At 67.5% G+C, this 57144-nt stretch carries 53 protein-coding genes and 1 tRNA gene (2 of these 54 cut by a window edge); 32 read left to right on the top strand and 22 right to left on the bottom strand.

Annotated elements, in window-relative coordinates; all coding sequences use genetic code 11:
* Positions 1–659: the 3' portion of an HD-GYP domain-containing protein gene (locus tag ACFFGH_RS08225; protein ID WP_386666847.1), read on the top strand. 589 nt of this gene lie to the left of the window's left edge; only the last 659 of its 1248 coding nucleotides appear in the window; the start codon falls outside the window, past its left edge; its stop codon occupies positions 657–659.
* Between the two features lie 11 nt (positions 660–670).
* The gene (locus ACFFGH_RS08230; protein WP_386666850.1) at positions 671–1966 is read left to right on the top strand and encodes a putative bifunctional diguanylate cyclase/phosphodiesterase; all 1296 of its coding nucleotides are present in this window, start codon (positions 671–673) and stop codon (positions 1964–1966) included.
* 212 nt (positions 1967–2178) lie between these two features.
* Here the strand turns inward: ACFFGH_RS08230 and phaR are convergent, their stop codons facing one another.
* The 3 genes from phaR to gluQRS form a co-directional block, all read right to left on the bottom strand.
* Positions 2179–2664 carry a polyhydroxyalkanoate synthesis repressor PhaR gene (gene phaR / locus ACFFGH_RS08235; RefSeq protein ID WP_386666852.1) on the bottom strand — a complete coding sequence of 162 codons (486 nt, stop codon included), beginning with the start codon at positions 2662–2664 and terminating at the stop codon, positions 2179–2181.
* Between the two features lie 158 nt (positions 2665–2822).
* The gene (phbB, locus tag ACFFGH_RS08240; protein ID WP_386666854.1) at positions 2823–3563 is read right to left on the bottom strand and encodes an acetoacetyl-CoA reductase; all 741 of its coding nucleotides are present in this window, start codon (positions 3561–3563) and stop codon (positions 2823–2825) included.
* Positions 3564–3607: 44 nt separating this feature from the next.
* The gene (gene gluQRS, locus ACFFGH_RS08245) at positions 3608–4534 is read right to left on the bottom strand and encodes a tRNA glutamyl-Q(34) synthetase GluQRS (RefSeq protein ID WP_386666857.1); all 927 of its coding nucleotides are present in this window, start codon (positions 4532–4534) and stop codon (positions 3608–3610) included.
* An 83-nt stretch (positions 4535–4617) separates the two neighbouring features.
* Between gluQRS and htpX the strand changes: the two genes are divergently transcribed.
* Positions 4618–5523 carry a protease HtpX gene (gene htpX, locus ACFFGH_RS08250; protein ID WP_386666858.1) on the top strand — a complete coding sequence of 302 codons (906 nt, stop codon included), beginning with the start codon at positions 4618–4620 and terminating at the stop codon, positions 5521–5523.
* A gap of 78 nt (positions 5524–5601) precedes the next feature.
* On the opposite strand, the gene ACFFGH_RS08255 is transcribed toward htpX, so the two are convergent.
* Entirely contained in the window at positions 5602–7677 is a 2076-nt protein-coding gene (locus tag ACFFGH_RS08255; protein ID WP_386666860.1) for an EAL domain-containing response regulator, read from the bottom strand.
* Between the two features lie 60 nt (positions 7678–7737).
* Positions 7738–8754 (bottom strand): EF-P beta-lysylation protein EpmB, encoded by a 1017-nt coding sequence (epmB, locus tag ACFFGH_RS08260; RefSeq protein ID WP_386666861.1) that lies wholly within the window; start codon positions 8752–8754, stop codon positions 7738–7740.
* A gap of 112 nt (positions 8755–8866) precedes the next feature.
* On the opposite strand from epmB, the gene efp reads away from it, so the two are divergent.
* From efp to folE2, 6 genes are all read left to right on the top strand, one after another.
* Positions 8867–9433 (top strand): elongation factor P, encoded by a 567-nt coding sequence (efp, locus tag ACFFGH_RS08265; RefSeq protein WP_386666863.1) that lies wholly within the window; start codon positions 8867–8869, stop codon positions 9431–9433.
* Positions 9434–9537: 104 nt separating this feature from the next.
* The gene (locus ACFFGH_RS08270) at positions 9538–10878 is read left to right on the top strand and encodes a TRZ/ATZ family hydrolase (protein ID WP_386666866.1); all 1341 of its coding nucleotides are present in this window, start codon (positions 9538–9540) and stop codon (positions 10876–10878) included.
* 112 nt (positions 10879–10990) lie between these two features.
* Complete coding sequence (gene ubiG, locus ACFFGH_RS08275; protein ID WP_386666867.1) at positions 10991–11713, top strand: bifunctional 2-polyprenyl-6-hydroxyphenol methylase/3-demethylubiquinol 3-O-methyltransferase UbiG; 723 nt, start codon at positions 10991–10993, stop codon at positions 11711–11713.
* Positions 11710–12384, top strand: a complete 675-nt coding sequence (locus ACFFGH_RS08280) for a phosphoglycolate phosphatase (RefSeq protein ID WP_386666869.1) — start codon at positions 11710–11712, stop codon at positions 12382–12384. Before ubiG ends, ACFFGH_RS08280 begins: the two co-directional genes overlap by 4 nt.
* The gene (locus ACFFGH_RS08285) at positions 12381–13100 is read left to right on the top strand and encodes a phytoene/squalene synthase family protein (protein ID WP_386666871.1); all 720 of its coding nucleotides are present in this window, start codon (positions 12381–12383) and stop codon (positions 13098–13100) included. Before ACFFGH_RS08280 ends, ACFFGH_RS08285 begins: the two co-directional genes overlap by 4 nt.
* Before the next feature lie 73 nt (positions 13101–13173).
* On the top strand, positions 13174–14106 hold the full coding sequence (gene folE2 / locus ACFFGH_RS08290) for a GTP cyclohydrolase FolE2 (protein ID WP_386666874.1): 933 nt from the start codon (positions 13174–13176) through the stop codon (positions 14104–14106).
* Between the two features lie 120 nt (positions 14107–14226).
* On the opposite strand, the gene ACFFGH_RS08295 is transcribed toward folE2, so the two are convergent.
* The 3 genes from ACFFGH_RS08295 to yidD are packed head-to-tail and all read right to left on the bottom strand — an operon-like array spanning position 14227 to position 16711.
* A complete protein-coding gene (locus ACFFGH_RS08295; RefSeq protein WP_386666875.1) occupies positions 14227–15120 on the bottom strand; it encodes a M23 family metallopeptidase in 894 nt (297 codons plus the stop codon).
* Entirely contained in the window at positions 15117–16463 is a 1347-nt protein-coding gene (locus ACFFGH_RS08300) for a dihydroorotase (RefSeq protein ID WP_386666878.1), read from the bottom strand. The genes ACFFGH_RS08295 and ACFFGH_RS08300 overlap by 4 nt, the downstream gene beginning before the upstream one ends.
* Positions 16463–16711 carry a membrane protein insertion efficiency factor YidD gene (gene yidD, locus ACFFGH_RS08305; RefSeq protein WP_386666880.1) on the bottom strand — a complete coding sequence of 83 codons (249 nt, stop codon included), beginning with the start codon at positions 16709–16711 and terminating at the stop codon, positions 16463–16465. Before yidD ends, ACFFGH_RS08300 begins: the two co-directional genes overlap by 1 nt.
* Positions 16712–17057: 346 nt before the next feature.
* Here yidD and dksA point away from each other — a divergent pair, with 346 nt between their 5' ends.
* Positions 17058–18197 (top strand): RNA polymerase-binding protein DksA, encoded by a 1140-nt coding sequence (gene dksA / locus ACFFGH_RS08310; RefSeq protein WP_386666883.1) that lies wholly within the window; start codon positions 17058–17060, stop codon positions 18195–18197.
* A 250-nt stretch (positions 18198–18447) separates the two neighbouring features.
* On the opposite strand, the gene ACFFGH_RS08315 is transcribed toward dksA, so the two are convergent.
* The 3 genes from ACFFGH_RS08315 to cysS all read right to left on the bottom strand — a co-directional run bounded on the left by ACFFGH_RS08315 (position 18448) and on the right by cysS (position 21631).
* Entirely contained in the window at positions 18448–19698 is a 1251-nt protein-coding gene (locus ACFFGH_RS08315) for an MFS transporter (RefSeq protein WP_386666885.1), read from the bottom strand.
* Positions 19695–20132, bottom strand: a complete 438-nt coding sequence (locus ACFFGH_RS08320; protein WP_386666887.1) for a SufE family protein — start codon at positions 20130–20132, stop codon at positions 19695–19697. Before ACFFGH_RS08320 ends, ACFFGH_RS08315 begins: the two co-directional genes overlap by 4 nt.
* 131 nt (positions 20133–20263) lie before the next feature.
* Positions 20264–21631 carry a cysteine--tRNA ligase gene (gene cysS / locus ACFFGH_RS08325; RefSeq protein WP_386666890.1) on the bottom strand — a complete coding sequence of 456 codons (1368 nt, stop codon included), beginning with the start codon at positions 21629–21631 and terminating at the stop codon, positions 20264–20266.
* Between the two features lie 133 nt (positions 21632–21764).
* Between cysS and ACFFGH_RS08330 the strand changes: the two genes are divergently transcribed.
* The 8 genes from ACFFGH_RS08330 (at position 21765) to argH (ending at position 30304) form a co-directional block, all read left to right on the top strand.
* The gene (locus ACFFGH_RS08330; RefSeq protein ID WP_386666893.1) at positions 21765–22220 is read left to right on the top strand and encodes a hypothetical protein; all 456 of its coding nucleotides are present in this window, start codon (positions 21765–21767) and stop codon (positions 22218–22220) included.
* A gap of 271 nt (positions 22221–22491) precedes the next feature.
* Positions 22492–23514 (top strand): N-acetylornithine carbamoyltransferase, encoded by a 1023-nt coding sequence (locus ACFFGH_RS08335; RefSeq protein WP_386666895.1) that lies wholly within the window; start codon positions 22492–22494, stop codon positions 23512–23514.
* Between the two features lie 49 nt (positions 23515–23563).
* Entirely contained in the window at positions 23564–24796 is a 1233-nt protein-coding gene (locus ACFFGH_RS08340) for an argininosuccinate synthase (RefSeq protein ID WP_386666897.1), read from the top strand.
* Between the two features lie 18 nt (positions 24797–24814).
* Complete coding sequence (locus ACFFGH_RS08345) at positions 24815–25912, top strand: acetylornithine deacetylase (protein ID WP_386666899.1); 1098 nt, start codon at positions 24815–24817, stop codon at positions 25910–25912.
* Positions 25913–26001: 89 nt separating this feature from the next.
* The gene (locus ACFFGH_RS08350) at positions 26002–27309 is read left to right on the top strand and encodes an acetylglutamate kinase (RefSeq protein ID WP_386666901.1); all 1308 of its coding nucleotides are present in this window, start codon (positions 26002–26004) and stop codon (positions 27307–27309) included.
* A 2-nt stretch (positions 27310–27311) separates the two neighbouring features.
* Positions 27312–27932 (top strand): GNAT family N-acetyltransferase, encoded by a 621-nt coding sequence (locus ACFFGH_RS08355; protein ID WP_386666904.1) that lies wholly within the window; start codon positions 27312–27314, stop codon positions 27930–27932.
* A complete protein-coding gene (gene argC / locus ACFFGH_RS08360) occupies positions 27922–28902 on the top strand; it encodes an N-acetyl-gamma-glutamyl-phosphate reductase (protein WP_386666906.1) in 981 nt (326 codons plus the stop codon). Before ACFFGH_RS08355 ends, argC begins: the two co-directional genes overlap by 11 nt.
* An 82-nt stretch (positions 28903–28984) precedes the next feature.
* Positions 28985–30304 (top strand): argininosuccinate lyase, encoded by a 1320-nt coding sequence (argH, locus tag ACFFGH_RS08365; protein WP_386666909.1) that lies wholly within the window; start codon positions 28985–28987, stop codon positions 30302–30304.
* Here argH and pgaD read toward each other — a convergent pair.
* From pgaD to ACFFGH_RS08390, 5 genes are all read right to left on the bottom strand, one after another.
* Positions 30301–30819, bottom strand: coding sequence for a poly-beta-1,6-N-acetyl-D-glucosamine biosynthesis protein PgaD (gene pgaD / locus ACFFGH_RS08370; protein WP_386666910.1), 519 nt, complete (start codon positions 30817–30819; stop codon positions 30301–30303). The genes argH and pgaD overlap by 4 nt on opposite strands.
* The gene (gene pgaC / locus ACFFGH_RS08375; protein ID WP_386666913.1) at positions 30816–32069 is read right to left on the bottom strand and encodes a poly-beta-1,6-N-acetyl-D-glucosamine synthase; all 1254 of its coding nucleotides are present in this window, start codon (positions 32067–32069) and stop codon (positions 30816–30818) included. Before pgaC ends, pgaD begins: the two co-directional genes overlap by 4 nt.
* 1 nt (position 32070) lies before the next feature.
* Entirely contained in the window at positions 32071–33945 is a 1875-nt protein-coding gene (pgaB, locus tag ACFFGH_RS08380; protein ID WP_386666916.1) for a poly-beta-1,6-N-acetyl-D-glucosamine N-deacetylase PgaB, read from the bottom strand.
* A gap of 5 nt (positions 33946–33950) precedes the next feature.
* A complete protein-coding gene (pgaA, locus tag ACFFGH_RS08385; RefSeq protein WP_386666918.1) occupies positions 33951–35864 on the bottom strand; it encodes a poly-beta-1,6 N-acetyl-D-glucosamine export porin PgaA in 1914 nt (637 codons plus the stop codon).
* Positions 35865–36170: 306 nt separating this feature from the next.
* Positions 36171–36247: transfer RNA gene (locus ACFFGH_RS08390), tRNA-Pro, on the bottom strand.
* Positions 36248–36404: 157 nt separating this feature from the next.
* Between ACFFGH_RS08390 and hisS the strand changes: the two genes are divergently transcribed.
* Both hisS and ACFFGH_RS08400 read left to right on the top strand, forming a co-directional pair.
* On the top strand, positions 36405–37781 hold the full coding sequence (gene hisS / locus ACFFGH_RS08395; protein WP_386666921.1) for a histidine--tRNA ligase: 1377 nt from the start codon (positions 36405–36407) through the stop codon (positions 37779–37781).
* 2 nt (positions 37782–37783) lie between these two features.
* Entirely contained in the window at positions 37784–39709 is a 1926-nt protein-coding gene (locus ACFFGH_RS08400; RefSeq protein WP_386667449.1) for an HAL/PAL/TAL family ammonia-lyase, read from the top strand.
* Positions 39710–39744: 35 nt separating this feature from the next.
* Here ACFFGH_RS08400 and ACFFGH_RS08405 read toward each other — a convergent pair whose 3' ends face one another.
* Positions 39745–41709 (bottom strand): sensor domain-containing diguanylate cyclase, encoded by a 1965-nt coding sequence (locus tag ACFFGH_RS08405; RefSeq protein ID WP_386666922.1) that lies wholly within the window; start codon positions 41707–41709, stop codon positions 39745–39747.
* A 30-nt stretch (positions 41710–41739) separates the two neighbouring features.
* Here ACFFGH_RS08405 and ACFFGH_RS08410 point away from each other — a divergent pair, with 30 nt between their 5' ends.
* From ACFFGH_RS08410 to ACFFGH_RS08455, 10 genes are read left to right on the top strand one after another with little or no spacing between them, the layout of a single operon-like run.
* Positions 41740–42054 carry a YerC/YecD family TrpR-related protein gene (locus ACFFGH_RS08410; RefSeq protein WP_386666924.1) on the top strand — a complete coding sequence of 105 codons (315 nt, stop codon included), beginning with the start codon at positions 41740–41742 and terminating at the stop codon, positions 42052–42054.
* Positions 42055–42077: 23 nt separating this feature from the next.
* A complete protein-coding gene (hisG, locus tag ACFFGH_RS08415; RefSeq protein ID WP_386666926.1) occupies positions 42078–42992 on the top strand; it encodes an ATP phosphoribosyltransferase in 915 nt (304 codons plus the stop codon).
* On the top strand, positions 42989–44290 hold the full coding sequence (gene hisD, locus ACFFGH_RS08420) for a histidinol dehydrogenase (RefSeq protein ID WP_386666928.1): 1302 nt from the start codon (positions 42989–42991) through the stop codon (positions 44288–44290). Before hisG ends, hisD begins: the two co-directional genes overlap by 4 nt.
* Positions 44287–45366, top strand: coding sequence for a histidinol-phosphate transaminase (hisC, locus tag ACFFGH_RS08425; protein WP_386666931.1), 1080 nt, complete (start codon positions 44287–44289; stop codon positions 45364–45366). Before hisD ends, hisC begins: the two co-directional genes overlap by 4 nt.
* A complete protein-coding gene (hisB, locus tag ACFFGH_RS08430; protein WP_386666933.1) occupies positions 45363–46436 on the top strand; it encodes a bifunctional histidinol-phosphatase/imidazoleglycerol-phosphate dehydratase HisB in 1074 nt (357 codons plus the stop codon). Before hisC ends, hisB begins: the two co-directional genes overlap by 4 nt.
* A gap of 25 nt (positions 46437–46461) precedes the next feature.
* Positions 46462–47061, top strand: a complete 600-nt coding sequence (gene hisH, locus ACFFGH_RS08435) for an imidazole glycerol phosphate synthase subunit HisH (protein ID WP_386666936.1) — start codon at positions 46462–46464, stop codon at positions 47059–47061.
* On the top strand, positions 47058–47804 hold the full coding sequence (hisA, locus tag ACFFGH_RS08440; RefSeq protein WP_386666938.1) for a 1-(5-phosphoribosyl)-5-[(5-phosphoribosylamino)methylideneamino]imidazole-4-carboxamide isomerase: 747 nt from the start codon (positions 47058–47060) through the stop codon (positions 47802–47804). Before hisH ends, hisA begins: the two co-directional genes overlap by 4 nt.
* The gene (gene hisF, locus ACFFGH_RS08445) at positions 47798–48568 is read left to right on the top strand and encodes an imidazole glycerol phosphate synthase subunit HisF (protein ID WP_386666940.1); all 771 of its coding nucleotides are present in this window, start codon (positions 47798–47800) and stop codon (positions 48566–48568) included. Before hisA ends, hisF begins: the two co-directional genes overlap by 7 nt.
* Positions 48569–48627: 59 nt before the next feature.
* A complete protein-coding gene (hisIE, locus tag ACFFGH_RS08450; RefSeq protein ID WP_386666942.1) occupies positions 48628–49239 on the top strand; it encodes a bifunctional phosphoribosyl-AMP cyclohydrolase/phosphoribosyl-ATP diphosphatase HisIE in 612 nt (203 codons plus the stop codon).
* A 50-nt stretch (positions 49240–49289) separates the two neighbouring features.
* The gene (locus ACFFGH_RS08455; protein ID WP_386666944.1) at positions 49290–50891 is read left to right on the top strand and encodes a calcineurin-like phosphoesterase C-terminal domain-containing protein; all 1602 of its coding nucleotides are present in this window, start codon (positions 49290–49292) and stop codon (positions 50889–50891) included.
* A gap of 181 nt (positions 50892–51072) precedes the next feature.
* On the opposite strand, the gene mtnC is transcribed toward ACFFGH_RS08455, so the two are convergent.
* The 5 genes from mtnC to ACFFGH_RS08480 form a co-directional block, all read right to left on the bottom strand.
* On the bottom strand, positions 51073–51768 hold the full coding sequence (gene mtnC / locus ACFFGH_RS08460; protein ID WP_386666946.1) for an acireductone synthase: 696 nt from the start codon (positions 51766–51768) through the stop codon (positions 51073–51075).
* A gap of 64 nt (positions 51769–51832) precedes the next feature.
* Positions 51833–52390 (bottom strand): 1,2-dihydroxy-3-keto-5-methylthiopentene dioxygenase, encoded by a 558-nt coding sequence (locus ACFFGH_RS08465; protein ID WP_386666949.1) that lies wholly within the window; start codon positions 52388–52390, stop codon positions 51833–51835.
* Complete coding sequence (locus ACFFGH_RS08470; RefSeq protein ID WP_386666951.1) at positions 52387–53022, bottom strand: methylthioribulose 1-phosphate dehydratase; 636 nt, start codon at positions 53020–53022, stop codon at positions 52387–52389. The genes ACFFGH_RS08465 and ACFFGH_RS08470 overlap by 4 nt, the downstream gene beginning before the upstream one ends.
* A gap of 75 nt (positions 53023–53097) precedes the next feature.
* Complete coding sequence (gene nhaC, locus ACFFGH_RS08475; RefSeq protein ID WP_386666954.1) at positions 53098–54579, bottom strand: Na+/H+ antiporter NhaC; 1482 nt, start codon at positions 54577–54579, stop codon at positions 53098–53100.
* A 6-nt stretch (positions 54580–54585) separates the two neighbouring features.
* Positions 54586–56067, bottom strand: a complete 1482-nt coding sequence (locus ACFFGH_RS08480) for an amino acid permease (protein WP_386667451.1) — start codon at positions 56065–56067, stop codon at positions 54586–54588.
* Between the two features lie 214 nt (positions 56068–56281).
* On the opposite strand from ACFFGH_RS08480, the gene ACFFGH_RS08485 reads away from it, so the two are divergent.
* Both ACFFGH_RS08485 and ACFFGH_RS08490 read left to right on the top strand, forming a co-directional pair.
* A complete protein-coding gene (locus ACFFGH_RS08485; RefSeq protein ID WP_386666956.1) occupies positions 56282–56839 on the top strand; it encodes an NUDIX hydrolase in 558 nt (185 codons plus the stop codon).
* Positions 56840–56978: 139 nt separating this feature from the next.
* Positions 56979–57144: the start of an alanine/glycine:cation symporter family protein gene (locus ACFFGH_RS08490; protein WP_386666957.1), read on the top strand. The gene runs 1280 nt beyond the window's last position; the window shows 166 of its 1446 coding nt (coding positions 1–166); the start codon lies at positions 56979–56981; the stop codon falls past the right edge of the window.

Consider the following 57144-nt stretch of genomic DNA (forward strand, 5'->3'; position numbering starts at 1 on the left):
TGGCAATGGGCGGGCTGCTGTGCGACGTGGGCAAGCTGCGGCTGCCCACTTCGCTGCTGATCAAGACCGGGCCACTTACCACTGCGGAGGTAGCGCTGTTGCGCGGCCACGTGGAGCAGGGCGTACGCATCGCCGAAGAGACCGATGGCATTTCGCCCACGGTCGTGCGGATGATTGCCTCCCACCACGAGCGCCACGACGGCAGCGGCTACCCGCAGGGGCTCAGCGAACTGGACATCCCGATCCACGCCCGAATCATCGGCATCATCGACAGCTATGACGCGATGACGAGCGTGCGCCCGTATGCACCGAGCCGCTCGCCGCACCAGGCGGTGATGGAGCTCTACCACGGTCGCGACCGATTGTTCCAGGGCGAACTCGTCGAGCAGTTCATCCGCGCGAGCGGCATCTACCCCACCGGCTCGCTGGTCGAGCTGACCGACGGCACCGTCGGCGTCGTCATGAGCGTTAACACGCTGCGCCGACTGCGACCGGTCGTAATGCTGCTCCTGGATCAGTCGAAGATGCCGCTGCGCGAGTTCAAACCGATCGACCTCAGCGAAGTTCTGACCGACGCGGACGGGCAGCCGCTGAACATTCGCGGCGGCCTGCCGCGCGGCGCGTTCGGCATCGACCCTGCCGCGCTGTTTCTGGATTGAGCGGGAAAGCAATGGACGCGATGCAGGACGAACTGACGGGCTTACGCAACCGGCGCAACTTCCTGTCGCTGCTTCGCCGCTGCGTTGCGATCTCCAACGAGCAGCGGGCCGCGATGGGCCTGGTCGTGGTCGACGTGGACGGGTTCGCCCAGTTCAACAACGTCCACGGGTACAACGTCGGCGACGCGCTGCTCTGCCACCTCGGGTCAAAGCTCGGCGAGGTCGCGCGCGGGCACGACTACGTCGCGCGTATCGGCGATAACCGCTTTGCGCTGATCCTCAATCGCGTCCTCAATGCCGGGCACGTCGAGCTCGCGATCCAGAAGCTGTTCCGCCTGCTCGACGTGCCGTTCCAAGGGCAGGGCGTGCGATGCACGGTCCCCGTGACCGTGGGCGCGGCGCTGTGCCCACTCCACGCCAGCCAGCCCGAGGTGCTGCTGCGTCGCGCGGAGGGCGCACTCACACGCGCCAGGGCCGCGGGCAAGCGACACGACTACGCGCCCGACTCGACCCCGGACCTCGACATCTCCGACATGTGGGACCTCGAGATGCAGCTGGGTGGCGCGATCGAACGTGGCGAGATGGCGCTGCATTACCAGCCGCAGGTGTGCGCCAGCACGCTGCGCATGGTGGGCGCCGAAGCGCTGATGCGCTGGAAAAGCCCGTCGCGGGGAATGGTATCGCCCGACGTGTTCATCCCGGTGGCCGAGCGGACCGGGCATATCCGCAAGCTCACCGCCTGGGCGCTCAATACCGCGCTCAGGCAGGCTGCGGAGTGGGGTTCGGTCGAACCCGTGACGGTTTCGGTCAACCTGCCCGGATCGCTCGCGACGCAGCCCGACCTGCCAGAACTGGTCGATGCCGCGCTCAAGCTCTGGGGCAGCCCGAGCGTGCAGCTGGTGCTGGAAGTCACCGAGAGCTCGCTGATGGACGCCGAGCGAGCGTTCGCTGCGCTGACGCAGCTGCGCGCACTCGGCGTGCGCATCTCGATCGACGACTTCGGAACCGGTTACTCGTGCCTGGCGTACTTCAGGAACATCCCGGCTGACGAGCTGAAGATCGACAAGACATTCGTGCGGTCATTGCTGACCGACCAGGCCAGCATGGACATCGTGCGCCTGATCGTCGAGCTCTCGCATCGCTTCGGCCTGAGCATCGCGGCGGAAGGGGTTGAGGACCAGGAAACGCTCGCGGTGCTGCAGGGACTGCGGTGCCAGACGCTGCAGGGCTATCTTTTTGGACGCGCGATGGCGTCTGCCGAGCTGAGGCAGTGGCTGGCGGAACGACGCGCTGCAGACGCCGCGTAGCGGAGCAGGGGCCGCCAGTCGGGACGCCGCAGCGCGCGCGGGGTCTAGGCGGCGCCTAAGCGGGCTGCCACACGGATCAGCCGTCAGGCTGGCTGGCGGCCGGCTGTGCTCCGCGCGGTCTTCAGCCGCTGCGGCTCAGACTGCCCGCGAAGGGGCACTACGAGGGTTGAAACATGAGCCCGGGAGTAGGCGCCGGGCCCCGGCCTGTCGCGTCAGGGCTTCTTGTCAGCGCGTGGTTTGGCCGGAGCGACCGGCGTGCCGACGCTGCCGGAGAGGTTCTGCTGGAATTCCTTCCACATCGTCAGGTTGCGCTCGGTCAGCTGGTTCATCAGCGTCCAGGGCGTCTGGCCCAGCACGCTCCCCATCTGGCTGCGGAACTGCTGCTGCTGGTCGAGGAACACCTGCATCGAGCGCTCGAGGTAGCTGCCCATGAATCCCTGCATCGAGTCACCGTAGAAGCGGATGATCTGGCTCAGCAGCTGGGTCGAAAGCACCGGCTCGCCGTCCTGCTCGTGCTCGGAGATGATCTGCAGCAGCACCTGGCGCGTGAGGTCGTCACCGGAGCGCGCATCGCGGACCTCGAAGTCCACGCCGTCGACGATGAGCTGTCGCACATCCTCGATCGTGATGTAGCTGGAGATCTCGGTGTCGTAGAGGCGGCGGTTCGGATACTTCTTGATGACGCGGTTCGATGCCATCGAGCGGATGCCGGAAACGTGGTGCCTTGCAGCATGGCGCAGCCCCGAAAAGCTTGCAACTTTGAAACGCTATGTCGCGCCGGCGCGGATGAGCGGTTCAGTACCTGTCTTGTCCCGCTCGCGGCAGCACCCACGGGAGTGCTGCCGCGTCAGCTGCATTACCAGCCCATGTACTGGCCGCCGTTCGCGGACAGGTTCGCACCCGTGATCCAGCCGGCCTCGTCGGGGACGAAGAAACCCACCGCGTACGCGATCTCGTCCGGGGTGCCCAGGCGCCCGGTCGGAATCTGCGCAACGATCTTATTGCGGACTTCCTCGGGCACGGCCATCACCATGTCGGTGCCGATGTAGCCCGGCGATACGGTATTCACGGTGATGCCGAAGCGGGCGTTCTCCTGCGCGAGCGAAATCGTGAAGCCGTGCATGCCGGCCTTCGACGCTGCGTAGTTCGCCTGTCCGTACTGGCCCTTCTGGCCGTTGATCGAGCTGATCTGGACGATGCGGCCCCACTTGCGGCTGCGCATGCCGTCAATGACCGGGCGGGTGACGTTGAAGACCGAATTGAGATTGGTGCGGATGACGTCGTCCCACTGCTGGAACGTCATTTTGTGGAACGTCGTGTCGCGCGTGATGCCCGCATTGTTGACGAGGATGTCGACCGGCCCGATCTGGCGCTCGACCTCACGCACCATCTGCTCGGCGTCTTCGGGCGATGCGACGTCGCCTTTGGCGAGCGCCACGTCAAACCCTTCATCCTTCATGCGCTGCTGCCAGGCACGCGCTTTGGCCTCGTCGCGATAATTTGTGGCGACGCGATGACCCATGCGTGCGAGGCGGCAGATGATCGCGGTTCCGATGCCGCCGGTTCCGCCGGTAACAAGTGCTGCGCGTGGCTCCATGTCCTGCTTGCTCCTATGCCCGAAGAAGACCGGTGATTATGTGTTCATAAATGTGAACCACATGTTGACGCGGCCGTGCGCTGGACGCCTGCCCGGATCAGGTCCGGGTCGAAGTTTGCGGCGGCGCTTCGCAGCCAGTCCGCAGGGCTCCCGTCCGCCGGAACCAGGGTCGCGACCTGGCCCAGGCGTTGCCATGCCGCATTGAGCGCCTGCACCGGTCGCCGCGGATCCACCGCCGCATCACCTTCCGACTTGGAAAGCTTCCGGCCCGCCGCGTCGGTCACCAGCGGCAGATGGAGATAGCGCGGAGTCGGAAGGCCCAGCCTGCGCTGCAAAAGAATCTGTCGAGGCGTCGAGTCCAGCAGGTCCGCCCCCCGCACCACGTCGGTGACCTGCTGAGCCGCGTCATCGACCACAACCGCAAGCTGGTACGCCCACAGGCCGTCAGCGCGACGAAGCACGAAGTCGCCGACGCTCGCGGCGACGTCCTGCTGCTGGAAGCCCTGCAGCGCGTCGTGGAACCCAATCACCGACCCGTCGGGCACGCGCAGACGCACGGCCGGATCCGCGCGGCGACGGCGAGCGACGCATTCGCGGTGAACGCCGCCGGTCGCCGCAAGATCGGACCGGCTGCAGTGGCACTCGAACGCAAGCCGGTCGCTCAGCAGCTGCGCGAGGGCCGCCTCGTACAACGCGTGCCGGCTGCTCTGGCAGACCACCGGGGCATCCGGCACCAGCGCGCACGCGGCAAGCATCTGCAACTGGCGGGACGCCGCCCCGGGCACCTCACGCGGCGGGTCGAGGTCTTCGATTCGCACCCACCATTCGCCACCCGCACGCCGCGCGAGCAGCCAGCTGCCCAGTGCGGCGAGCAGCGATCCGGCATGGAGGTCGCCGGTCGGCGACGGCGCGAAGCGGCCGCGATAACGCGGCGCTGAATGAGGTTCAGGGGCGCTTGGAAGATCGCGCAAGTCCAGGCTCTGCAGCTTGAAAACGGTGCGAGCCTGCCACATTTTTTTTGCGGCCGCGCATGGGGCGCGGGCAGGGTGCAGGTATGTTCAAACGGGTCGGATTGTTTCTTCTCACCAACCTTGCGGTGCTCGCGCTGCTGAGCATCGTGATGGGCGTGCTTCGTGCGTTCGGCTTCAGTTTCGCCGGCAACGGCGGACTGCTGGCGATGGCGGCGGTGTTCGGCTTCGGCGGCTCGCTGATCTCGCTGATGATGTCGAAGTGGGTCGCCAAGCGCATGACCGGCGCGCACGTGATCGAGCAGCCGCGTAGCGAGACCGAGCAGTGGCTGGTCTCGACCGTGCGGCGACAGGCCGACGCAGCCGGTATTGCGATGCCCGAGGTCGCCATCTACGAGGCGCCGGAGATCAATGCGTTCGCCACCGGGCCGAGTCGCAACAATGCGCTCGTCGCGGTTTCGACCGGGCTGCTGCGCGCGATGGACCGTGACGAGGCAGAGGCCGTCCTCGCCCACGAGGTCAGCCATGTCGCGAACGGCGATATGGTCACGATGGCGCTGATCCAGGGCGTGCTCAACACGTTCGTGATCTTCCTGGCGCGCGTCGTCGGGCGGGTTGTCGACGGCTACCTCAGCGGCAATCGCGACGGGGGACCGGGGCTGGGCTACTTCGCGATCGTGTTCGTGCTCGACCTCGTGTTCGGCCTGTTCGCCAGCATGATCGCGATGTGGTTCTCGCGACATCGCGAGTTCCGGGCCGATGCCGGCGGCGCCAGTCTCGCCGGTCGGGAGAAGATGCTCGGCGCGTTGCAGCGGCTGTCGCAGACGTACGGAGCAACGACGCTGCCGAAGCAGGTCGCCGCGTTCGGGATCAGCGGGGGTGTGGCACACGGCCTTCGCCGTCTGTTCATGAGCCACCCGCCGCTCGCCGAACGCATCGAAGCACTGCGTCGGGCCGAGCTGCCTGCGCGCAGCGGGTACATGGTGGGCTGACCGGCGCGCTGGTCGACTCAAGCAAAGAGGCCCGCATCCGCGGGCCTCTTGCGTATCTGCAGCCTGTCTAGCGTTGCGTCAGAACTCGTAGTCCATGTCCGGGCCGGCCGGCGCCAGGAAGTGGCCCTGCGCGTAGTCGACGCCGGCGGTGAACAGCACCGACATCGTGCTCGCGTCGCGGACGAAGTCGACGATCGTCTGCTTGCCGAGTGAGTTCGCCTTCTGCGCGATTTCCCGCAGCCGCTTCTGGTGCTCGGGATTGTTCGGCAGGCTCTCGGTGAAGCTGCGGTCGACCTTCAGCAACGCCGCGTCGACATGGCTGAGCAGCTGGAACGAGTTCAGGCCGGCACCGAACTGCTCCAGCCCGAGTCGCACGCCGCTACGCGAGAGCTGGGTCAGGAAGTCCTGGGTCTGGCGCAGGTGGGTGAATACCTTCGATTCTGGCAACTGCAGCACCAGCAGGCTGCCGTCGGCGCCGTGCCTGGCGAGCTGGTCCTCGATGTGGCGGACGAGGCTGTCATCGTGCAGCGAGCCCTGCGTGATCTTCACCAGGAGTGTCGTGCGACGGCCCGCGCGCAGCCGCTCGCCGATCATGCGGATCGCCTCGGCCACGACCCAGCGGTCGATTTCCCATAGCAGCCCGTGCTCCTCGGCGATCTGCAGGAACTGCATCGGGGCGAGGTTCTCGCCCGTTTCGCTGCGCAGACGCAGGTACGCCTCATACATTTCGCCAGGGTCGCCGTGCAGGCTGACCAGCGGCTGGTAATGCATGACGAACTGATCGGAATCGAGCGCCTCGCGGATCCGGCTGACCCAGGCCTCGATGCGCTCTTCTTCGGCGCGGTCGACGGCGCCCGGGTCGAACAGTTCGACGCGGTTGCCTCCGACGCCGATCATCTGCTGCAGGCCCTGGCTGGCCTTCGACAGCACGGCGGTGAGGCTTGCGATCTTCTCGCCGATCTGCACGCCGCCGATGCTCACGGTGAGGTTGAGCGAGCGGCTTTCTGTCTCGATCACGTGGTCGGCGAATGCCGCACGTACCGCCTCGGCGCGATTGGATGTGGACAGATGGTCACTGTTGCGGCTGAGCACGGCGAACTGGTGCTCGCCGAAGCGCGCTGCGATGTCGTCCGGGCCGAGCGCGCTGCGCAGGCGCTGCGCGAAGGCCGCCGCCAGCGCGTCGGCCGCATCCAGCCCGACCTCATTGAGCAGCTTGCCGTAGTGGTCCGGTTCGACCAGCAGCAGCCCGTGGTGGGAGGCGTTCTGGGCCGCGTCGGAGACGGTGTCCTCGAGTGCGCGCAGGAACGTCGGGCGGTTCAGCAGGCCCGTCACCTGATCGCGCTGGCGCAGCTCCTCCACTTCGCGGGCGAGTTCGGGATCGAGCTCCTGCCGGCGGAATACCAGCTGCAGGCAATGCTCGCCCTCGTAGGTGGCCGGGCTGAACTCCATCACCGCCGGGAACGGATGTCCTTCGAGCGTGCGGGCTTCCACCTCGTACCGCGGTGGCGGCGCTTCGCCCTTTGAGAGCTTCTTCAGCAGCTGCTTGAAGCCGTCGACGTGGCCCGGCGCGATCATGTCGAGCAGCGACATGCCCTCGACATCCTCGAACGACTCGTAGCCGAACGTCTCAAGGTAGGCCGAGTTCGCCCGGATGTGCATGCCTTCGTGGACGTAGGCGATCGGGTCGCGCGATGACTCGATCAGCGCGTCGCAGCGCCGCTCGGTCTCACGCACCTGCGCTTCGAGCCGGCGAAGCGCGCGGCGGGCCTCGAGGTCGGTCCACTCGTTGCGGATGACACTGACGACGTGGTCCAGGCGCTCGCGCAGTACGACGCTGCGCGCGCCGAGATCCAGTGCATCGAGCAGGGCGGTGTCGTCGACGCTGTCGAGCAGCATCAGCACCGGCAGGTCCTTGGCGCTCGCCGACACGCGTTGCATCAGCTGCTCGACCGGAACGCTGCGAGCGTTACGCGCGGCGATGATCAGGTCCAGCGGCTGGCCGGCGAGCTGGGTGGCCAGTTCGTCCTCGGTTTCAGGGCGGGACGGGCGCACGGCGATGCCCTGGTTGCGCAGGGCGCTGACGATCGATTCCGCGGCTTCGACGCTGTCGTCGATGACGAGCAGGCGGAGCACGGCGTCTTTTCCAAGTTGCATTCGCTACCTCCGTCGCCTGGGGTTATGACACGAAGCGCGCCTGCCAGTCCATGCGACTTCCTACAAAGGGCGCTTGCCCGGATCGCCCGCCACCTCACGGACCAGACGCGGGACCAGGTAACCCGACAGCCGTGCGGCCAAGCCCGCGTGCAGCGCCCGCGCCCGTCCGTCGTCGACCTCGAAGTGGGCCGCGCCCTGCACCCGGTCCAGCTGGTGCAGGTAGTACGGCAGCACTCCGGCCTCGAACGCGCGTTCGCTGAGTGCAGCAAGCGCATCCACCGAGTCGTTCACCCCGCGCAGCAGCACCGCCTGGTTCAACAGGGTGGCCCCGGTTGCGCGGAGACGTCCTAGCGCGTTATCGACGCCGGCGTCGAATTCATTAGCGTGGTTCGCGTGTAGTACCACCGTCACCGGCCAGCGCAGCCCGGCGATCCAGCCAATCAGCTCTTCGTCGACCCGCTCAGGCAATACGACCGGCAGGCGGGTGTGGATGCGCAGGCGCCGTACGTGGCGCGCCGAGGCGAGGGCGTCGGTCAGGTCGCGGAGCTTGCCGGTGACGAGTGACCACGGGTCGCCGCCGGACAGGATGACCTCATCGATCTCCGGATCGGCGGCGATCAGCGCCGCCGCGTCGCGCCAGCCGGCCGCCGCGGCGGTTTCCTCGGCATAGGGAAAGTGCCGGCGGAAGCAGTAGCGGCAATTGACGGCGCAGCTGCCGGTCGCGATCAGCAGCGCCCGGCCGCGGTACTTGCGGATCACGCCGCTGGCCGCCTTGGCGGCGCCGTCGCCGACCGCGTCGAAGCGGAACCCCGGCAGCGCGCGCATTTCGTCGTCGAGCGGCAGCACCTGCCGCAGCAGCGGGTCGTGCGGGTCGCCGACGCGCATGCGGGCGGCAAACCCGCGCGGCACGCGCATCGCGAACTGCGCAGCGGCCTCGTCGCTGATCGCGAGCGCGGCAGGATCGAGCTTGAGCAGGGTGAGCAGTTCGCGCGGGTCGCGGATCGCGTCGCGCCACAGGTGTTGCCAGCGGGTGGCGGCAGCGGCGGGCTGCAGGGTCAGGGGGGCTGCGGGTATCATGCCGATCCAGTTTTGCTCGCGTCAGCCCACCGGCGGCGACGCAGCCCGACATTCTAGCCGCGCTGCCTCCGATGACGGTGCGGCGGTACTCACCATCACCCAGGAGTTTGCAATGGCCACCCTCGGCATGAACGACGTCAAGACCGGACAGAAGATCCTGGTCAACCGTGAGCCGTGCATCATCACCGAGACGGAGTACGTCAAGCCGGGTAAAGGCCAGGCGTTCACCCGCATCAAGTTCCGCAACATCAAGAACGGACGCGTCGTCGAAATGACGATGAAGGCGACCGACAACGTCGAGGTCGCGGACGTGGTCGATACCGACATGCAGTACCTCTACAGCGACGGCGAGTACTGGCACTTCATGAACCCCGAGAGCTTCGAGCAGTTCCAGGCCGACAAGGCCGGAATGGGCGGTGCCGAGAAGTGGCTCAAGGGCGAGGAAGACTGCGTGGTCACGCTGTGGAACGGCACGCCGATCGCCGTGCAGCCGCCGAACTTCGTCGAGCTCAAGATCACCGAGACCGACCCGGGCGTCCGTGGCGACACCTCGGGCGGCGGTGGCAAGCCGGCCACGCTGGAGACCGGCGCGGTGGTGCGGGTGCCGCTGTTCGTTGCGCAGGACGAGACGATCAAGGTCGACACGCGCTCGGGCGAGTACGTCAGCCGCGTCAAGTGATTCCCAGGCCTGCCGACCGCGGCAGGCGTTACGACGGGGTGGCCCCGCCGTGCGGCGCATGAGCGCAGCCCGGCGGTTCGTCCCATCCGCAAAGCGAGAAGCCCATGTCGAGCGAGCCCCAAGCCGAGTACTGCGACCTACTGATCGAAGCCGGCTGGGTCCTGCCCGTGGTACCGCACGGTGTGGTGCTCGAGGGCTATGCCGTCGCGGTGACGGGCGGCGTCATCCAGGCCCTCCTGCCGATCAGCGAGGCGAGGGCGCGCTTTGCCGCACGCGAGGTCGTCTCGCGGCCGGACGCGGCGCTGATGCCCGGCTTCGTCAACGCGCACACGCATAACCCGATGACGCTGCTGCGCGGCATCGCCGACGACCTGCCGCTGATGGAGTGGCTCAACAACCACATCTGGCCGGTCGAGGCCGCGGTGATCGGGCCCGCGTTCGTCGCCGACGGCGTGACGCTGGCGGTCGCCGAGATGCTGCGCGGAGGCACCACCTGCGCGAACGAGAACTACTTTTTCCCGGACGTGCAGGCCGCGGTCTACAAGCGGCTCGGGTTCCGCGCCCGCGTGGGCCTGCCGGTCATCGATTTTCCGACCGCGTGGGCGAAGACCTCGGACGAGTATTTCGACCGTGCGATCGAAGTGCACGACCAGTGGCGTGATGACGCGCTTGTCGGCACCGCGTTCGCGCCGCATGCGCCTTACACGGTCTGCGACGCGAATTTCGAGCGCGTCCGAATGCTTGCGGACCAGCTCGACGTTCCGGTTCACCTGCATACGCACGAGACGGCACAGGAAATCGCCGACTCGATGACGCAGTACGGCCAGCGCCCGTTGGCGCGGCTGGACCGGCTGGGACTCGTCAACGACCGCCTGATCGCGGTGCACATGACCCAGCTCACCGACGCCGAAATCGCGATGTGCGCCGAGCGGGGCGTCAGCGTCGTGCATTGCGCCGAGTCCAACCTCAAGCTGGCATCCGGCTTCTGTCCCGTCTGCAAGCTGCAACACGCGGGCGTGAACCTCGCGATCGGCACCGACGGCTGCGCGAGCAACAACGACCTCGACATGTTCGGCGAGACCCGCACCGCGGCGCTGCTGGCGAAGGGCGTCGCCGGCAACGCCTCCGCGCTCGATGCGCCCAGCGCGCTACGTGCCGCCACGCTCGGCGGGGCGAAGGCGCTCGGGCTCGACGCGCAGATCGGTTCGATCGAGCCCGGCAAGCAGGCCGACCTGGTCTGCGTGACCCTGGCCGAGATCGAAACCCAGCCGCTGCACCACGTGATCTCGCAGCTCATCTACGCGACCGGCCGTCATCAGGTCAGCGACGTCTGGATCGCCGGCCGCGCGCGACTTCGCGAGCGCACGCTGGTCGATCTGGATCCGCAGGCCCTGATCGCGAACGCGCGTCAGTGGCGGGAACGGATCCGCTCGGTTCGGGCCTGACCTGGTCCGAACCGGCCGCGGGGCATGATCCTCGCGCCGCCGTGCGGGCCTCGTGCCCATCCTCAGCTGCACACCGGCGCGATCTGCGCCGGCAACTCCCGGAGATCCGTTCGTGACCTCGCAGCCACGTAGCCCTGAAGCCAACTTCCGGCAGGCCGAGCTTGACCGCTTCGGCGCGCTCGCCAGCCGCTGGTGGGACCCCGACGGTCCGCAGCGACCGCTGCACGCGCTCAATCCCGTCCGGCTGCGCTATGTCGCCGACCGGGTGGCGCTGCGCGGCGCCGACGTGCTCGACGTGGGCTGCGGGGCGGGGCTGCTCAGCGAAGCGCTCGCGCTCGAAGGTGCGAACGTGACCGCGCTCGACCTCGCGCCCGAGCTCGTTCGGGTGGCCCGGCTGCATGCGAAAGAGACCGGCATCGACGTCGATTACCGCGTCCAGCCGGTCGAGGAGCTCGCAGTCGAGATGCCGGGCCGTTTCGACGCGGTCACCTGCATGGAGATGCTCGAACACGTGCCGGACCCGTCCGCCGTGATCGAAGCCTGCACGCGCCTGCTCAAGCCCGGCGGCACGCTGTTCCTGTCCACGCTCAACCGCACGCCCGCCGCGTTCGCGCTGGCAATCGTCGGCGCCGAATACATCGCCCGGCTGCTGCCCAAGGGCACGCATCAGTACAGCGATTTCATCCGCCCGTCCGAGCTGGCCGCGTGGCTGCGAGATGCCGGGCTGGTGTTGCAGGACGTCAGCGGGCTCGCATACGAGCCTTGGCGCAATGCTGCTCGGCTGACGTCGCGCACCGACGTCAACTACGTCGCCTGCGCGACGAAGCCCGCATGAGCACGCGTTTTCCCGCGGGTGTGCTGTTCGACCTCGATGGCACCTTGCTAGACAGCGCGCCGGACATGCTCGCAGCAGTCAATGCGATGCGCGCGCGCCGCGGCCGGGCGCCGATGCTGCTCGCGGAACTTCGGCCGCATGTCTCGAAGGGCGCGCGGGCGATGGTCGGTGCGGCCTTCGCCGACGTCGATGCCGCGCAGCGCGAGGGCTGGATCCCCGAGTTTCTCGCCGATTACGAGCGCGAGCTCGGGCAGCACGGGAAGGCGTTCGAAGGCGTCGAGCAGATGCTTCGCATTCTCGAGGCGGCCGGTACGCCCTGGGGCATCGTGACCAACAAGCCGGAATACCTGGCGGCGCAGCTGGTGCCGGTGCTGGGCTGGCAGGACCGTTGCGTCGTGCTGATCGGTGGCGACACCCTGCCGGTTCGCAAGCCGGACCCGCTTCCGCTGACCGTGGCTGCCGAGCGCATGGGCGTGCCTGCCAGCCAATGCGCGTACGTCGGTGACGACGAGCGCGATATCGCCGCCGCACGCGCCGCCGGGATGCCTTCGGTCGTGGCGCTCTGGGGATATCGGCTGTCCGAGGATGACCCGGTGTCGTGGCGTGGCGACGTGCTGATCGAACAGCCGGCGGAGCTGTGCTTGGCCGAAGCCTGGCCGCGGTTCGAATGACGGCCGCGCCCGCTGGGGATGGGAGCGCCGACGACGCGCTTTCGAGTTTCTATCGCAAATGGCTCGAACGCTGGCCCGAGTGGCCGGTGGTCGAAGTGTTTGTGATTCCTCAGCGCCGGGAGACCGCGATCGCCTGGGCGGCGTTGCAGCAGGAGCTGCTGGATGCTGCGTGGGGCGGTAGGGAGTCCAATCCGGGCGAGCTGAAGCTCGCTTGGTGGTCGGAGGAACTGCTGGGCTGGGCCCAAGGGCGCCGCCGCCACCCGCTGGGCCGTGTATTGCAGCGGGAAACCGCGCCCTGGGACACGCTTGCGCTGGCGCTGCCAACGCTCACGCGCAGCCGCGAGCGGCCGCTCGACCCGAACGATGCGTTCGCATCGATCGAGCCGGCCGCCTCGGCCGCGGCCGGGATCGACAGCGCGCTGTTTGAAGGATCAGCGACTGCGGCAGATACGGTCGCGGCGACGTGGCTCGCTTGGCGCGTGCTCCAGCATGGTGAGTCCGCGGTCCCGCTTGCCGTGCTGGCCGAGGTGGGGCAGGGCGATGGGGCGCAGCGCTGGCGTACCGAGCTTCTCCGCCGCTGGCCGAGCCAGCGCGGTGCCACGCGCCTCAGAAGGCTCTGGGCGTCGCTGGCCTACTCGCGGCTGGAGTCTCCGGGGGGTCGTGCGCCTGCGTCTTGGCGGGTGCTGTGGCGCGCCTGGAACGCCGCGCGCAACTGACCGTTGCATGCCGCGGCCGGGGCTCAGCGGCCGTGCCCGTTAGAATGGACGGGTTGAAACCCGGAAGCTCGCCGTGACCACCCAAACTCAGCCGATCCGCCGTATGCCCGACGTCGCGGGGGACGCCGCAGCACTCGCGCGCCCGTTGGACTGGGTCGGAATGTCCAATATCGCCCTTCCGTTGCGCCTGGTGTCCGAATCGGGCGAGGCGATGCAGGTGCCGGCTTCGGTGGACGTCTCGGTCGACCTCAAGGACGCCCAGGCGCGTGGCATCCACATGTCGCGCATGTACCTGCAGCTGCAGAACGCATTCGCAAGCGAGACGCTGACGCCCGCTGGCCTCCGGCGCGTGCTGCAGACGCTGGTCGAGGGACAGGCCGGACTCGCCGGCCGCGCGCGCGTCGTGATGCGTTATGACCACCTGCTGCTGCGCAACGCGCTGGCAAGCGCGAATGCGGGCTGGAAGCGCTACCCGGTCGAGATCGATGCGGTGCTCGAGAACTCGCACCTGCGGCTGTCGCTGCGCTTCGGTGTGGACTATTCGAGCACCTGTCCCGCTTCCGCCGCACTGTCACGGCAGCTCAATGCCGAGCGCTTCGCCGAGGATTTCGCCGACACGCGACCGCTCGCGGGCGCCGTCCACGAGTGGCTGCTTTCCGAACGCGGCCTCGCAGCCACGCCGCACGCACAGCGAAGCCGTGCCGACGTCCGCGTCGAACTGCGCCCGGCCTTTGACGAGCTGCCGCTGACCGCGTTGATCGACGCGGTTGAAGCGGCACTTGGGACGCCGGTGCAGACCGCGGTGAAGCGCGAGGACGAGCAGGCCTTCGCGCAACTCAACGCGCAGAACCTGATGTTCTGCGAAGACGCTGCGCGCCGTGTGGCAGCCGCGCTGTCGAGCGACCCGCGGATCGAGCGGTTCCACGCCGAGGTCGCGCACTTCGAAAGCCTGCACGCGCACGATGCTGTGGCGCAGGTAAGTGGCAGCGGGCCATCCGCCGGCTGAGGCCGCACGGGCGCGGCCCTTCGACCGCGTCCCTTCCAGGGTTGTTTCGATCCAGGATTTCCGGCTTCCGGCTTCCGGCTTCCGGCTCAAGGCTCAAACGTTGGTGCCGGTCAGCAGCGCTTACGGTGACCCGGTCTGCCGCTCGAGCACGAGCAACGGATCAACCCGCACGTCGAACCAGTTCATACCCCAGTGCAGGTGCGGACCAGTCGTGCGTCCGGTCGCGCCCACCGCGCCTATCGTTTCGCCCTGCGCGACCGTCTGGCCGACCTTCACGTCGATGCGCGACAGGTGCAGGAAGTTCGAGCTGACGCCGTGGCCGTGGTCCAGCAGCACGGTTCCGCCGGTGAGGTAGAGGTCGGGCCCTACGAACGTCACCACGCCCGCGGCCGGCGCCTTGACCGGCGTCCCCGTCGGGGCCACGATATCCATGCCCGAGTGGGGTGAACGCGGCTGGCCGTTGTACATGCGCTGATTGCCGAATCGGCCGCTGATGCGTCCCTGGACCGGCCAGATGAAGCTTTGCGCAAAGCCGACGCGCGGTTCGTCGTGCAGCCGCGCCGCGGTCACCAGCGCCTGTTCCCGCTCGATGCGCGCTGCGATCGCGGGAGGCGGATTGACCGTCGCCGGCGGGACGCCGTTGATGCGTTCGATTGGCCAGTCGCGCGGAGTGACGGCGATGCTGATCAACTGCTGCCGGCCCTGTGGATCGAGCACGGTCAGTTCGACCGGGCCCGTCTCGTCGCGACCCACCCCGAACACCACCGTGCCATACGGCGTCACGCGCAGCCGGCGGCCGCGGTATTCGACCGTGCTGGACGGTGCGACCCGGCCGAACACGAGGCCGCCTTGGGAGACCGAGACGGGGAAAACGGCGGGCGCTGCAGGTTGCGCTGCAGCAGGCGGAGCTGGAGTGGCAGGCGTGGCAGCCGGCTGCAGAGATTGGTAGGAATCGGGCGCGTGCGTCGCGCAGCCGGCCACCCACGCCACGCCCAGGAGAACCGCAACCCTCATCGGTCGAACATCAGGCGCTGGCCGTTCGGCGACCCGACCAGTTGCTCGCCATCCCAGGCAAGCACACCGTTGACCCAGGTTGCCGCGATGCGCGAGTGGAACGTCCGGCCTTCGAACGGCGACCATCCGCACTTCGACAGCACGTCCTCGCGGCGCACGGTGAACGGGGTGTCGTCGATCAGCACAAGATCGGCCGCATAGCCTTCGCGCAGGTAGCCGCGCCCCGCGACGTCGAACAGCTGTGCCGGCGCGTGCGCGAACTTCTGCACCACCTGCGATGTCGTCAGACGCCCTTCGTACACAAGCTCGAGAGCGGCCACGAGTGCGTACTGCACCAGCGGCAGGCCACTCGGCGCACCGGTGTAGGCACGCGCCTTCTCCTCGAGCAGGTGAGGCGCATGGTCGGTCGCCAGCACATCGATCACGTCGTCAGCGACCGCACGGATCAGCGCCTCACGATCGCTCGCGTCCTTGATCGCCGGGTTGCACTTGATCAGGTGGCCGAGCGACGCGTAATCGGCGCGATCGAAACGCAGGAAGTGGATGCAGGTTTCAGCGGTGATCTGCTTGCGCGTTCCGTCGGCGCGGATCAGCGGGCCGGCTTCGAACAGTGCGAGCTCGTCGGCCGTGCTGATGTGCAGCACGTGCAGTCGCGTGCCGTGCCGCCGTGCGAGCGACAGCGCGAGCTGCGTCGACTTCATGCATGCCTCGCGCGAGCGGATGTCCGGGTGGCACGCAGCCGGGATGTCGTCGCCGTACTTCGCGCGGTAGCGCGCGAGCTCGGCATCGATCATCGGCGTGTCTTCGCAATGCGTGATGATCGGCGTCGGCACGTCGCGGAAAATGTTGTCGAGCACCTCCGGATCGTCGACCAGCATGTTGCCGGTCGACGCGCCCATGAACACTTTGACGCCCGGCGCGGACAACGGGTCCAGCCGGCGGATCGCCTCGAGATTGTCGTTGCTCGCGCCGAGGTAGAAGCCGAAGTTGCCCCAGGCACGTCCCTGGGCGCGCGCGTATTTGTCCTCGAGCGCATCGGGACCGAGCGTCGGCGGCGAGGTGTTCGGCATGTCCATGAAGCTGGTCAGTCCACCTGCGACCGCTGCAGCCGACTCCGTGGCGATGTCGGCCTTGTGCTCCATGCCCGGCTCGCGGAAGTGCACTTGGTCGTCGATCATGCCGGGCAGCAGGCGGCGGCCTGCCGCGTCGACGACGCGTTCACCGGAGCGGGCGCCGAGGCCGGTGCCGATCTTCGCGATCAGGCCGTCCTCGATTCGCAGGTCCGCATCGAACTCGCGGCCTTCATTGACCAGTCGTGCATTGACGATGAGCGTCGAGGACATCAGTCGTTTCCTTTCGAGGGACGGGATTGGGGCGGCATCGGTACCGGGTCGTGTCCGCCAGGATGCAGAGGATGGCAGCGCAGGAGGCGCTTCGTCGTCAACCAGCCGCCCCGCAGTGCACCGTAGCGCGCGATCGCCTGCATTGCATACGTCGAGCACGACGGATGGAAGCGGCAGCGCGGCCCGAACAGCGGGCTGATCCAGCGCTTGTAGAGACGGAGCAGTGCAATGGAAAGCCGGTCAATCACAGCGTCTTGATGCGAGCAATCGATGATGGTCGCAAGCGTGCACCGCGAGTGGTGAACCGTCGGTGTCGCGGAGCCGATGTTGAGCTACAAGGTGCGGGAGTCACTGCAACCATGGACGCACCACTGTGCTGGATCGCCGGAGCGGCGACTGTTCCGTCCGGCATTGTCGGGCTGCAACGGCCGAGCGGCAGGCTGCATCGGTCGAGTGGGCGCAACACGCAAGGGAGGGTAACTACCGGTCGTCGGACTGCGTTGGGCGCTTGCTTCGACGCGGTTGCTGCGGTAAGCGCGGCAGGGTATAACAGCGCGCTTTCCCGTAACAAGGGAATAGAAGGAAAAGCCGCTCGTGGCAGCGAAAAAATCCGCGAAAAAGGCCGCGAAGGCCGCGAAGAAAGCCGCTCCCGCCACGAAGGCGGCCGCGAAAAAGACCGCAGCAAAGACCTCCGCGAAAAAGGCGGCTCCGCTCCGGGCGGGCGTAAAGCCGGCTGCGGGGAAGCAGGCACCCGTCACGAAAGCCGCCACGCCCACAAAGGCGGCTGCGACCAAGGCGCCGGCTGCAGCGAAAAAGGCGGTCTCGAAGGCGGCATCCGCTTCGAAGAGTGCGGCGAAGAAGGCGGCTCCCGCGAAACCAGTTGCAAAGAAAGCGGCGCCTGCAGTCGGAAAGCAGGCGAAGCAGCCAGAAAAAAAGCCGGTCGGGAAGGCCGGTGCGAACGCACCGAAGCCGGCCGCCAAGCAGGCTTCCGCGGTCGCAAAAACCGCCACGGGCAAGGTTGCCAAGAGTCCGGCACCTCAGGCCGCGGCAACGTCACCCGTGTCATCGAAACCCGCCGCTTCGAAGTCGCCGTCCAAGGCGGCAAGCCCGAAGCCACCGACGCCGTCGTCCGCCCCCGCGGCGTCAGCGTCCAAGTCCCAGGAACACGCTATGACAAACAAGAAGCCGGCTGCACCGGCCAAGTCCGCCTCCGCCGCTCGTCCGGCAGGCAAGGTTGCCGTCGCCGTCACCTCGCGGCAGCAGGAACCCGCGCCGCGCGGCAAGCTCAAGGTCGTCCCGTACGAGACCGAGAAGGGCACCGGTCGTCCGATCGTGCCGGAGGGCTATCGCCCGGCGCACGACGAGGAATACATGAGCCCGCTGCAGCTCGAGTACTTCCGCCAGCGTCTGCTGCAGTGGCGCGCGGACCTCGTCGAGGAATCGAAGCAGACGATCGAGAACCTCAAGGACGAAGTGCGCGATGTCGGCGACGAGGCCGAGCGCGCGACGCGCGAGACCGAGAACTCGCTCGAGCTGCGCACGCGTGACCGCTACCGCAAGCTGATCAGCAAGATCGACAGCACGCTTAAGCGCGTGGATTCCGGCGATTACGGCTACTGCGTCGACACGGGCGAAGAGATCGGCCTGGAGCGCCTCGAGGCCCGCCTGACCGCCGAGCGTACGATCGATGCGCAGGAGCGTTGGGAACACCTGCAGAAGCAGATGGGCGACTGAGTCGCGCGCTGTTGCTGTGCTGCACGAGCCCCGCAAACGCGGGGCTCGTCGTTTGTGGCACGACGCGGGCTCGACCGGAAGGGCGGGGGCCGAGGGGGATGCACGGGCCCGTCGGGAAAACACATCGGGTGCCGCGCGTGCAGCCGGCCCATGGCCTGACGGTTGAAGACGGAGTCATGCGGACCCGTCTGTCACAAGCGGCAGACGCAATTCCGGTCTGACGTTAATGCAGCGAGCCGTAGCAACTTGGCTACTGCAGATCGCGCAGATCCAGACGCCGCAAAGACGGGACCGCGCGGGCCGTCGTTGCGACCACCAGCAGCGTCATGCATCCGCCGAACACGATCGACGGCACCAGCCCCATCAGGCGGGCCGCGACTCCGGACTCGAACGCGCCGAGTTCGTTCGACGAACCGATGAAGATGCCATTGATCGACGCGACCCGCCCGCGCATGTGGTCTGGCGTCGCGAGCTGCAGGATGGTCGAACGCACGACGACCGAAATGCCGTCGAACGCACCCGACAGCATCAGCATCAGCGCCGACACCCAGAACAGGCGGGACATTGCGAAGCCGATGATGCACAGCCCGAAACCCGCTACCGCGAACAGCAGCAGCCGCCCGGCGTGGCGACCGGGCGGGTGGCGCGCGAGCCACGCACCGACCAGCACGGCGCCTGCCGCAGGTGCGGCGCGGAGGATGCCGAGCGCTTCCGGCCCCTCGTGCAGCACTTCGTTGATGAAAGCCGGCAGCAGCGCAACGGCGCCGCCGAACAGTACGGAGAACATGTCCAGCGCCTGCGCGCCGAGCACCACCGGCTGGTTGAGCACGAAGCGCAGGCCTTCGCCGATGCTGCGCAACACGGGCGCCCGCTGTTCGGGCGGCGGCGGGTCAGGGATCTTCAGCGAGATCACCACCAAGGCCGCGGCGAGCGCGAAGCCTGCGGAAACGAGGTATGCCGTCGTCTTGCCACTCCAGCCGACAAGTGCGCCGCCCAGCGCGGGCCCGACGACCAGGCCAGTCTGCATCACCACGCTGCCGATGCCTGCACCGCGTGCGAACTGATCACGCGACAGCACCCGCGCGAACAGCGCGACGTAGACCGGCCCGAGGAAGGCGCGCACCACGCCGTTGAGCGAAATCGCGAGATAGATCGTCAGCGTGCCCGCGCCGCCGATTCCGGCCGGTATCACCCCGGCCGCTACGCCCGCCAGCATCAGCGTGGTGGCCAGCAGACCAAGGCATGCGGCCATGCCGAGCTTGCGACGGGGCAGGTGGTCCACCGCGTAGCCGGCAAACAGTGCAAAGCCGATGTACGGCACTACTTCGGCGAGGCCGATCAGGCCGAGCGAAAGCGGGTCGCGCGTGAGTTCGTAGATGTGCCAGCCGACCGTCACCGCGACGATCTGGTAGGACAGCATCGCGAGGATGCGATAGCTCAGCAGCCCGACGAAGTGCCGGTTGCGCAGCAACTCGGCTGCGCCGGGTTCAACGATGCTCAAAGCTGGCGCTGTGCGTGCTCGCGGATGAAGGCGAGCATTGCCGCAAGGCCGTTGCTGCGGCTCGGCGAAAGGTGCTTCGACAGCCCGATGTCGGCGATGTAATCGGCTTCGGTTGCGACGATCTCGGCGGCGCTGCGCCCCGAGTACACGCGAAGCGCCAGGTAAGCCAGGCCCGAGACGATTGCGGAGTCGCTGGTCGCGTAGAAGATCAGGCGCGAGGCGTCGCCCTGCGGAACGATCCACACCATCGACTGGCAACCGTGCAGGCGGTGCTCCTCCGTGCGCCACTCGTCCGGAAACGGCGGCAGCTTGCGGCCCAGGTCGATCAGGTACTGGTAGCGCTCGGACCAGTCGCTGAAGAACGCGAACTCGTCGCGGATCGCGGCCTGGGCCTCGGCGGGCGTGGGTTCAAGCGGAAACGGGGAAGCAGTCACGGGTGTTTCCTGTTGCCGCGACCGGTACGAACGACCGGATCGCGAAGGGCAGGGTGCGAGCGTTGCCCGCATGCGTGCAGATCGACGCGCCGATGATTCCCGGCGCGGTCGAGCGACCGTCGCGGCGGCCGTCAGGCGCGACGCCAGCGTACGCCCTGGGGCGTGTCCTCGAGCATCACGCCTTCCGAGGCGAGCTGCTCGCGTATCGCGTCGGCGCGTGCGAAGTCGCGCGCCTTCTTCGCGGCGTTGCGTTCGTCGACCAGCGCCTGGATTCGCGCATCGTCGTTGCTGTCGGCGCCGCGCGCGAACCACTGCGCCGGATCCTGCTGCAGCAGCCCGAGCGCGAGGCCCGCCCCCAGCAGTTCCGACTTCAGTCGTGCCTGCTCGTCAGGCGCGGAGGCCTTGCGGGCGTCGGCCGCGATGCCGGCAATCTCGGCGAGTACCTGCGGCGTGTTGAGGTCATCGTCGAGCATGGCCTCGATGCGGTCCGGAATCACCGCAGCGGCCTCGACCGTGGCCAGGTCACGCAGCGTTCCGTACAAGCGGTCGAGCGTGCGGATGCTCTGCTCGACGAGGCTGTCGGACCAGTCCAGCGGCTGCCGGTAGTGCGCGCTCAGCAGTGCATAGCGCAGCGCCTCGGGCGGGTGAGCGCGCACGAGGTCGTGGATCTTCTCGATGTTGCCGAGCGACTTGCTCATCTTCGCGCCGCCGAAGTTGAGCATGCCGTTGTGCAGCCACCAGCGCGCGAACGTGCGGCCGCCGTGGGCGCATTCGCTCTGCGCGATCTCGTTTTCGTGGTGCGGGAACTGCAGGTCGACGCCGCCTGCGTGGATATCGATCGTCTCGCCGAGGTGCGCTTCCGCCATCGCCGAGCACTCGATGTGCCAGCCAGGCCGGCCGCGGCCCCAGGGCGAATCCCAGCCGGGGAGCTCGTCGGAGGACGGCTTCCACAATACGAAATCGCCCGGGTCGCGCTTGTACGGGGCGACTTCGACGCGCGCGCCCGCGAGCATGTCCTCACGCTCGCGGCGCGAGAGCTTGCCGTACCCGTCGAAGCTGCCCACTGCAAACAGCACATGGCCTTCCGCCGCATAGGCGTGCCCCGATGCGATCAGGCGCTCGATCATCGCGATGATCTGCGGGATATGCGCGGTCGCTTCGGGCTCGAGGTCCGGCGGTGCGACACCGAGCGCCGCCATGTCCTCGCGATACGCGGCGGCGAAGCGATCGGTGATCGTCGAGATCGGAACCCCCGCCTCGAGAGCGGCCGTGTTGATCTTGTCGTCGACGTCGGTGATGTTCCGCGCGTAGGCAAGGGCGCCATAGCGGCGCCGCAACAGGGCGGCGAGCACCCCGAACACCACCGGGCCACGGCCGTTGCCGATGTGCACATAGTTGTAGACCGTCGGTCCGCAGACGTACATCGTCGGCCGGGTCGGGTCGAGCGGCGTGAATGGTTCAATCCGCCGCGTCAGGCTGTTGTAGAGGTGCAGGCTCATGGGAATCCCATCGGGAACCGCGGCATTCTAGCGGGCGCACGCGGCGCGACCGAGCCGACGACAGCACCGATTCAGCCCTGCAGGGCCAATGGAGCCTAAACTTCATGTTCCTGACTCCGAGCCACATGCCCTGATGAAGCGCACGGTCCCGCTGATCACGCTCCTGCTGTCCCTGGCGTCCGGGGGCGCCGTGCACGCACAGGAGACGACGGTGATCCAGGCCGAGAACGTCAATTACGCATATGCGCAGGTGCTTCGCGTTACGCCGGTATACCAGACGCTGACAGCGACGCGCATGGAACAGCACTGTGACCAGAGCCCGCGTCCGGATGGCGACACGAAGTTCGCGCGCGTGGTGGGGGCAGTGAAAGACGCCTGGCGCCGGAACCAGACCGCGACCACGACCACGGGCGAGCCGAACTGCCGCTCGGTCCCGGTGGCGCGCCAGTTCCGCAGGCCGATCGCATACGACGTCGACTACACCTACCGCGGCTCCAAATACCGCTCGCGCCTTCCCGAGGACCCGGGTAACCGACTGCGCATCCGGGTCTCGGTGGTGCCGGTGGTGCCCGGCGTGCGTGCGCCGTGAATCCGCGCTTGCGCCCGGTCTATCCGCGTGCGAGCATTCGCGCCCTCATGACGCACCTCCGCGCCGACGCCGACATCCTGACCTCCGCCTACATGGCGGCAGGCATGACCTCGCGCGCGCGTCGACCGTTCCCGCTCTCAGCTGGGTAACGGCGTCTCGCCATTCGCGCACCAGATAAGGTGCGATACGAAAAGCCCAGCCTCCGAGCTGGGCTTTTTTGTTTTTTCTCCCCGCGTTCCACAACCACCGCGCCCAACAGAGACACCGAGACATGGCTCTTCGACACTTCCTCAACACCCAGGACTGGTCCCGCGACCAGCTGGACGCGGTGCTCGCGCAGGCGGCGCAGTTCAAGCGCAGCCGCTTCGGTGACCAGCTCAAAGGCCGTTCCATCGCGCTGGTGTTCTTTAACCCGTCGTTGCGCACCCGCACGAGCTTCGAGCTGGGCGCGTTCCAGCTTGGCGGCCATGCGGTGGTGCTGCAGCCCGGCAAGGATGCCTGGCCGATCGAGTTCGACTTCGGCACGGTGATGGACGGCGAGGCGGAGGAGCACATCGCCGAGGTCGCCCGGGTGCTCGGGCGCTATGTCGATCTGATCGGGGTGCGTGCGTTTCCGAAGTTCGTCGACTGGACCGTCGACAGGCAGGACCGCGTGCTGCAGGGCTTCGCGAAGTACTCGCCCGTCCCCGTCATCAACATGGAAACGATCACGCACCCGTGCCAGGAGCTGGCGCACGCGCTGGCACTGCAGGAGCACTTCGGCACCACCGACCTGCGCGGGCGGAAGTTCGTGCTGACCTGGACCTATCACCCGAAAGCGCTGAACACCGCGGTTGCGAACTCGGCGCTCATCATCGCCACGCGCATGGGCATGGACGTGACGCTGCTGTGCCCGACTCCGGAATACGTGCTCGACGAGCGGTACATGGGCTGGGCCGAGGCGAACGTGGTCGAGAGCGGCGGTTCCTTGCACATCAGCCACGACATCGACAGCGCGTATGCGGGCGCCGATGTGGTGTACGCCAAGAGCTGGGGTGCGCTTCCGTACTTCGGTCAGTGGGAGGCCGAGAAGCCGATTCGCGACGAGTTCAAGCACTTCATCGTCGACGAACGCAAGATGGCACTTACGAACGATGCGGTGTTCAGCCACTGCCTGCCGCTGCGCCGCAACGTCAAAGCTACCGATGCGGTCATGGATTCGCCGCGCTGCATCGCGATCAACGAAGCCGAGAACCGCCTACACGTGCAGAAAGCGGTGATGGCCGACCTCATCCGCCATTCGCCGCAGCGATGATCCCGCGACTTGCGCAACGCATCTCCCTGACCGCCTTCCGGACTCTTCCATGACCGCTTCCGCTGCCACCTCCAATGCCTCCGAATCGAAGGACATCGTCCTCGCGTTCTCCGGCGGGCTCGACACCAGCTTCTGCGTGCCGTACCTGAAAGAACGCGGCTGGAACGTGCACACCGTGTTCGCCGATACCGGCGGGGTGGATGCGGAGGAGCGCAGCTTCATCGAGCAGCGAGCAGCCGAGCTCGGCGTTGCGTCGCACGTCACTGTCGATGGCGGCCCCGCGATCTGGTCGGGCTTCGTGAAGCCGTTCGTTTGGGCGGGTGAGGGCTACCAGGGCCAGTACCCGCTGCTGGTGTCGGACCGTTACCTGATCGTCGAAGCCGCGCTGCGCCGCTGCGCCGAACTGGGCACGAACGCGGTTGCGCACGGCTGCACCGGCATGGGCAACGACCAGGTGCGTTTCGACCTGGCGGTCAAGGCGCTGGGCGATTACCGCATCCTTGCCCCGATCCGCGAAATCCAGAAAGAACACACCGAGGTGCGCGCATACGAACAGCGCTACCTCGAAGAGCGCGGCTTCTGCGTGCGTGCGAAGCAGAAGGCCTACACGATCAACGAAAATCTGCTCGGCCTCACGATGTCCGGTGGCGAGATCGATCGCTGGCAGGCGCCGGGGGAGGGCGCCCGTGGCTGGTGTGCGCCGCGCAGCGAATGGCCCACGCAGCCGCTGCAGGTGCGCATCGGTTTCGAGCGTGGCGAGGCGGTAAGCCTGGACGGCGAACGTGTTGCCGGGCACGAGTTGCTTGCGCGCCTCAATGCATTGTTCGGGCAGTACGGCGTGGGCCGCGGCCTCTACACGGGCGACACGACGATCGGCCTCAAGGGCCGCATCGTCTTCGAGGCGCCCGGGCTGACCGCATTGCTCACCGCTCACCGCGCGCTCGAGGAGGCGGTGCTGACCAAGCAGCAGAACCGCTTCAAGCCGGAGATTGCGCGCAAGTGGGTCGAGCTGGTCTACGAAGGGTTTTTCCATGACCCGCTCAAGGCGGACCTCGAGGCGTTCCTGCAGTCGAGCCAGGCCACGGTCAATGGCGAAGTCGCGCTCGAGACCCAGGGCGGGCGCGTGGATGCGGTGGCCGTCGAGTCGCCGCACCTGCTCAACGCGAAGGGCGCGACCTACGCGCAGGCGGCTGACTGGGGCGTCGAGGAAGCCGAGGGCTTCATCAAGCTGTTCGGCATGAGCTCGACGCTCTGGGCCGAGATCAATCGCGGCCGCGACTGACGGGAGTCATTGCAGACCATGGAAACGTCCCTGCTTGCCGATGTGCTGCGGCACCTCGAAGCGCTCGTCGCGTTCGATACGCGTAACCCGCCGCGCACGATCGGCACCGGCGGGATGTTCGATTACCTGTGCGCGCAGTTGGCGGGCTTCGACTGCACAGTGACCGACCACGGCGCGGGCGCGGTGTCGATGCTCGCCGTGCGCGGCCGTCCGAAGCGCGTGTTCAATGTGCATCTGGACACGGTGCCGTCGTCACCGGCATGGACGGCTGATCCGCACTGTCTGCGAATCACCTCGGACCGCGCAATCGGGCTGGGCGCCTGCGACATCAAGGGTGCGGCCGCGGGTCTGCTCGCTGCCGCCGCGGTGACCACAGGTGATGCGGCGTTCCTGTTCACTACCGATGAGGAAGCGAACGACGCCCGCTGCATCCCGGCATTCCTTGCCTCGGATCATGGCTTCGCGGAAGCGATCATCGCCGAGCCCACCCAGTGCGAGGCCGTGCTCGCGCACCGTGGCATCAGCTCGGTACTGCTCAAATTCCGCGGCGCGGCGGGTCACGCCTCGGGCGCGGACGCGCTGCACGTGAGCGCGCTGCACCAGGCGATGCGGTGGGGCGCGTCAGCGCTAGACCTCGTCGAACGCGAGGCCCACCAGCGCTTCGGCGGTCTGACCGGCCTGCGCTTCAACATCGGGCGCGTGGAGGGCGGGATCAAGGCAAACATGATCGCGCCGGCCGCGGAGGTGCGGTTCGGATTCCGGCCGCTGCCATCAATGTCGATCGACACCCTGCATGAGCGTTTCCGTTCGCTTGCGGCGGCTGGGGTCGTCGAGCACTACGAAGAGACCTTCCGCGGACCGCCACTGCCTGCAGGCGACATCGCCGATGCCGAGCGACTGCGGCTCGACGCACGTGACCTGGCGGACGCGCTGGACCTGCCGATCGGCAATGCGGTCGACTTCTGGACGGAAGCCTCGCTGTTTTCCGCTGCCGGGCTCACTGCGATCGTGTACGGGCCGGGTGATATCGCGCAGGCGCATACGGCGGACGAGTGGGTGCCGCTGGATCAGCTCGCGACCGCGGCCGAAACCTACCGCCGCCTGCTGGACACCTGATGCTGTCCGCGCTCGCTGCCAAAGAGCCGGCCGCTACGTGGCCCGGCTCGATCGTCCCGTCCCGCACTACGAGCGAACTCCGCACGCCCATGACCGACCTGCGCACCACCATCCTGCGGCTGCTTGCGAACATGGCGAGCACGAAGGAGATCCAGCAGTACCTCAAGCGGTTTTCCCAGCTCGACGCGGCGCGGTTCGCCGTCGTGAAAGTGGGCGGCGCCGTGCTGCGCGACGAGTGCGAGGCGCTGGTCTCTTCGCTCGGCTTCCTGCAGCAGGTCGGCCTGACGCCCATCGTCGTGCACGGCGCAGGGCCGCAGCTCGACGCGCAGATGCAGGCCGCGGGCATCGAAAAGCGCACCGTCGACAACCTGCGGGTGACCGACGCGGCCGTGCTCGCCGTCGTCAGGCGCGTCATGCGCGACGAGAACCTGCGCCTGGTGGAAGCACTGCAGGCCCAGGGCGTTCGTGCGACGTCGATCCAGTCGGGTGTGTTCGAGGCGGAACTGCTGGATGCCGAGGTCTACGGACTGGTCGGCAAGGTCAGCCGCGTCGACGTCGAGGCGATCCACGCGGCGATCAAGTCAGGCTCGATCCCGGTGATCGCATCGCTCGCGGAAACGCGCGAAGGGCAGATCGTCAACGTCAACGCCGACTGGGCTGCGAACGAGCTGATCAAGACGCTGCAGCCCTACAAGATCGTGTTCCTGACCGGCACCGGCGGCCTGCTGGACGGCGACGGTCAGCTGATCGATTCGATCAACCTCAGCACCGAGTACTCGGAGCTGATCGCGCAGCCGTGGTTGCACTCCGGAATGCGGGTAAAGATCGAGCAGATCCACGACCTGCTGATGTCGCTGCCGCCATCGTCGTCGGTGTCGATCACGCGGCCGGCCGAGCTTGCGAAGGAGCTGTTCACGCACAAGGGCTCCGGCACGCTCGTGCGCCGCGGCGAGCGCGTGCTGCGCGCGCAGCGCTGGGACGAGCTGGACCTGCCGCGGTTGCGCGAGCTGATCGAGTCCGCATTCGGCCGCCGCCTGCTGCCGGACTACTTCGAACGCACCACGCTGCACCGCGCATACGTCAGCGAGCACTACCGCGCGGCGGTGATCCTGACCGAAGCGCACGGCGAGCACTATCTCGACAAGTTCGCGGTGCTCGACGAGGCGCAGGGCGAAGGCCTCGGGCGTGCCGTCTGGCAGGTGATGCGCGAGGAAACGCCGTCGCTGTTCTGGCGATCGCGCCGGGGCAATCCGGTGAACAGCTTCTACTTCAGCGAGGCCGAGGGCTGCCTCAAGCAGCAGCGCTGGGATGTTTTCTGGTACGGGCTTGACGGGTTCGATCGCATTGAACGGTGCGTTGACCATTGCCGCCTTCTTCCACCGACGCTCGAGGACTGATCGTGGCGACCGAACCTTCGAACTCCGCATGGCAGCGCGTGCCCGAGCTGCGCGGCGCGCATGTGCTGCTTGAACCGCTACAGATCGGGCATGCCGATGGACTACGGGATGCGGTCCGCGATGGCGAACTCTGGAACCTGCGCTACACGAACGTGCCGCAGCCCGAGCAGGTCGATGCCTACATCGGAAAAGCGCTGGCGCAGCAATGCGCGGGCGACGCACTGGCGTTTGCCGTGCGCACTGCGGGCGGCGATCTGGTCGGCACCACGCGCTTCTATCATCTCGACCCCGCAACGCCGCGGTTGACGATCGGCTACACCTGGTACGCAAAGCGGGTTCAGCGCACCGGCCTCAACATCGAGGCGAAGCTGCTGCTGCTCACCCACGCGTTCGAGACGATGGGCTGCATTGCGGTTGCATTCGAGACGAGCACCGAGAACCATGCATCGCGAACCGCCATCGCGCGCCTCGGGGCCAGGCAGGACGGCGTGTTGCGGAGCCATATGCGCCACAAGGACGGTAGCGTCCGCGACACGGTCGCGTTCTCGATCCTGCAGACCGAATGGCCGTCCGTGAAGCAGGGGCTGCGCGCGCGGCTCGAGGAGCACCGCGATGTCCGCTGAGGTTAGGACGGTCGCCGTCGGCCTTGTCGGCGCACGCGGTTACGTCGGCGCGGAGCTGATCCGCCTCATCGACCGCCACCCTGTATTCGAGCTGGCTTACGTGGGCTCGCGCGAACTTGCGGGCCAGCGTGTCGCCGACCATCACCCCGACTGCCGCAGCGAGCTGCGCTACACCGCGCCGGATCTGGACGAGCTTCCGCAGCTGCAGGCGGACGCGGTCGTGCTCGCGCTGCCGAACGGAATGGCAGGCGCCGCGGTGAGCGCGTTCGACCGCGTAGGCGCTGCGCCCGTTATCGTCGACCTCTCTGCGGACTACCGCTTCGACGCGGCCTGGCACTACGGCCTGCCCGAACTCGACCGCAGCGGCCACGCCGGCCAGCGCCGCATCAGCAATCCCGGCTGCTACGCCACTGCGATGCAGCTTGCGATCGCACCGATGCTCGGGCTGCTCGCAGGCCCGGTGCAGTGCTTCGGTGTGTCCGGGTGGTCGGGCGCCGGCACTTCGCCGTCGGATCGCAGCAACCCCGCCAAGCTGCGCGACAACCTCATGCCGTACTCGCTGGCCGGTCACGTGCACGAGCGCGAGGTCGCGCATCGGCTCGGCCAGGCAATCGAGTTCATGCCGCACGTCGCGCCGCATTTTCGCGGCCTGACGGTGACGGCGAACCTGCATCTGACCAGCCCTGTTTCGCTGGACGCGGTACTGGAGCGGTACCGGCAGCGGTACGCCGAAGAGCCGCTGGTGCGGGTGCTCGATGACGCGCCGTGGGTGAGCTGCATCGCCGGCCGGCACCATGTCGAGATCGGAGGCCATACCCTCGACGCGAGCGGCCAGCGCCTGGTCGTGGTCGCGACGCTCGACAACCTGCTCAAGGGTGCGGCGACGCAGGCGCTGCAGAACCTCAATCTCGCCTTCGGACTCGACGAATGGCTGGGTATCCCGCTCAACGTCGACGGGGACGCAGATTGAGCCGCGAACTCCGGAACCTCGTCATTCGACCGCGATACATTCCGGACGTCGTCGCCCTCGTCCAATTCGCACAGGTGCATGCATGAGTAACCTTCTTTGGCAGAAGCCGGGCGTACAGGTCGAAGCGGACATCCAGCGCTTCCTGGCAGGCGATGACGTCGTGCTCGATCGCGAATTCTTCCTCCACGACATCGAGGCCAGCCGCGCGCACGCCGAGGGTCTGCAGGCTATTGGAATCCTGTCTGTCGAGGAGCTTGAGGGGCTGACGCGCGAACTCGGCACGCTTGCGGACGATTTCCGTTCCGGCCGCTTCGTGCTGGATGAGCGGTTCGAGGACGGGCACTCCGCGATCGAGTCCCGTTTGACCGAGCGCCTCGGGGATGCGGGTCGCAGGATCCACACCGGGCGAAGCCGCAACGACCAGGTGCTCGTCGCGACGCGGCTCTGGCTGCGCGAACGGCTCGACAGGCTGCAGGCGGTCTGTCGCGGGATCGCCGACGTGGCGCTCGCCCGCGCACAGAGCGAGCAGATGATTCCGCTGCCGGGATACACACACCTGCAGCGCGCGGTGGTCTCCTCGTGCGGGATGTGGTGGTCGGCGTGGGCCGAGGGATTTATCGACAACGCCATGCGGGCGGGCGACACGCGGGCCTGGGTCGATGCGAATCCACTCGGCAGCGCTGCCGGCTACGGGGTCAACCTGCCGCTCGATCGCGAACACACCACGCATGCGCTCGGCTTCGGCCGCATGCAGGTGTCGGCCACTTATGCGCAGCTTTCGCGCGGCAAATTCGAGCTTGCGGCCATCGACGCGCTAGGTTCGGCGCTGCTCGACCTGCGCAGGCTGGCCTGGGACCTCAGTCTGTTCACGAGTGCGGAATTCGGTTTCGTCGCGTTGGCATCGCAGTACACGACCGGCAGTTCGATCATGCCGAACAAGCGAAACCCTGATGTCATCGAGCTGATGCGAGCGAGCTATGCAAGCGTCGCTGCGGCACGCACCGAAATCGAACAATTGCTCTCGCTGCCGTCGGGGTACCACCGCGACCTGCAGTTCTCGAAGGGCGCGCTCGTACACGCGTTCGGTCGCGGGCTGGCCGCGTTGGAACTGCTGCCCGACCTGCTGCGGAGGCTCGAATGGCGCCCGGAGGCGATGAGCGCGGCACTGGAGCCTTCGATGTACGCCACCGACCTCGCGGTCGATCTAGCACGGTCCGGTGTGCCATTCCGCGACGCCTACCGCCAGGCGGCCGATCCGCAGCGCTGGCAGGCGGGCGATCCGGCGGGCAGCCTGGCCGCACGGGTCTCGGCCGGCGCAGGCGCCAATCTGCAGCTGGAACTGCTTCAGCGGAGGCTGGCCGCGCTGCAACCCGCGGCCGCCAGCGGGTCGGCGGAAGGCTAGGTTTCGAGGACCGGAACGGCCGGTGCCGCGTGCGCCGACACCTCCGACGCGATAGCCGGTATTGCGCCTGTCCGGCCGTCGGCGACCGCGTACGGGATGGCGTCCGCGTCCATGCGGATCAGCGCGATCTTCATGTCCTGCAGGGAATGCGCGATCGCTTGAGGCGCCTTCAGCGTCGCGGCGATCCGCTCGATCGTAATGTCCGGCACGTCACGGCGGCGCTCCTTTCCGACGAACCACGCGCGATTGAGTTCCGCCCAGCCGATCAAGAGGGCGGCCGCCGTCACCGCGAGCACCGGCAACGCGCCGAGCAGGAACGTGTCGATACGGTTCTCGTGCAGGTACAGCTCCACCACCGCAAGCCGCACGCCAGCCACCCACATCAGCAACGTCGCTGCGGGCAGCCACAGATAGAAATAGACGGCCCAGAAGGCCAGCGTTACCGCGCCCCACACGGTGCGGTACAGGCGTGGCTGCAGACCCGAGTTCTGAATGATGAATCCTTCGTGCTTCATCGCAGGCCTCGGTCGGGGCTGGTCCAGATCGCGCGCGCGCCGCGCCGCTTCATCAGGGTTTTCGGAACCGCCGCCAGCGTGGTGGCGAGGCTCAGCATCCAGTACGCAATGGGGTACCAGATCATCCAGAAGTAGTTCCGGCCGATCGCCGTTTCATAGCGGCGGTCCACGATCAGGCTGCATGCGAACTGCAACAGGCAGACCATCGCCAGAATCACGCCGTGCCAGGCCGGCAGCAGCGATTCCACGTGCAGCGCGCGCGGCATGTCCACGAACTTCCCGACCGCCCAGAGCACGATCATCAGCGCCATCGCATGGGCCCACAGCAGGCTCAGCAGGTACTCCGCCAGCACCGCCCACATGCGCCGCATGCGCCAGATCGACAGCCCGCGCAGCTGGCGCAGCATGACTTCCATGCCGCCCTGCGCCCAACGCAGCCGCTGGCGCCACAGCCCCTTGAGGGTTTCGGGCATCAGGATGAAACACAGCGCGTTCGGCTCGTAGCGGATGTCCCAGTAGTCCATCTGCAGGCGCCAGCTGATGTCGATGTCCTCCGTCACCATGTCATCGGACCAGTAGCCGATGCGGTTCAGGGCGGTGCGGCGGAAGCCGCTGATGACGCCCGATACCGTGAACAACCGCCCGTAGACACGCTGGGCGCGCTTGATGATGCCGATGATCGAGGAGAACTCGCCGACCTGCAGCTTGCCGAGCAGGGTGGACCGGTTGCGGATGCGCGGGTTGCCGGTCACCGCACCCACGCGCGGGCCGCTGGTGAGGTGCCAGACCATCCAGTGCGTCGCGTACGGGTCCAGCAGCGCATCGCCGTCGATGCAGATCAGGTATTCCGACCGCGCGGCGAGCGCGCCCATGCGGAGCGCGTTCGCCTTGCCGAGGTTGCGGTCCAGATGGATGACCCGCAGCCGCTCGTGCTGGCCCGCGAGCGCGTCCAGTTTCTCGGCGGTGTCGTCGCGGCTGCCATCGTTGATCGCGATGACTTCGTAGTCCGGATAGTGCTGCGCCAGCGCGGCCCGCAGCGTCTCATCGACCTGCGCCCCTTCGTTGTGGCACGGGATCAGGATGCTCGCGAACGGGTACGCCTGCATCGGCGGCGGATCGGTGCGCGGTCGCGCGCGCCGCTCGCGACGCATGTAGTAGTACAGGCCGCCCGACATCCAGAAGAACGACATCACCAGCGGGTAGTAGAACGCGAACTCGAACAGCGGGGCCAGCCATGGCGTCTGACCCATGTCAGCGCTCCTCGTAAGGGAAGGATCGCGCCGACATCGCTTCCCGCGCGTGCTCGAGGCGCGGGCGGTTGCCGATGAAGTCGTCCGGGTACCAGCCGATGTGGCGCACGCCCTGCGCGAGCAGGCGATGAACCTGCTCGACGAGGCGCTCGCCCGGGATCGGTTGCGAGGTTCGCCAGTCGAGCGTCTGCAGCTCGAAGAGGGTCTGCGTCAGCTGCGGGTCGTGGCGGCGTGCGGCTTTGACCAGCCCGTCCAGCCACCGCTCAGGCGCGCGGCTACCCTCCATCCAGGGCATCGCCATCACCGCGGTGTAGTCGTATGCGGCGTTGAAGCGGTCGAGGCGCTGCGCAAACCACGCTTCGCTTTCGGGTTGCAGCACCGTCCGCGCGTAGAGGTTGCGCGCCGTCTTGAGCTTCGGACGCCAGCGCTCGGCCGCGCGTTCGAGCTCGAGGGTGAAATCGATGAGGGCCTGCGTCCGGATGTGCGCGTCGGGCGCCAGCGTCCCGGTCAGTTCGGTATCGCGCAGGTATGCGTCGTCGTGGAACAGCAGGCCCTGCAGGTTGCCGGCGACGGCGAGGTCCTCGTAGATCCCGCGCACCATCGTCCGCACTTCGGGCCGGGTGAAGTCCAAGCGGAAGATTTCGTCCGGAGCGGCATTGCGGATCGCGAGTTCCTGCCGCATCCGAGCGTCCGCGGGTTCGAAGCCGAGCACAGGCAGCCAGCCGAACACCTCCACGCCCGCCCGCGACTTCAGCTGCCACGACACGCGGTTGAACAGATCCGCGCGCACCGGCAGGAAGCGGTTCGGGAAGTACAGCGCATCGGCGGAGCCATTGCCGTCCGGGTCCGCGAATGCCTGCAGGAACACGTGGGTCGGCCCGACGCGCTTGACGCGCTCGACGAGCTCATCGAGGTTCCGCTCGAGCTGGGCCGGGTCTGCGTCGTACACGGCATCGAGGTCGATCTGCAGTGCGCGCACGCCGGTGCGCTCCTCGTCGTGGCGCAGCTGGTAGACAAGGTCGCCAAGCGTTGCGTTGTTCGTGAGCAGCAGGCGGGCCAGGCCGTGCAGGCCGGAGGTGACCGGCGTCGAGCGACCTTCGAGGTCGAACGAAACCGTCATGCCCAGCGAGTCGGCGATCTCGTTCGTGACGTCGCTATAGGCCGCGTACGGCCAGACGATCGCCCGCGGTGCGCGCCCTAGTTCGCGCTCGATCGTCGCGGCGCTGCGGGCGAGGTCATTGCGGATGCGCGCGAGGTAAGCGGCCTCCGATTCGTAACCGTGCGCCGGATCGTAGATGCGTGTCACGGCGGCTGGCGTCGAGTTGCCCTGCGGGTTCGACGTCACCCCGCGATGCAGGTCCGCGCTGTGGCTCGCGACCTCGAGCAGGCCGCTGGCCTGCATTTCGCGCAGCTGGTCCCAGGTCAGGAAGTCTTCGCCCGTGAACGGGCGCGGCCCGTAGTCGACCGTACGGCCCGCCGGCAGATCGACCCAATCCGTCACCACGGCGGCGAGGGCGGGGTATCCGTACGCGCGCAACAGCGGAAACGCCTTCGTATAGACGCTCCGCAGGCCGTCATCGAACGTGATCAGCACCGGCTTCGGCGGCAGCGGAGCGCCGCCTTTCGACGCCTCGATGACCTGTGACAGGGACACCGGCCGGTATCCCTGTCCCGACAGCCAGTCCAGGTGCGCGGCAAAGTTCTGCGCGCTGACCGCGAATGCGTCCGCGTCGCCCTTGGGGGCCACGTCGTCGCGAATGTCGTGGTAGCTCAGAACCAGCAGCGGCTCGGTCGCGGGGCCTTTCGCTGCCATCGCCGTCAGCGGCGCCGCGAACATCAGCACGAGCGCCCACAGCGCCGAAATCACCAAGCGCATGCCGCTCACTCTCCCCACCTAAGTTCGATATCCAGCGCAACGTGTGTTTCGCGCTGGCCGTCGTACACAGGCCGCGACCAGCTCAGCCCGTACTCGAGCCCGCGTGCCGGCGCGAACTGCCACTCGTGGCCATATCGCAAGGCCGGGACCCAGGCGGTGCCGAAGCCGTCCTGCCACTGCACGCCTGCCGAGGCGGCCAGGCGGTGCCGGAAATGCCGCTCGTACCTTCGCCATGCGATGCGGTCGACGTCGATGCCGAAGCCGAGTGTCGCCGCACGTGCGGGATTGAAGTAGGGCGCGTCGTCGCGGCTGGCCCGGCTTGCATCGAAGTCGACGAGGCCGGCCACCGTCAGATGAGGCTCGCTGATCCAGCGGCGGCTCGCCGAGACATCGACCGCGTCGACCCGGTTGCCGTCGTCATAGCGGAACCGGCTCGCGCCGAACGAAATCGCTGCCGATTCGTGGCGGCGGTAGCTCGCGTTTACGCGCGCGGAGTCCGCGGTGATGCCCGCCGCGCGCGCCTGCAGCGAGGCCCCCGCATCATTTCGACGTAGCTCGGCGCCCACAGTCCAGTGATCATCGAGCCGCGTGCTGAGCGTGGCTGTCGCGCCGGTGCCACCGAGGCCGTCCGTCGCACGACCGACCAGCGCCGCTGCGTTGAGGCCACGGTAGGCGTATTGGACGCCGATATCGTTGCGGTGCAGGCGGCCACGCTGGTCGGCAAAGTCCGCGCGGCGATGCTCGCTGCGCAGCAGCACACGCCATTTGTCGGCGAGCAGAGCGCTGTGGGCCTCGACCCCGGCCGCGACGTCACGGCTGCCGAGTGGGGATACGCCAGCGTCACCCCGGCCATCGCCCGCGGCAGCGTAGGCCCTCACCCCGGCTCCGCGGGCGACACGCCAGCGACGCTCCATGTCCTGCACGTTGACCTCGCTTCCGTAGAACTCGACCAACCGGGCCCGGATCGGACGGGCCTCGTCGAACCGGTCCAGTGCGGACAGCGCGGCGACCTGGCCGAGCATCGCGGGAACGTGGCGCTCGTCGAGGGTCGCCGCGATGCTGAAGCGCTGCAGTGCCGCTTCCGGCCAACCGCGGAACAGGTAAACGGTGCCAAGCGATGACTGCAGCTCGGCATTGCTCGGCGCGGCCGCGCCCAGCGGTTCGAGCGTCGCCTGTGCGCCGGCGAGGTCCTCGTCAAAGGCGCGCACCAGCGCGTAGGTCACCTCGGCGTCAAGGCGAAACCGGTTTTCGTGCCCTCGCGGGGCGCCGTGGGGCCTGGGCCAGGCGGGCTGCTGTTCGAGGGTGCGCTCGAGCAGCGCCAGCGCCTCGCCGAAGCGTTCGCTTTCGACGTGGGCGTAGGCAAGCTGCAGTGTGGCGTCATGGTTGTCGGGGGCATGCTCGGCTGCGGCCGCGAGTGCGACGGCTGCCTGCTCCGGCGCGCGCTCGGCTAGTAGCGAGTCGCCAACGGCTGCGAGGACGTACGACGGCACATCGCGACCCTGCGCCAGCATTCCGCGATACCGCCGCACGACTTCTTCGTGGCGCGCGAGCCGGTTGAGCAGGATCAGTTCGTCGAAATCGAGATTGCTCGACGCATGCGCATCGCCTGGGGCCGCCGAGCGGAACTCGCGGATGCGCGCGGCCGCCGCTTCGGCTTCCGCAAGGCGATCCTGCTCATTCGCGGCGTACAGCCGGCTCCAGTTGATCAGCCGTGCTACCTGCGCCGTTTCAAAACGCATGCGCTCGGCGCTGTCGAACCATTCCGGCCTGGCCCGGAACAGCGTCCACGCCCGGTGGCTCGCGCCGACGTCGGCGAGCGTGAGCACCCGGAGCCGGTACAGCTCGCGGTCGTCGGGCGACTCGGCGAGCGCCTGCTCGATACGGGCGAGCGCGCCCAGCCAATCCCCTGACGAGCGCAACCTTGCAACATCCGCCTGCACGGCACTCGCATGCCCGGCGCGGTCACTTGCTGACGCATGAGGTGACACGCTGCCGGCAATAAGCACGGCCACGGCCACTGCGGTACGACGCAGCACGAGCATTCGGCGTTGGCCCCTAAGAGATAGGTCGGCGCGACAGTCCCCACTGTCGGCCCCTTGTGATGTAGCTCACGCACGTTCCGTGCCAGCGGCACGTGGGCTCGGCTTTCCCGCCGCCACCGTCCAGCGTCAGTCACACACGCACAAAAAAACCGGCCGAGGCCGGTTTTCCGTTCACTGCATAGTTGGTCGGGGAGACAGGATTTGAACCTGCGACTTCTACGTCCCGAACGTAGCGCTCTACCAGGCTGAGCTACACCCCGACTGCAGAGCCGCAAATTCTAGCCAGTGGCCCGGCCACCCGCAAGAGGCAAACTGCGATCGATCGACCTGCGACCACTCATGCGAACCGGGACGGACGTCTCGCCGTTAAACTGCGTGGCTTTCCCGACGGCGCGCAATCTGCGCCTGGAGCCTGCCTTGATCAAGCCGCGTACCCCGCCCGGGGTGATGGAACTGCTTCCGCCCGACCAGATCGCGTTCCAGCGCATGCTCGACACGATCCGTCGCAACTTCGAGCGGTTCGGCTTCCTTCCGGTCGAAACGCCGGTGATGGAACTCACCGATGTGCTGCTGACCAAGTCGGGCGGCGAGACCGAGCGCCAGGTCTACTTCGTGCAGTCCACGGGCGCACTTGCGAAGAACGAGGAGGGCACGCCCGAGCTCGCGCTGCGCTTCGACCTCACCGTGCCGCTGGCGCGTTACGTCGCCGAGCACGAACACGAACTCGCATTCCCGTTCCGTCGGTACCAGATGCAGCGCGTCTACCGTGGTGAGCGCCAGCAGCGCGGGCGGTTCCGCGAGTTCTATCAGTGCGATATCGACGTCATCGGCAAGGACGCACTGAGCGTGCGCTTCGATGCGGAGCTGCCGGCCGTCATCCATGCCGTGTTCTCCGAACTCGACATCGGCGCATTCACGATCCAGCTCAACAATCGCAAGCTGATGCGCGGTTTCTTCGAAGCGCAGGGCGTGGCCGATTCCGAATTGCAGGCACTGGTGCTGCGCGAAGTCGACAAGCTCGACAAGCGCGGGGCGGATTACGTGCGCGAGACGCTCGCTGGCGAGGGATTTGGCCTCGACGCCGCTGCGGTCGAGCGCATCCTGGAATTCGTTGCCGTTCGTTCCACGTCGCATGCCGACGCGCTCGCGCGGCTCGACGCACTCGGCGAGGGCAACCAGGCGCTCCGTGATGGCGTCGCCGAGCTGCGCGAGGTGTTGGATCTGGTGCGTGCGCTCGGTGTGCCCGAATCGGCATATGCGCTCAATTTTTCGATTGCGCGTGGACTCGACTACTACACGGGCACCGTGTACGAGACCACGCTCAACGACTATCCGCAGATCGGTTCGATCTGCTCGGGCGGCCGCTACGAGAATCTTGCCAGCCACTACACCAAGTCGAAGTTGCCGGGCGTTGGCATCTCGATCGGACTGACGCGGTTGTTCTGGCAGCTGCGCGAAGCCGGGCTGGTCCACAGTGCGGAAAGCACGGTGCAGGTACTGGTGACCCAGATGCAGGCCGACCACCTGCCGAAGTGCCTGTCGATCGCAAGCGAGCTGCGCGCAGCGGGCATTAATACAGAAGTAGTGATGGAGCCGGCCAAGCTCGCCAAGCAGTTCAAGTACGCGGACCGTGCGGGCATCCGCTTCGTCGTCGTGCTCGGAGAGGACGAGATGGCGCGTGGCAGCGTGACGGTCAAAGACCTGCGCCGCGAGGATCAGTTCGAAGTCAGTCGCACCGAACTTGCGCAAACGCTGCGCGTTGAATTGGCCCAGGCAGAGGTGCTGTCGCGATGAGCATGCAACACGCAGAGGCCGTCCGCCTTGACGGCCGTTCACTGACGCGCGCGCAACTCATTGCGGTTGCATATGGGGCGCCGGTCGAGCTCGACGAAGCGCAGTTGCCGGCCGTCGCCCGTGCAGCGCAGTTCCTGGCCGAACAGGTCGGACGCGAAGAACCGATCTACGGGGTCTCGACCGGCTTCGGCAGCAACGCCGATCGCCTGCTCGGCGCACACCGCGTGCGCTCCGGCGGCGGGCGTGACGCGATGAACCCGCACGAGTCGCTGCACGAAGAGCTGCAGTACAACCTGATCGTCACGCACGCGGTCTGTGTCGGCGATCCGTTCGCCGCCGAGGTCGTCAGAGCGATGCTCTGCATCCGCATCAACACGCTGATGCGTGGGCATTCGGGCATCCGTGTCGAAACGCTTCGTGCGCTGGCAGCGATGCTCAATGCCGGCATCGTGCCGGTCGTGCCGCAGCTGGGCTCGGTCGGCGCCAGCGGCGATTTGGCCCCGCTGTCGCACTTGGCCATCGTGCTGCTCGGCGGCGGCGAGGCGTTCTACAAGGGCGAGCGTCTTGCGGGCGCCGACGCACTGTCGCGTGCCGGGCTGGCGCCGATTTCGCTGTCCTACAAGGAGGGGCTTGCGCTCAACAACGGCACGGCGCAGATGCTGGCCTGTGGCGTGCTGGCGCTGGCCAAGCTCGAGGATCTGCTGGACACCGCGGATCTCGCAGCGGCGATGACGATCGATGCGTTCGCGGGCCGCCTGGGTGCGTTCGCGCCCGAGGTCCATGCGCTGCGACCGCATCCGGGACAGGTCGAGGTGGCAACGAATCTCCGGCGCCTGCTCGACGGCTCGACGCTCGCCGACATCCCGTACCACCTCGTTCCGCGCTACCGCCCGTGGCTGCCCGACAGCTGGACGCAGATCGCGGGTGCGCATCCGCATGTCGAGTCGCTCCGGTTCGACATCGGCTGGGACTGGGTGCCGCTCAGCCAGCGGCACGGCCGGGAGAAGTTCTATACGCGGTTCAGGCCGTTCCGCGGCGGCAAGAAGCACCAGCCCCAGGACAGCTATTCACTGCGCTGCACGCCGCAGGTGCACGGTGCGGTTCGTGACGCGGTTGCCCAGGCGGCACGCGTGTTCGAGATCGAACTCAACGCGCTGACCGACAACCCGATCGTCTTCCCCGATGCGCAGGCCGAGCACGTGGAGCAGCAGGTCATCTCGGCCGGCCACTTTCACGGCATGCCGCTTGCGCTAGCGATGAGCTACGTCAAGGCCGCGATTCCCGTGCTTGCGAGCATCAGCGAGCGCAGGCTCAACAAGCTGCTCGATCCCGCAACCAGTGACGGCCTGCCGGCGTTCCTGATCGGCAATGAGGATGCGACGGAATCGGGCTACATGATCGTGCAGTACACGGCCGCCGCGATCGTCAACGATCTGGCGAGCCGCGCGCATCCCGCCAGCGTGTATTCGATCCCGACCAGCGCGAATGCCGAGGACCACGTGTCAATGGGCGCGAACGAGGCCCGCCATGTGCTCGCGATGGCGGACGATCTCGGCAAGGTGCTCGGGCTCGAGCTCTACACCGCCGCACAGGCGCTGGACCTGCGGCGCGACATGATCAACGCGGCGCGTGAACTAGCGGCGCACGTTGATGCGCCGGGGTTTGCGGCGAAGGTGTTTGGCGGCCCCCTGCGTGCCGGCGATGAGCACGACGCATTCCTGCGCGAAGTCGAGGGACTGCGCAGCGAACTCGCCGCCGCGCCCGAGTTCCGCCCCGGTCGCGACGTCGCGGTGGCACACGAGGCGATCCGTGCGCATATCCCGTTCCTCGAACGCGACAGGGCACTGGACCGGGAGGTCGCGACGGCGGTGGCGCTGGTGAGCCGACGGGTAGTGTTGGACGCGGTGCGGGCCAGCCGCGCCATCTGATCGGAGCAGGCTGCGCCAGTTCGGGCTGGCGCAGCTCAGTCCGGCTTGGCGCATGAGACCCGGACGCGGTCCCGTCCCTCGTGCTTGGCCCGGTACAGCGCCTCGTCGGCGTGTCGCAGTGCAGCCTCGATGCCGGGCTCGCGGGTCGGGTCGACCTCGTGCACGCCAATGCTCGCGGTGATGCGGATCTCGTGGTCCTGGGTCCTGCAGGCGCCCCCGCGGAGCTGTGCGAGCACTTCGGTCGCGACCTGCTGCGCCCGCGCGAGGTCGAGGCCGGGCAGGGCGACGATAAATTCCTCGCCGCCGAACCGTGCCGGCACGGCCGAGTACGGTCGCAAGGTCTGTCCGATGCTCTGCGCCGCCCATCGCAGGCACTCGTCGCCGACCAGATGGCCGTGACTGTCGTTGATCTGCTTGAAGTGATCGATGTCGATCATCAGCAACGAGAGCGGCTTTCCTTCGTCGCGCGCGCGGGCGAGCAAGCCGCCATAGATTTCGCGGAAGTGGCTGCGGGTATGCAGGCCGGTCAGCCCGTCGCGCTGGCTCGACTCGCGCAGCCGCGCGTGCGCATCGCCCAGCTGGGCCAGCGCATTGCGCAGCTCGGTCGTCCTCAGCTCGACCTTGTGCTCCAGGTGCATCTTTGCCTCGCGCACGATGCGTTCGTTCTCGTTGCGCAGGGCCGAGTAGCGGTAGCCGAGTGCGATGGAGAGCAGCAGCATCTCGAATGCCGAACCGATCTGCACCCCGTACTCGGTGATGAAATTTTTCGGCACCAGGCCGAACGCGATCGCGGCGAACATGCCGGTGCCCAGCAGCAGCATCGACCACGCGAGCAGGAAAAGCCGCGCCGGTTTGTAGCCGCGCGCCGTCACCACGATGGCGGCGATCGCGATCCACGCGATGCTGAGGAAGACCGATGCCGAGGCGACCTGGGTCGACAGGCTGGTCGGCAGCCAGAACGTCGCGATGCAGAGCAACGCGAAGAACAGGATCATCACCAGCGTGATCCGGTCGCCCAGAGGCCAGCGGCGGCGCAGTTCGAGGAAGACACGAGCGAACTGCTGCATGCCGATCTGCCCGAGGCAGATGAAGAGCGGCACGGCCTTCTGCGCGAAATCCGGCGACTGCGGCCACAGGTATTCGAAGCCCAGCCCGTTGAGGGTGAACAGCACCAGCCCGAACGCGCTGATATGGAATACGTACCAGAAGTAGCTGGCGTCGCGCAGCGTGATCCACAGCACCAGGTTGTAGAACAGCAGCGCGAGCAGGATGCCGTAATAGATGCCGATGCCGAACTGCGCGTCGCGCGAGAGCGCGGTGAACGAGGTGGGCGTGTGCAACCACAGCGGCACCTGCATCGAGCTCGTGCTCTGGACGCGGACGAACAGGTCGACGGGTGCGCCGTGTGGCAGCCGCAGCCAGAAGTTCGGATGCCGGTACGGAATGCTACGCGCCCGGAACGGCAGGCTGTCGCCGCTGGCCTGGTGTTCGATGCGGCCGTCGGGGTAGCGCAGGAAGACGTCCACCCGGTCGCTCAGCGCGTACTGCTGCACCAGCAGCCACCGTGGCTCGTCGGGGTTCCGGTTCACCACGGTGGTGTGGAGCCAGAATGCGCCTTCCCGGAACCCGAGTGCCGTGGACGGGAGCGGGGCGAAGCTGCCGTTCTGTTGTGCGCGCAGCGCATCGTGGATGCTCACGCGGCCTGACGGGTCGTGCAGGCTGCCCAAGTGAGGGGCCATCGGCAGGTCAGAGGTCGTCTCGCCGAGCACCAAGGGGGATGCGGCGGTCGCGATGGTCGATGCAAAGAGTGTCAGCAGGATCAACCAGCCGCGCAGCAGGATCCGGATTGGTTTGCCCACGCACGAGTCCCTTGCACCAACAGGCCATGGGGTCGATGGCCGACCTGGCAGTCTAGGTGGGGGGCGGCGGCGGGTCCCTCGGAATAAACCTTGGTCGCACTGACGCTTGCGCTGTTGACTCGCGTCCCGGAAGCGCAGCACAATGTATTAACGCGCTAATACATTAATCCGATGAAGCGACGCACGGCCGACGCAGAGCATCTCCATGACGCAGTGGCGGACCTCGCGCAGGCGCTCGTCGCGGTGCGGGACCCCGACCGGATGCGCGCGTTCCTCGAGGACCTGTGCACGCCGGCCGAGCTCGAAGCCATGAGCGACCGTTGGCGGGTAGTGCCCCTGCTGCTCGAGGGCGTGCCGTACCGAGAAATCCACGAACGAACCGCCGTCAGCGTGACCACGATCGGGCGCGTCGCCCGCACGCTGGAACGCGGCGCCGGCGGTTACGCAGCCGCCATCCAGGGGCTGGGCGCAACCGCCCGGTCCTGACCCCGACCCACTGGAACCTATTCATGACCCCGTCCATTACGGCGCCCACGCGTGATCGCCTACGCATCGCGATCCAGAAGTCCGGTCGCCTCGCCGATCCGGCCCGGTCGCTGCTTGCATCCTGTGGCCTGAGTTGGCGCGAGAGCCGCGACCGGCTGTTCTGTTTCGGCGAAACGCTGCCGGTCGACCTGCTGCTGGTCCGCGACGACGACATCCCGGGCCTGATTGCCGACGGTGTCTGCGACCTCGGCGTCGTGGGTCGCAATGTGCTGACCGAGACCGGCCTCGCGCGCGAAGCCGCCGGGGCACAGCCCGTCTTCCGCGAGTGGCGTGCGCTCGGGTTCGGGCAGTGCAGGCTTGCGTTGGCCGTTCCGGATGCCTGGACTTGGGAGGGGGCGCAGCAGCTTGCGGGCAAGCGGATCGCCACGAGCTATCCCGGCCTCGTGCGTCAGTGGCTGGCCACCCAGGGAATCGAGGCCGAGACCGTGCTGCTGTCCGGCTCGGTCGAGATCGCGCCGCGACTCGGCCAGGCCGAGGCCATCTGTGACCTCGTTTCCAGTGGCGCGACGCTCGCGGCAAACCAGCTCAAGCCGGTCGAAACCATTCTCGAGAGCGAAGCGGTGCTTGCCGGGCCGATCGCCGAGTTCGACCCCGTCCGTGCCGGGCTGGCTGATCTGCTGATGCGCCGCCTCGACGGTGCGCTCAAGGTCCGCAAGAGCAAGCTGCTGATGTTCCAGGCACAACGCGAGGCCCTGGCGCGACTGTTGCCCCTGCTGCCAGACGCCGAAACACCAACCGTAATGCGGCTCGACGATGGCGATGGTCTGGCGCTGCAGGCGCTCTGCCACGGCGCGGTGACCTGGCAACGGCTCGAGGAGCTCAAGCGGGCCGGCGCGCGCGGGCTGATGGTGCTGCCGATCGAAGGGATGCTGGCATGAAGCGTCTCAAGTGGAACGAGATCGATGCCGGCGCCCGGGCTGACGCGCTTCGCCGTCCTGCGCAGCAGGCGGGCGAGGAGATTTCCCGCTCCGTTGCTGGCCTGGTTGCCGAGGTGCGCGCGGGCGGCGATGCCGCGCTTCGCGCAATCAGCGAACGCTTCGACGGCGTGTCGCTGGAGCGGTTCCAAGTGCCGGAAGAGGAGCTTGCGCAGGCCGTCGAGTCCTTGCCGGCCAGCTTGCGCAGCGCGATCGATGAAGCTGCAACCCGCATCCAGCGATTCCACCGCGGCGGCATGACTCTGCCATACGCGATCGACACCGCCCCCGGCGTTCGCTGCGAACGCATGCTGCGGCCGATCGGCCGGGTGGGGCTGTACGTGCCGGCCGGTTCCGCCCCGTTGCCATCGACCGCGTTGATGCTCGGCGTGCCCGCCCAGCTCGCGGGGTGCCGCGACGTGGTGCTCTGCACGCCACCGCGCCGCGACGGCAGCGCCGATCCGGCGGTGCTGTACGCCGCGTCGCGCTGCGGCGTCACGCGCGTGTTCAAGCTCGGCGGCGCCCAAGCGATCGCCGCGATGGCATTCGGCACCGACAGCGTGCCCAAGTGCGACAAGCTGTTTGGGCCCGGCAACGCCTACGTGACCGAGGCGAAGCGGCAGGTATCGATGATGGAAGGTGGCGCGGCGATCGACATGCCGGCCGGGCCGTCCGAGGTACTCGTGATCGCAGACACCGGTGCGAACCCTGCGTTCGTCGCTGCAGACCTGCTGTCCCAGGCCGAACACGGCCCCGACTCGCAGGTGATCCTGATTTCCGACGACTCCGCATTGATCGACGCCGTCGAGGCGCGCATCGAAGAGCAACTGCAGTCGCTGCCGCGCGCGGCGATCGCGCGCCGTGCGCTCGAATCCTCGCGACTCATCGAAGTGGATTCGATCGAGTCGGCCTTTGCGATCAGCAACGATTACGCGCCCGAGCACCTCATCCTTGCGCTGCGCGACGCACGCCGCTGGTTGCCCCAGGTACAGGCTGCGGGCTCCGTATTCCTCGGCGACTGGTCGCCGGAGGCGCTCGGCGATTACTGCAGCGGCACCAACCACGTACTGCCCACGAGCGGTGCAGCGCGCTATTCCGGTGGCCTCAACGTGGCCAGCTTCCAGGTCGCGATCACGGTCCAGGACGTGCAGCCCGAGGGGCTGGCCGCGATCGGCCCGTGCGCGGTCGAACTCGCGTCGGCCGAGGGGCTGGATGCGCACCGCCTCGCGGTGTCGCTGCGGCTGGAGGCGCTGCCCGCATGAGCACCGTTCTCGATCTGGTGCGCGAGGACCTGCGCGCGTTCGCAGGCTACAAATCCGCTCGCAGCGACCGCCTTGAAGGCGCGGTCTGGCTCAATGCGAACGAATCACCGTGGTCGAACGCCGGCAACCCGGACGGAAGCGCGCGTCGCTATCCCGATCCACAGCCGCAGCGCCTGCGCGAACGGCTGTCGGCGCTGTACGGCTGCGACCCGGGCCAGCTTCTCGTCGGTCGCGGCAGCGATGAAGCAATCGACCTGCTGGTGCGCGCGCTGTGCCGGCCCGGCAACGACGCGATCCTGATCACGTCGCCCACCTTCGGCATGTACGCCGTCAACGCGCGCCTTCATGGGTGTCGCGTGGTCGATGTGCCGCTGGTCGACGAGTCCGCAGGCTGGCGTTGTGATTTCGATGCCGTAGCCGTCGCGGCACGGGAGCAGGGGGCACGCATCGTGTTCCTGTGCTCACCGGGCAACCCGACAGGCACATTGCTGCCGCTCGAGCAGGTCGTTTCACTGGCCGAAACCCTCGAAGGTCGCGCTCTGGTCGCGGTCGACGAGGCCTATCTCGAATATGCGGACGGTCCGTCGGCGGTGGCGCGCATCGGCACCCAGCCGAACATCGCCGTGCTGCGCACGCTGTCGAAGGCGCATGCACTCGCCGGCGAGCGCATCGGCAGCGTCATTGCGGACCCGGCGTTGATCGACGTGCTGCGACGCTGCCAGGCGCCGTATCCGCTGCCGGCTTCGTGCGTTGCGTTGGCCGAGCGCGCCTTGTCTTCCGAGGCCCAGGCTGCGACCGCTGCGGCCGTCGGTACGGTGACGATCGAACGTGACCGCCTGGCGCGCGCGTTGGCGAGTGTGCCCGGGGTGCGCTGCGTCTATCCATCGGACGCGAACTTTCTGCTGGCCCGCTTCGACGACCCTCAGGCAGTGTTCGATCGGCTGCTCGCGGCCGGCACCGTGGTGCGCGACCTTCGCGCGGCGCCGATGCTCGGCGATGCGCTGCGCATCAGCCTCGGCACGCCGGAGCAGAATGCGGCTGTCCTCGATGTGCTAACCGCGCAGGTGACCGCATGACGCCGACTCTGTTCGTCGACCGCGACGGCACGCTGATCGAGGAGCCCGAGGATTTCCAGATCGACGCGTACGAGAAGCTGCGCTTCGTGAAAGGCGTGATCCCCGCGATGCTTCGGCTGCGCGACGCGGGCTACCAGTTCGTCATGGTGTCCAACCAGGACGGGCTCGGTACCGAAGGCTATCCGCGCGAAAGCTTCGATGCGCCGCACAACCTGATGATGCAGGTGTTCGAAAGCCAGGGCATCTCGTTTCGCGACGTGCTGATCGACTGCAGCTGGCCGGCCGACAACGCGCCGACACGCAAGCCGAACATCGGACTCGTCGTGCCGCTGCTGCAGGACCGCAGCATCGACTGGAAGCGCTCGGCGATGGTCGGCGATCGCGAGACCGACAACGCGTTCGCGAAGAACCTCGGCATCCGTGCATTTCAGCTGCGCACCGAGCAGTTCGGTGGGGAGTGGGATTGGGCGGGCATCGCGCACGAACTCGTCGAGGCTCCGCGCAGGTCGAAGACGACCCGCGTGACGCGCGAGACCCGCATCAACGTCGAGATCGACCTCGACCGCGCTGCCGAGCCGAATGTGCACACCGGCCTCGGCTTCTTCGATCACATGCTGGAGCAGCTCGGCAAGCACGGCGGTTTTGCGCTCTCGCTGCAATGCGAAGGCGACCTGCATATCGACGAGCACCACACGATCGAGGACTGCGCGCTCGCGCTCGGGCAGGCGCTGCGTGAAGCGCTCGGCGACAAGCGTGGCATCGGCCGTTACGGCTTCACGCTTCCGATGGATGAGACGCTGGCCAGCGCCGCACTGGATTTCTCGGGCAGGCCGTACTTCGTGTTCGACGGCTCGTTCGTTCGCGAGCGCGTCGGTGACATGCCGACGGAATTGCTGCCGCACTTCTTCCGTTCGCTTTGCGAAACCGCGGGCCTGAATCTGCACCTGAAGGTCGAAGGTGACAACGACCACCACAAGGTCGAGGCGAGTTTCAAGGTGGTGGCGCGCGCGCTTCGGCAAGCGCTGCGCCGCGAAGGGCGCGACCTGCCAAGTACGAAGGGCGTGCTGTGACGTCTCAGCAAACGGGAGGTCGTTGATGGAAGTCGCGCTGATCGACTCGGGCGGAGCGAACATCGGCTCGGTCTGCTATGCGCTGGAGCGCCTAGGCGTGCGCGCACGCATGACGGCGGACGCGGCCGAGATCCAGGCGGCCGACCGCGTGATCCTGCCCGGCGTTGGCGCCGCCGCGCCCGGCATGGCGCGCCTGCAGGAGCTTGGGTTGGTCGACGTGGTGCGCGCTCTTCGCCAGCCGCTGCTCGGCGTTTGCCTCGGCATGCAGCTGCTGTTCGAGTCCTCCGAGGAAGGCGACGTCGAGTGCCTTGGCTTGTTGCCGGGCCGCGTGCGCAAACTGCCGCCGGCGCCGGGTATCCGTGTCCCGCACATGGGCTGGAACGGGTTGCAGCCGCGCCGCGATGACCCGCTGCTTGCTGGAATCGCCGCCGGTGAGCAGGCCTACTTCGTCCACAGCTACGCCGCACCGGTGACCGAGCACACGCTGGCCACCAGCGAGCACGGCATCGAGTTCGCGGCCGTCGTTCGCCGCGGGCACTGCCACGGTGCCCAATTCCACCCGGAGCGCTCGGCATCGGTCGGTGCACGCCTGCTCGAGAACTTCCTGTCCGGAGTCGCCGCATGAGCTTCACGCTGTATCCCGCTATCGACGTGCGCGACGGCCGCGTCGTGCGCCTGCGACAGGGCGATTACGACCAGGAAACACGCTACCCGGGCGAGCCGGCCGAGGTCGCCGCGCGCTACGCGAAAGCGGGTGCGCAGTGGCTGCACCTGGTCGATCTCGACGCCGCCCGTGCCGGCGGCTACACGCTCGCGCCGCTGCTGGCCGCGATCAAGTCCACTACGCCGTTGCGTGTGCAGACTGGCGGCGGCGTGCGGGGCGAAGCTGATGTCGAGGCGATCCTCGCGGCCGGCGCAGACCGCGTCGTCGTCGGGTCGCTATCAGTGCGCGAGCCGGAACTCGTCATCGGCTGGCTCCAGCGCTTCGGCGCCGAGCGTATTACCGTCGCGCTCGACGCACGCCAGGACGAATCGGGCCAGTGGCAGCTGCCGACGGCAGGCTGGACGCAGGCCAGTGGCGTCGCGCTGGATGGACTTTTGAAACGTTATGCGGATTCCGGGCTGCAACACCTGCTGTGCACCGATATCGCGCGGGACGGCATGCTGGCAGGGCCGAATCTGGATCTCTACCGGTCTCTGATCGAAATCGCACCGCAGGTCGCCGTGCAGGCGTCGGGCGGGGTGCGTGACAGCCGCGACGTAGTAGACGCACGCGACGCCGGGTGCAGCGGCGCCGTGCTCGGCAAGGCACTGCTCGAGGGTCGCATCGACCTCGCGGCGCTGTGCGCGGAGTCCGCCGCATGCTGAGCCGTCGCATCATCCCGTGCCTGGATGTACGCGATGGCCGCGTCGTGAAAGGCGTGCGCTTCCGCGACCACGTGGACATGGGCGACATCGTCGGGCTGGCCGAGCGCTACCGCGACGAGGGCGCCGACGAACTGGTCTTCTACGACATCACGGCAAGCCCGCAGGACCGCGTCGTCGATCGCGACTGGGTTGAGCGCGTTGCGCGGGCGATCGACATTCCGTTCTGCGTGGCCGGCGGCATTCGCAGCGTCGAGGACGCGCGGGCGATCCTGCATGCAGGGGCCGACAAGGTGTCGATCAACACGCCTGCGCTGCAGCGGCCGGCGCTGATTTCCGAGCTCGCCGATGCGTTCGGGGTGCAGTGCGTGGTGGTCGGTATCGACAGCCTGCGCGACGCCGACGGCGAGTGGCGCGTGCGTCAGTTCACGGGTGACCCATCGCGCACGCAGGCGCTCGCTTCGCGCACGCTGGACTGGGTGCAGCAGGCCCAGCAACTGGGCGCGGGCGAGATCGTGCTGAACTGCATGGGCAGCGATGGCGTGCGCACGGGCTACGACCTCGAGCAGCTGCGGCTGGTACGCGAGTGTTGCGCGGTGCCGCTGATCGCCTCCGGCGGAGCCGGTGCGATCGAGCACTTCGAATCGGTGCTTCGCGAGGCGGATGTCGACGGCGCGTTGGCCGCGAGCGTGTTCCATTCGGGGGCCGTCGCCATTCCGGCGCTTAAACGCCACCTCGCCGACCAGGGCGTCGCGGTTCGCCTCTGAATCGATCGTCGGGACCGCCCGACGATCTCGTGAACAGCACCACCACAGGACCGCCACCGATGTCTGACGTCGCCTTCAATCCCGAGCTGCTCGATTTCGACAAGCAGGGTGGCCTGCTGCCGGCCGTTGTGCAGGATGCCGCAAACCTGCGCGTGCTGATGGTCGGGTACATGGATCGCGCGGCGCTGCAGAAGACGCTGGAGGCCGGGCAAGTCACCTTCTTCAGCCGCAGCAAGCAGCGTTTGTGGACGAAGGGCGAGTCGTCGGGGCACTTCCTGCAGCTGGTTTCGATCGATACCGATTGCGACCACGACAGCCTGCTCGTACTTGCCAGGCCGCAGGGTCCGACATGCCACCTGCAGCGGACAAGCTGCTTTCCGGCGGCGCCGGGCGGGTTCCTTGCCGAGCTTGATGCGTTGATCGCAACGCGCGAAAACGATCGTCCAGAAGGCAGCTACACCACGCGTCTGTTCGAAGCGGGCACGCGCGCGATCGCGCAGAAGGTGGGCGAGGAGGGCGTCGAGACGGCGCTCGCCGCCGTGGTCCAGGACGACGCGGCGCTGTGCGGCGAGGCGGCGGACCTGCTGTTCCATCTGCAGGTTCTGCTGCGCTCACGGGGGCTGGCGCTCGAGGATGCGGTGGAGGTGCTGCGCGCGCGTCACCGGGGATGATGCCCTGCGCCACGGGGCGCTCGCATAATGCGGGCGTCGTCGGAGGCCCCATGCGCGCATTGCTGTCCACTCTGCTGTTGTTCGCTGGAGGCGTGTCGACTGCCGCAGCGTCGTGCCTGACCGGCACCGTTTTCGAGGATCGCGACGGCGATGGCGTTCGCGATGCGCGCGAGCCCGGGCTGCCGCGGGTGCTGGTATCGGACGGCGTCGAGCTGGTCCGTACGGGCACCGGTGGCGAGTACCGGCTGCCAGCGGCGTCGGAGCGGCCGGTGTTCGTCATCAAGCCGCCGACGCACTCCTTCGCGGTCGCCGGCCCCGTGGGGCCGGGCTTCTGGCAGATGCCGTCCGATGCACAGGCGCAGCGCTGCGACTTCGCGCTGAAGCGCCGCAGCAAGGTCGGCCCGGTCCTGGATGTGCTCGTGTTCGCCGATCCCCAGGCGCAGTCCGAGGTCGACGTCGACTACTACAAACGCGACATCGTGGAATCCGTACTGCGCGACACCGCAGCGACGCCTGCTAATGCCGGCGCATCGGGCGCAGCACCCGCCGCTGACCTCGGACTGACGCTCGGCGACGTGGTCGCGCGTGGCCGTACCGATCTGTACCCGTCACTCGATAAGGCGACCGCACGCCTTCAGACGCCGTGGCTGCACGTCCCCGGCAACCACGACATGGACAGTGGGGCGGGCGGGGACGCCGACGCGCTGCATTCGTTCGTGCAGCACTACGGCCCGGACACCTTCGCCTGGGAGGAGCCGCAGGCGACGTTCGTGCTGCTCGACGACGTGATCCGGCTACCGCCGGGCCAGCAGCCCGCGTACGTCGGCGGGCTGCGCGAGGAGCAGTTCACGTTCCTCGAGCGCTATCTGGCGACGGTGCCTACCGATCGGCTACTGGTCGTCGCGCTCCACATCCCGCTGTTCGACGCCGCCCCGGGGCGCGAGACGTTCCGCCGAGCGGACCGCGAGCGACTGTTCAGCCTGCTGCAGCGCTTTCCGAAGCGGCTCGTGTTGAGCGGACACAGCCACGCGCAGCGGCACCATCTGCACGATGCGTCGAGCGGCTGGACCGGAGCGGAGCCGCTGCACGAGTTCAACGTGGGCGCCGCCAGCGGCGCGTACTGGTCCGGCGTCAAGGATGCGGCGGGCATTCCGGATGCCACGATGAGCGACGGCACGCCGAACGGCTACGCGCGGCTACGAGTCGACGTTGACGGCGATTACCGCTTGAGCTGGCATCCCGCGCGGCTGGCGAACGACGATCCCGCTACGACGTCGGCGATGCACCTGCATGCGCCACGCGTGCTGCGCCGTGGGGCGTACCCGGCCTGGGGCGTGTACGCGAACGTCTACATGGGCCGGCCTGACTCGCGGGTCGAGTACCGGGTCGACGACGGCAGGTGGCGGCCGATGCAACGAGTCGAAGCGCCCGATCCGCGCCTGCTGGCGCAGAACGTCGCCGACGACGCTGCTACCGCACTGCGCGGCTATGACCGTTCGCCCGAAGCTACGCCGTCACCGCATCTGTGGAGAGGGGCCCTGCCGACCGACCTCGGGGTGGGCGAGCACCGGATTGAGGTGCGAACCGTCGACCCTTGGCTCGGCGAGCAGCGCGCGAAGACGAGTTATCGACTCGAGGACGCTGCACCGTAGCGCGACCGAAGCGCGACGATCCGGTGATCGCGTCGGCTCAACCGATGCCGGCAGTTGCTCCCGATTGCACGCCTGCAGTCGCGTTCGAACGGAGTCTTGAGAGCGCATGTGCGTGCGGCGGCGCCTTTACGGAAGCGGCACCACAACGCCCGCGCCGCGCGCCCAAGTGCCCGGGAGAGACTCAGACCCCGATATCCGCGAACGTCTCGACGCGCCGATGCCCGTGCGTAGCCTCACCGCTGCGCTCGGTCGGGTAATCCTCGCGCCTGTCGAGCAGGACCGTCTGCAGGCCCGCCTCGCGCGCAGCATCCAGCTCTTCAACGATGTCCGAAAGGAACAGGATGTCGCCGGGCTTGGCCCCGACCGCCTCGGCGATACCCTGGTAGCTGGCCGCCTCACGCTTGCCACCGACCTCGGTGTCGAACCAGCCCGAGAACAGCCCGGTCAGGTCGCCCGCGCTGCTGTGCCCGAAGAACAGGCGCTGTGCGGGGACGCTGCCCGACGAGTAGACGTAAAGGGGGATGCCGGCATCGTGCCACTCGCGCAGGGCCTCGGCCGCGTCGGCGTAGATATGCGCGGTGAAGTCCGCATTGCGATAGCCATCGGCCCAGAGCATGCCCTGCAGCGCTTTCAGCGCCGTGTGCTTGCGGTCCTCGTCGATCCAGCCCTGCAGCACCTCGACCGTCATGCGGTCATCGCAGAGGCCGCCATTCTGGGCCGCCACGGCGTCGAGCCAGCGCCGGACCTCGGGGTCGTTACCCCGGGCCTCGACGAATCCCGGCAGCATGCGGCGCGCGTACGGAAACAGCACATCCTTGACGAACGAGATGCTGCTGGTGGTGCCTTCGATATCGGTGAGGATCGCGCGGATCGGCATCGGTGCTATGGCCTACGTGTTGGTGACGGACATCGAGCGGCGAGTCCCGACCCGATGGCGAGCTTCAGCCGCCGCTTGCAGGCTCGTGACGCGGGAAGCGCTTGGCGATGTCGGTACCGGTGAAATGACCGACCCAGCCGTCCGCTTCAGTGAAGAAGCGGATCGCCACAAAGCTCGGCTGCGGCCCCATGTCGAACCAGTGCAGCGTCGAATCGGGCACGGCGATCAGATCGCCTTTCTCGCAGAGAATTTCGTAGACCTGATCGCCGACGTGCAGCGTGAACAGGCCCGAGCCGTCGACGAAGAACCGGACCTCGTCTTCCTTGTGGAAATGCTCGTCCAGGAACTTGCCGCGCATCGTCTCGCGCTCGGGGTGCTCGGGCGAGATGCTGACTACGTCGACCGTCTTGAAACCGCGCTCGGCGACCAGGCGGTCGATGTCCTTGCGGTAGGCGTCAAGGATGATGTCGGGTGCGTCGCCGGCCTTCACGGGTGCGCCCGCTTCCCACTGTTCGAAGCCGACGCCGATCTTCGCGAGTTCGCTCGCGATTTCGGCAAGGTCGGTCGTGGAGATGCGGGGGTTCTCGGTGTCGGTCTCGTTGAAGATGCGCAGGCGGCTCATCGTTGCAGTCTCCTCAGTTCAAGCTCGCAGCCCAGCAGGAATTCGAACGCCTCCAGGTGGCGGCGCGCTTCGGCCATGTCGCGGCCCCAGGCGTACAGGCCGTGGCCATCGATGAGGTAGCCCCACATGGCCTGGCGGTCGAGCAGGGCATCGACCTGGGCCGCGAGCGTGTGCATGTCCTGGCTGTTCGGCAGCACCGGCAGTTCAACCGCCATCTCGTGTGTGTCGTTGCCGCGGAACGCCTTGAGCAGCTCATAGCCTTCCAGCCGCACGTGGCCCGCGCCCGCGAAGAGCCGCGACGCGACAGTCTGCGCCTGGGAATGGGTGTGCAGCACGCAGCCGACGTCGGCAAACCGCTTGTAGAGCTGGGTATGAAGCAGCGTTTCGGCCGACGACTTCTGTGTCGTCGCGACCGGCTGCCCGTCGAGGTCGACCACCATGATGTCGGATTCCACCAGGCGGCCCTTGTCGCGGCCGGATACGGTGATCGCGACGTGGCGCTCGTCCAGTCGCTGGGAAAAATTACTGCTCGTCGCCGGGGTCCAGCCCCGGTCGGACAGCTCGCGCACGTTAGCGGCGATATCGACTGCGCACTGCGAAAGGCGCTGCGCATCAAAGGGGAGCGTGGTCATCCCCGAAGTTTATCCGATGCGTCGGACTGGGCCGTGACCGGGGCGGGCGCTGCCACGGCCCCGGTTTGGCCGGGGTCAGCTCGCGGTACCTCTGCCCTGGACCAGCTCGGCCTCGGGAGAGACACGCAGGATCCGGAAGCCCGCGTAAGCAAGGATCGCGGCCACGACCGGGCTCAGCAGGTTGAAGAACGCGTAGGGCAGATAGTCCACCGTCGCCACGCCCAGGGTGGCGGCCATGTATGCGCCGCACGTATTCCACGGCACCAGCGGAGAGGTGATCGTGCCGCCGTCTTCCAGCGCTCGGGAAAGGTTTACAGGCGCCAGCCCACGACGTTCGAACTCGGGCCGATACAGGCGGCCGGTCAGCACGATCGACATGTACTGGTCGGCTGCGATCACGTTCGCGCCGATTGCGGTGCCTAGCGTCGCGGTGATCAACGCGCCGGTGGACTTCGCCGCCTTCAGCACGCTGCGGACCATGCGCTCCAGCAGCCCCGTGGCTTCCATCACCGCACCGAACGCCAGTGCTGCGACGATCAACCAGATCGTGTTGAGCATGCTGGCCATGCCGCCGCGGCTGAGCAGCTCATCGACCGCCGCATTGCCGGTAGTCGCCTTGTACCCATCGAACAATGCGGTCCAGGCACCAGCCAGCAGTGCGAGAGGACGCGACAGCGCTTCGTTGGCCGCAAGCTTCACGACGAGGTCGGGCTGGAATAGCACCGCGAACACCGCACCCAGCAGCGCGCCGATCAGGATGGTCGGATACGCCGGGAAGCCGCGCACCGCGAGCACGAACACGACCAGCAGCGGAATCAGCAGGTGCGGGCCCAGGCTGAACTGGGCATCCAGCAGCACCGGAAGATCGCCAAAGGTGTTGCCGGCGTCGTTGCGGTCTGCACCGAGACCGACCGCGGTGAACAGAACCAGCGCAATGACGATGGTTGGGCCGCTGGTCCACACCATATGCCGGATGTGTTCGAAGAGCTCGCTACCCGCGGTCGCCGGCGCAATGTTCGTGGTGTCCGACAGCGGCGACATCTTGTCGCCGAAGTACGCGCCGGAGATCACCGCACCTGCGGTGATGGCCGGGGACATGTCCAGGCCCTGCGCGACGCCTATAAGCGCGACGCCGAGCGTGCCGGCAACCGTCCACGAGCTGCCGATCGCAAGTGCGACGATCGCGCAGATGAGGCAGGTGGCGGGATAGAAGAACGAGGGGTGCATCAACTTCATGCCGTACACGATCAGCGTAGGTACGGTTCCGGACAGGATCCAGGTGCCGATCAGCGCGCCAACCGCGAGCAGGATGAAGATCGGAACGATGGCCAGTGACACGCCGTGGACAAGGCTTTCCTGGATTTGCGCCCAGGTCAGCCCGTTGCGCAGGCCGACCAGCGCCGCAACGCCGCCAGCCAGCATCAGTGCGATCTGGTTGGCGCCGTACGAGGAGTTGTCCTTGAACAGCGACACCGCCGTAGCGAGCGCCACCGCCAGGAACAGCAGTGGCGTCAACGCCTGGAGGAGGCTCGGCTCCCGAACCGGACGGGTCGACACTGGGGATCAGGCCCGGGCAGCCAGGCGCAGGCGGCTGTGCCGGTAGCCGTAGAACCCGTAGATCAGGAACCCGATCACCGTCCAGCCCAGCATGACCTTCCAGTGGTCGGCGAACGGCTGCCAGAACAGGTACAAGCATGCGATCACGCCGAGCGGGCAGATCACCATGGCGAACGGCACGCGGAACGGACGCGGCAGGTCCGGGCGGGTGAACCGCAGGATCAGTACGCCGGCCGACACGGTCGCGAAGGCGAGCAGGGTGCCCATCGAGACGAGATCGCCGAGGAAGTCGAGCGGCAGAAAACCAGCCATCGTCGCCGCGACCACGCCGACGATGATGGTGCCCAGGTGCGGCGTGCGGTACTTCGGATGCACGCGGCCGAACAGGCGCGGCATCAGTCCGTCCTGCGCCATCGAATAGAAGATGCGCGGCTGGCCCATCAGCATGACCAGGATCACCGAGCTGAGGCCGGCGATCGCGCCGAGTTCGACGACGGTCTTCAGCCACTGCAGGGACGGGTAGGTCTCAAGTGCCGTGGCGATCGGCTTCGAGGTGCCGAGCTCGGTGTACGGAAGCAGACCGGTCAGCGTCGCGGCCATGGCGATGTACAGCAGCGTGCAGATCGCCAGCGAACCGAGAATGCCGATCGGCATGTCGCGCTGCGGATTCTTGGCCTCGCCGGCGGCGGTCGATACGGCATCGAAGCCGATGTACGCGAAGAAGACCACAGCCGCGCCGCGAATGACGCCTTCCATGCCGAAGCGCGTGCCGCCTTCGTTTTCGGGAATGAACGGCACCCAGTTGTCGGCGTCGATGAACTGGGCCGCAAAGCCGAGGAACATCACGATGACGGCCACTTTGATCGCAACGATCAGCGCGTTCACCCAAGCGGACTGGGTGATGCCGCGGTAGCACAGGGCACTAACCGCGGCCACGATCAGGACCGCCGGCAGGTTGATCAATGAGCCGGTGGCGACGAACGATCCGCTCTCGGCCGAATAAGCGAACGGCGCCTGCGCGAACGCGACAGGAACCGCGGCACCGAACGAGCTCAGGAAGCTGTTGAGGTAGCCAGACCAGCCGACCGCGACGGTCGACGCGGCAAACATGTATTCGAGCACGAGGTTCCAGCCGATGAACCAGGCGACCACTTCGCCCATCGTGCTGTAGGTATAGGAGTACGCCGAGCCCGAGACCGGCATCATCGAGGCGAACTCGGCGTAGCACAGGCCTGCAAATGCGCAGGCGACGCCTGCCAGCACGAAACTGAGGATGACTGCCGGACCGGCGTAGTTCGCTGCGGCGGTGCCCGTCATGACGAAGATGCCCGCACCGATGATGGCGCCCACACCCAGCAGCACGAGGTGACGCGCTGTGAGCACCCGCTGGAGCGAGGCTTCGCCGCGGGTCGAACCCTCGACCGGCTCGCCGGCGTCGACATGGGGGGCGGGTTCCACCGGCTTGGTGGCGAACAGGTCCTTGAGCATCGGTCTTACCTGAATTGGATAAAGGCGGGCCACCGCGCGGGCGGCAGACGAAGCGCAACGTTATGGGGCGGGCCACCTTAACCCACGCGGGAAAGCGGCAGCAAGGCAGAATGCGGCCATACGCAGGCCCCCGGAAACAGGCAGCGCAGGAGGCGTCCGCAACGCGATAATGCGGCGCTGCGGGATACCGCCCGCGCTGCCGATCCGCGCCCCAATGTCCGATGCGAGCCTGCGCCACGCACTTGCCGATTACGCCGCACGGTGGCCGTTGGAGGAAACTCCTGCGCTCTTTCTCGAACTGCTGGACGACCCCGACGATCCGTTCGTCCGCGATCGCCTCGCCGGCCACTTCACTGCATCGGCCTGGCTGCTGAGCGCGGATGGAACGCGGCTGTTGATGACCCATCACCGCAAGCTGGGGCTGTGGTTGCAACTAGGCGGACATGCGGACGGCGAGCGCGACCTGGCGCTGGCGGCCCTGCGGGAGGCGCAGGAGGAGTCCGGGCTGACCGGACTGCGCGTAGAGCCAGGAATCTTCGACCTCGACCGCCACTGGATTCCGGAACACAAGGGCGTGCCCGGCCACTGGCATTACGACGCGCGCTTCGTCGTGCGCGCCAGCGACCACGAGGCGTTCGTGGTGAGTGAAGAGTCGCTCGCACTGGCATGGCGCGACGTCTCGGAGCTCGTCGGCGATCCCGACGTGGATGCTTCCGTCCGCCGCATGGCCGTCAAGTGGCTGGCGCGGGCCGCACAGGGCGGGGTTCGGTAACGACCGCGGTCGGATCCGTGCGTTCCGGGCGCGACACCGTCGATTGTTGGTACGCTCGGCCCACGCCCGCTATCCGTCACGAACGCCATGCCCTTGCCGGCGCGTCGTTCGCACCGACACCGCCCAAGGACCATCGCACGTGGATGCTGCTCTAAACGCGCTCAACAACATCGTCTGGAGCTCGGCGCTCGTATACCTGTGTCTGGGTGCGGGCCTGTACTTTTCGATCCGGACCCGCTTCGTGCAGCTGCGCAGTGTGGGGCTGATGGTCAGGCTGATGTTCTCCGGGCGCAGGTCCGAAGCGG

It is taken from the genome of Lysobacter korlensis (assembly GCF_042434515.1).

Coding starts and splice junctions, on each gene's coding strand:
- pgaD (WP_386666910.1), bottom strand. CDS start 30,819: ATGAAGCACGAAGGATTCATCATTCAGAACTCGGGTCTGCAGCCACGC.
- htpX (WP_386666858.1), top strand. CDS start 4,618: ATGTTCAAACGGGTCGGATTGTTTCTTCTCACCAACCTTGCGGTGCTC.
- mtnC (WP_386666946.1), bottom strand. CDS start 51,768: ATGCCGATCCGCGCGATCCTCACCGATATCGAAGGCACCACCAGCAGC.
- ACFFGH_RS08410 (WP_386666924.1), top strand. CDS start 41,740: ATGAAGCGACGCACGGCCGACGCAGAGCATCTCCATGACGCAGTGGCG.
- ACFFGH_RS08335 (WP_386666895.1), top strand. CDS start 22,492: ATGGCTCTTCGACACTTCCTCAACACCCAGGACTGGTCCCGCGACCAG.
- ACFFGH_RS08470 (WP_386666951.1), bottom strand. CDS start 53,022: ATGACCACGCTCCCCTTTGATGCGCAGCGCCTTTCGCAGTGCGCAGTC.
- ACFFGH_RS08270 (WP_386666866.1), top strand. CDS start 9,538: ATGTCGAGCGAGCCCCAAGCCGAGTACTGCGACCTACTGATCGAAGCC.
- ACFFGH_RS08300 (WP_386666878.1), bottom strand. CDS start 16,463: ATGTCCTCGACGCTCATCGTCAATGCACGACTGGTCAATGAAGGCCGC.
- argH (WP_386666909.1), top strand. CDS start 28,985: ATGAGTAACCTTCTTTGGCAGAAGCCGGGCGTACAGGTCGAAGCGGAC.
- ACFFGH_RS08280 (WP_386666869.1), top strand. CDS start 11,710: ATGAGCACGCGTTTTCCCGCGGGTGTGCTGTTCGACCTCGATGGCACC.
- hisG (WP_386666926.1), top strand. CDS start 42,078: ATGACCCCGTCCATTACGGCGCCCACGCGTGATCGCCTACGCATCGCG.
- hisIE (WP_386666942.1), top strand. CDS start 48,628: ATGTCTGACGTCGCCTTCAATCCCGAGCTGCTCGATTTCGACAAGCAG.
- hisC (WP_386666931.1), top strand. CDS start 44,287: ATGAGCACCGTTCTCGATCTGGTGCGCGAGGACCTGCGCGCGTTCGCA.
- ACFFGH_RS08330 (WP_386666893.1), top strand. CDS start 21,765: ATGAAGCGCACGGTCCCGCTGATCACGCTCCTGCTGTCCCTGGCGTCC.
- hisH (WP_386666936.1), top strand. CDS start 46,462: ATGGAAGTCGCGCTGATCGACTCGGGCGGAGCGAACATCGGCTCGGTC.
- phbB (WP_386666854.1), bottom strand. CDS start 3,563: ATGGAGCCACGCGCAGCACTTGTTACCGGCGGAACCGGCGGCATCGGA.
- pgaB (WP_386666916.1), bottom strand. CDS start 33,945: ATGCGCTTGGTGATTTCGGCGCTGTGGGCGCTCGTGCTGATGTTCGCG.
- epmB (WP_386666861.1), bottom strand. CDS start 8,754: ATGATACCCGCAGCCCCCCTGACCCTGCAGCCCGCCGCTGCCGCCACC.
- phaR (WP_386666852.1), bottom strand. CDS start 2,664: ATGGCATCGAACCGCGTCATCAAGAAGTATCCGAACCGCCGCCTCTAC.
- hisA (WP_386666938.1), top strand. CDS start 47,058: ATGAGCTTCACGCTGTATCCCGCTATCGACGTGCGCGACGGCCGCGTC.
- ACFFGH_RS08400 (WP_386667449.1), top strand. CDS start 37,784: ATGCAACACGCAGAGGCCGTCCGCCTTGACGGCCGTTCACTGACGCGC.
- efp (WP_386666863.1), top strand. CDS start 8,867: ATGGCCACCCTCGGCATGAACGACGTCAAGACCGGACAGAAGATCCTG.
- ACFFGH_RS08255 (WP_386666860.1), bottom strand. CDS start 7,677: ATGCAACTTGGAAAAGACGCCGTGCTCCGCCTGCTCGTCATCGACGAC.
- ACFFGH_RS08345 (WP_386666899.1), top strand. CDS start 24,815: ATGGAAACGTCCCTGCTTGCCGATGTGCTGCGGCACCTCGAAGCGCTC.
- ACFFGH_RS08465 (WP_386666949.1), bottom strand. CDS start 52,390: ATGAGCCGCCTGCGCATCTTCAACGAGACCGACACCGAGAACCCCCGC.
- ACFFGH_RS08350 (WP_386666901.1), top strand. CDS start 26,002: ATGACCGACCTGCGCACCACCATCCTGCGGCTGCTTGCGAACATGGCG.
- hisB (WP_386666933.1), top strand. CDS start 45,363: ATGACGCCGACTCTGTTCGTCGACCGCGACGGCACGCTGATCGAGGAG.
- ACFFGH_RS08340 (WP_386666897.1), top strand. CDS start 23,564: ATGACCGCTTCCGCTGCCACCTCCAATGCCTCCGAATCGAAGGACATC.
- hisD (WP_386666928.1), top strand. CDS start 42,989: ATGAAGCGTCTCAAGTGGAACGAGATCGATGCCGGCGCCCGGGCTGAC.
- ACFFGH_RS08455 (WP_386666944.1), top strand. CDS start 49,290: ATGCGCGCATTGCTGTCCACTCTGCTGTTGTTCGCTGGAGGCGTGTCG.
- ACFFGH_RS08230 (WP_386666850.1), top strand. CDS start 671: ATGGACGCGATGCAGGACGAACTGACGGGCTTACGCAACCGGCGCAAC.
- cysS (WP_386666890.1), bottom strand. CDS start 21,631: ATGAGCCTGCACCTCTACAACAGCCTGACGCGGCGGATTGAACCATTC.
- ACFFGH_RS08295 (WP_386666875.1), bottom strand. CDS start 15,120: ATGAGGGTTGCGGTTCTCCTGGGCGTGGCGTGGGTGGCCGGCTGCGCG.
- ACFFGH_RS08480 (WP_386667451.1), bottom strand. CDS start 56,067: ATGCTCAAGGACCTGTTCGCCACCAAGCCGGTGGAACCCGCCCCCCAT.
- hisF (WP_386666940.1), top strand. CDS start 47,798: ATGCTGAGCCGTCGCATCATCCCGTGCCTGGATGTACGCGATGGCCGC.
- ACFFGH_RS08285 (WP_386666871.1), top strand. CDS start 12,381: ATGACGGCCGCGCCCGCTGGGGATGGGAGCGCCGACGACGCGCTTTCG.
- argC (WP_386666906.1), top strand. CDS start 27,922: ATGTCCGCTGAGGTTAGGACGGTCGCCGTCGGCCTTGTCGGCGCACGC.
- ACFFGH_RS08485 (WP_386666956.1), top strand. CDS start 56,282: ATGTCCGATGCGAGCCTGCGCCACGCACTTGCCGATTACGCCGCACGG.
- pgaC (WP_386666913.1), bottom strand. CDS start 32,069: ATGGGTCAGACGCCATGGCTGGCCCCGCTGTTCGAGTTCGCGTTCTAC.